Origin of the sequence: Pseudomonas sp. NPDC088890 (assembly GCF_044900155.1) — a bacterium.
Taxonomy (GTDB): Bacteria; Pseudomonadota; Gammaproteobacteria; order Pseudomonadales; family Pseudomonadaceae; genus Aquipseudomonas; species Aquipseudomonas urmiensis.
The window spans coordinates 260,839-318,509 of record NZ_JBJDNG010000002.1; the positions used below are offsets into that span (position 1 = coordinate 260,839).

Annotated in this window: 43 protein-coding genes; 25 read left to right on the top strand and 18 right to left on the bottom strand. The window is 62.5% G+C overall.

Features of this window, described 5'->3' with window-relative positions:
- Positions 1-485 precede the first annotated feature (485 nt).
- Complete coding sequence (locus tag ACI2JX_RS06075) at positions 486-1,355, bottom strand: LysR substrate-binding domain-containing protein (protein ID WP_186553579.1); 870 nt, start codon at positions 1,353-1,355, stop codon at positions 486-488.
- Between the two features lie 260 nt (positions 1,356-1,615).
- On the opposite strand from ACI2JX_RS06075, the gene ACI2JX_RS06080 reads away from it, so the two are divergent.
- From ACI2JX_RS06080 to ACI2JX_RS06100, 5 genes are all read left to right on the top strand, one after another.
- The gene (locus ACI2JX_RS06080) at positions 1,616-2,932 is read left to right on the top strand and encodes an MFS transporter (protein ID WP_404689633.1); all 1,317 of its coding nucleotides are present in this window, start codon (positions 1,616-1,618) and stop codon (positions 2,930-2,932) included.
- 14 nt (positions 2,933-2,946) lie between these two features.
- Positions 2,947-4,338, top strand: coding sequence for an FAD-dependent oxidoreductase (locus ACI2JX_RS06085; protein ID WP_404689634.1), 1,392 nt, complete (start codon positions 2,947-2,949; stop codon positions 4,336-4,338).
- Positions 4,339-4,448: 110 nt separating this feature from the next.
- Positions 4,449-5,162, top strand: a complete 714-nt coding sequence (locus tag ACI2JX_RS06090; RefSeq protein WP_186553576.1) for a YebC/PmpR family DNA-binding transcriptional regulator — start codon at positions 4,449-4,451, stop codon at positions 5,160-5,162.
- A gap of 110 nt (positions 5,163-5,272) precedes the next feature.
- Positions 5,273-6,217 carry a LysR family transcriptional regulator gene (locus tag ACI2JX_RS06095; RefSeq protein WP_404689635.1) on the top strand — a complete coding sequence of 315 codons (945 nt, stop codon included), beginning with the start codon at positions 5,273-5,275 and terminating at the stop codon, positions 6,215-6,217.
- Positions 6,218-6,406: 189 nt separating this feature from the next.
- Positions 6,407-7,819, top strand: a complete 1,413-nt coding sequence (locus tag ACI2JX_RS06100; RefSeq protein ID WP_404689636.1) for a DOPA decarboxylase — start codon at positions 6,407-6,409, stop codon at positions 7,817-7,819.
- Between the two features lie 35 nt (positions 7,820-7,854).
- Here ACI2JX_RS06100 and ACI2JX_RS06105 read toward each other — a convergent pair whose 3' ends face one another.
- Complete coding sequence (locus ACI2JX_RS06105; protein ID WP_404689637.1) at positions 7,855-9,228, bottom strand: MFS transporter; 1,374 nt, start codon at positions 9,226-9,228, stop codon at positions 7,855-7,857.
- Positions 9,229-9,733: 505 nt separating this feature from the next.
- Here ACI2JX_RS06105 and quiC point away from each other — a divergent pair.
- Both quiC and ACI2JX_RS06115 read left to right on the top strand, forming a co-directional pair.
- Positions 9,734-11,641, top strand: a complete 1,908-nt coding sequence (gene quiC / locus ACI2JX_RS06110; protein ID WP_368973536.1) for a 3-dehydroshikimate dehydratase QuiC — start codon at positions 9,734-9,736, stop codon at positions 11,639-11,641.
- A gap of 222 nt (positions 11,642-11,863) precedes the next feature.
- Positions 11,864-12,535: a TetR/AcrR family transcriptional regulator gene (locus ACI2JX_RS06115; RefSeq protein ID WP_264236013.1), complete on the top strand. Its 672-nt coding sequence runs from the start codon at positions 11,864-11,866 to the stop codon at positions 12,533-12,535.
- A gap of 6 nt (positions 12,536-12,541) precedes the next feature.
- On the opposite strand, the gene ACI2JX_RS06120 is transcribed toward ACI2JX_RS06115, so the two are convergent.
- The gene (locus ACI2JX_RS06120; protein ID WP_264236014.1) at positions 12,542-13,549 is read right to left on the bottom strand and encodes a GlxA family transcriptional regulator; all 1,008 of its coding nucleotides are present in this window, start codon (positions 13,547-13,549) and stop codon (positions 12,542-12,544) included.
- 274 nt (positions 13,550-13,823) lie between these two features.
- Between ACI2JX_RS06120 and ACI2JX_RS06125 the strand changes: the two genes are divergently transcribed.
- Positions 13,824-14,294 (top strand): FAD/FMN-containing dehydrogenase, encoded by a 471-nt coding sequence (locus ACI2JX_RS06125; protein ID WP_264236015.1) that lies wholly within the window; start codon positions 13,824-13,826, stop codon positions 14,292-14,294.
- Positions 14,295-14,306: 12 nt separating this feature from the next.
- Here the strand turns inward: ACI2JX_RS06125 and ACI2JX_RS06130 are convergent, their stop codons facing one another.
- Complete coding sequence (locus tag ACI2JX_RS06130) at positions 14,307-15,056, bottom strand: SIR2 family NAD-dependent protein deacylase (protein WP_404689638.1); 750 nt, start codon at positions 15,054-15,056, stop codon at positions 14,307-14,309.
- Between the two features lie 129 nt (positions 15,057-15,185).
- On the opposite strand from ACI2JX_RS06130, the gene ACI2JX_RS06135 reads away from it, so the two are divergent.
- From ACI2JX_RS06135 to ACI2JX_RS06150, 4 genes are all read left to right on the top strand, one after another.
- Positions 15,186-15,398 (top strand): PLDc N-terminal domain-containing protein, encoded by a 213-nt coding sequence (locus ACI2JX_RS06135; protein ID WP_186553567.1) that lies wholly within the window; start codon positions 15,186-15,188, stop codon positions 15,396-15,398.
- Between the two features lie 69 nt (positions 15,399-15,467).
- Positions 15,468-15,872 carry a RidA family protein gene (locus ACI2JX_RS06140; protein WP_404689639.1) on the top strand — a complete coding sequence of 135 codons (405 nt, stop codon included), beginning with the start codon at positions 15,468-15,470 and terminating at the stop codon, positions 15,870-15,872.
- Between the two features lie 306 nt (positions 15,873-16,178).
- Complete coding sequence (locus ACI2JX_RS06145; protein ID WP_368972759.1) at positions 16,179-16,679, top strand: GNAT family N-acetyltransferase; 501 nt, start codon at positions 16,179-16,181, stop codon at positions 16,677-16,679.
- Between the two features lie 142 nt (positions 16,680-16,821).
- Positions 16,822-18,918: an EAL domain-containing protein gene (locus tag ACI2JX_RS06150; RefSeq protein WP_404689640.1), complete on the top strand. Its 2,097-nt coding sequence runs from the start codon at positions 16,822-16,824 to the stop codon at positions 18,916-18,918.
- Between the two features lie 45 nt (positions 18,919-18,963).
- Here ACI2JX_RS06150 and ACI2JX_RS06155 read toward each other — a convergent pair whose 3' ends face one another.
- Entirely contained in the window at positions 18,964-19,788 is an 825-nt protein-coding gene (locus ACI2JX_RS06155; protein WP_404689641.1) for an aldo/keto reductase, read from the bottom strand.
- 244 nt (positions 19,789-20,032) lie between these two features.
- On the opposite strand from ACI2JX_RS06155, the gene ACI2JX_RS06160 reads away from it, so the two are divergent.
- Positions 20,033-20,917 (top strand): DMT family transporter, encoded by an 885-nt coding sequence (locus tag ACI2JX_RS06160; protein ID WP_404689642.1) that lies wholly within the window; start codon positions 20,033-20,035, stop codon positions 20,915-20,917.
- Positions 20,918-21,062: 145 nt separating this feature from the next.
- On the opposite strand, the gene ACI2JX_RS06165 is transcribed toward ACI2JX_RS06160, so the two are convergent.
- Complete coding sequence (locus tag ACI2JX_RS06165; protein ID WP_404689643.1) at positions 21,063-21,971, bottom strand: LysR family transcriptional regulator; 909 nt, start codon at positions 21,969-21,971, stop codon at positions 21,063-21,065.
- A 354-nt stretch (positions 21,972-22,325) separates the two neighbouring features.
- Here ACI2JX_RS06165 and katG (ACI2JX_RS06170) point away from each other — a divergent pair, with 354 nt between their 5' ends.
- From katG (ACI2JX_RS06170) to pssA, 3 genes are all read left to right on the top strand, one after another.
- On the top strand, positions 22,326-24,578 hold the full coding sequence (gene katG / locus ACI2JX_RS06170; protein WP_404689644.1) for a catalase/peroxidase HPI: 2,253 nt from the start codon (positions 22,326-22,328) through the stop codon (positions 24,576-24,578).
- A 369-nt stretch (positions 24,579-24,947) separates the two neighbouring features.
- Positions 24,948-27,257, top strand: a complete 2,310-nt coding sequence (gene katG / locus ACI2JX_RS06175; RefSeq protein ID WP_404689645.1) for a catalase/peroxidase HPI — start codon at positions 24,948-24,950, stop codon at positions 27,255-27,257.
- Positions 27,258-27,611: 354 nt separating this feature from the next.
- A complete protein-coding gene (gene pssA, locus ACI2JX_RS06180; RefSeq protein WP_404689646.1) occupies positions 27,612-28,949 on the top strand; it encodes a CDP-diacylglycerol--serine O-phosphatidyltransferase in 1,338 nt (445 codons plus the stop codon).
- Between the two features lie 36 nt (positions 28,950-28,985).
- Here the strand turns inward: pssA and ACI2JX_RS06185 are convergent, their stop codons facing one another.
- The 3 genes from ACI2JX_RS06185 to ACI2JX_RS06195 form a co-directional block, all read right to left on the bottom strand.
- Complete coding sequence (locus tag ACI2JX_RS06185; protein WP_404689647.1) at positions 28,986-29,492, bottom strand: DoxX family protein; 507 nt, start codon at positions 29,490-29,492, stop codon at positions 28,986-28,988.
- Positions 29,493-29,611: 119 nt separating this feature from the next.
- Complete coding sequence (locus ACI2JX_RS06190) at positions 29,612-30,898, bottom strand: sensor histidine kinase (RefSeq protein WP_404689648.1); 1,287 nt, start codon at positions 30,896-30,898, stop codon at positions 29,612-29,614.
- Positions 30,895-31,635: a response regulator gene (locus ACI2JX_RS06195; protein WP_404689649.1), complete on the bottom strand. Its 741-nt coding sequence runs from the start codon at positions 31,633-31,635 to the stop codon at positions 30,895-30,897. The genes ACI2JX_RS06190 and ACI2JX_RS06195 overlap by 4 nt, the downstream gene beginning before the upstream one ends.
- Positions 31,636-31,854: 219 nt before the next feature.
- Between ACI2JX_RS06195 and ACI2JX_RS06200 the strand changes: the two genes are divergently transcribed.
- Positions 31,855-32,130 (top strand): DUF2790 domain-containing protein, encoded by a 276-nt coding sequence (locus tag ACI2JX_RS06200; RefSeq protein WP_264236030.1) that lies wholly within the window; start codon positions 31,855-31,857, stop codon positions 32,128-32,130.
- A gap of 10 nt (positions 32,131-32,140) precedes the next feature.
- The gene (locus ACI2JX_RS06205) at positions 32,141-32,656 is read left to right on the top strand and encodes a thioredoxin family protein (protein WP_404689816.1); all 516 of its coding nucleotides are present in this window, start codon (positions 32,141-32,143) and stop codon (positions 32,654-32,656) included.
- An 80-nt stretch (positions 32,657-32,736) separates the two neighbouring features.
- On the opposite strand, the gene ACI2JX_RS06210 is transcribed toward ACI2JX_RS06205, so the two are convergent.
- Positions 32,737-33,585 (bottom strand): shikimate dehydrogenase, encoded by an 849-nt coding sequence (locus ACI2JX_RS06210; protein WP_264236032.1) that lies wholly within the window; start codon positions 33,583-33,585, stop codon positions 32,737-32,739.
- On the bottom strand, positions 33,582-34,031 hold the full coding sequence (gene aroQ / locus ACI2JX_RS06215; protein WP_404689650.1) for a type II 3-dehydroquinate dehydratase: 450 nt from the start codon (positions 34,029-34,031) through the stop codon (positions 33,582-33,584). The genes ACI2JX_RS06210 and aroQ overlap by 4 nt, the downstream gene beginning before the upstream one ends.
- 296 nt (positions 34,032-34,327) lie before the next feature.
- Between aroQ and ACI2JX_RS06220 the strand changes: the two genes are divergently transcribed.
- The gene (locus tag ACI2JX_RS06220; RefSeq protein WP_404689651.1) at positions 34,328-34,705 is read left to right on the top strand and encodes a glucose starvation-inducible protein B; all 378 of its coding nucleotides are present in this window, start codon (positions 34,328-34,330) and stop codon (positions 34,703-34,705) included.
- A 174-nt stretch (positions 34,706-34,879) separates the two neighbouring features.
- Here the strand turns inward: ACI2JX_RS06220 and ACI2JX_RS06225 are convergent, their stop codons facing one another.
- The gene (locus ACI2JX_RS06225; protein ID WP_264236036.1) at positions 34,880-35,611 is read right to left on the bottom strand and encodes a Crp/Fnr family transcriptional regulator; all 732 of its coding nucleotides are present in this window, start codon (positions 35,609-35,611) and stop codon (positions 34,880-34,882) included.
- Positions 35,612-35,674: 63 nt separating this feature from the next.
- Entirely contained in the window at positions 35,675-44,284 is an 8,610-nt protein-coding gene (locus ACI2JX_RS06230) for a GH36-type glycosyl hydrolase domain-containing protein (RefSeq protein ID WP_404689652.1), read from the bottom strand.
- Positions 44,285-44,432: 148 nt separating this feature from the next.
- On the opposite strand from ACI2JX_RS06230, the gene ACI2JX_RS06235 reads away from it, so the two are divergent.
- Complete coding sequence (locus tag ACI2JX_RS06235; protein ID WP_404689653.1) at positions 44,433-45,191, top strand: sensor histidine kinase; 759 nt, start codon at positions 44,433-44,435, stop codon at positions 45,189-45,191.
- Positions 45,192-45,442: 251 nt separating this feature from the next.
- Here ACI2JX_RS06235 and ACI2JX_RS06240 read toward each other — a convergent pair whose 3' ends face one another.
- On the bottom strand, positions 45,443-45,739 hold the full coding sequence (locus ACI2JX_RS06240; RefSeq protein ID WP_392464398.1) for a hypothetical protein: 297 nt from the start codon (positions 45,737-45,739) through the stop codon (positions 45,443-45,445).
- 66 nt (positions 45,740-45,805) lie between these two features.
- Positions 45,806-47,287 carry a toxin-antitoxin system YwqK family antitoxin gene (locus ACI2JX_RS06245; RefSeq protein WP_404689654.1) on the bottom strand — a complete coding sequence of 494 codons (1,482 nt, stop codon included), beginning with the start codon at positions 47,285-47,287 and terminating at the stop codon, positions 45,806-45,808.
- Between the two features lie 305 nt (positions 47,288-47,592).
- On the opposite strand from ACI2JX_RS06245, the gene ACI2JX_RS06250 reads away from it, so the two are divergent.
- The 3 genes from ACI2JX_RS06250 to ACI2JX_RS06260 all read left to right on the top strand — a co-directional run bounded on the left by ACI2JX_RS06250 (position 47,593) and on the right by ACI2JX_RS06260 (position 51,828).
- Positions 47,593-48,258 (top strand): ABC transporter ATP-binding protein, encoded by a 666-nt coding sequence (locus tag ACI2JX_RS06250; RefSeq protein ID WP_264236040.1) that lies wholly within the window; start codon positions 47,593-47,595, stop codon positions 48,256-48,258.
- The gene (locus ACI2JX_RS06255; protein WP_404689655.1) at positions 48,258-50,711 is read left to right on the top strand and encodes an FtsX-like permease family protein; all 2,454 of its coding nucleotides are present in this window, start codon (positions 48,258-48,260) and stop codon (positions 50,709-50,711) included. Before ACI2JX_RS06250 ends, ACI2JX_RS06255 begins: the two co-directional genes overlap by 1 nt.
- A 73-nt stretch (positions 50,712-50,784) precedes the next feature.
- A complete protein-coding gene (locus tag ACI2JX_RS06260) occupies positions 50,785-51,828 on the top strand; it encodes a lipocalin-like domain-containing protein (RefSeq protein WP_404689656.1) in 1,044 nt (347 codons plus the stop codon).
- A 48-nt stretch (positions 51,829-51,876) separates the two neighbouring features.
- On the opposite strand, the gene ACI2JX_RS06265 is transcribed toward ACI2JX_RS06260, so the two are convergent.
- Positions 51,877-53,499 (bottom strand): methyl-accepting chemotaxis protein, encoded by a 1,623-nt coding sequence (locus ACI2JX_RS06265; RefSeq protein ID WP_404689657.1) that lies wholly within the window; start codon positions 53,497-53,499, stop codon positions 51,877-51,879.
- Between the two features lie 234 nt (positions 53,500-53,733).
- Positions 53,734-54,936 (bottom strand): NAD(P)/FAD-dependent oxidoreductase, encoded by a 1,203-nt coding sequence (locus ACI2JX_RS06270; protein WP_368972746.1) that lies wholly within the window; start codon positions 54,934-54,936, stop codon positions 53,734-53,736.
- A gap of 279 nt (positions 54,937-55,215) precedes the next feature.
- Between ACI2JX_RS06270 and ACI2JX_RS06275 the strand changes: the two genes are divergently transcribed.
- Positions 55,216-55,758, top strand: a complete 543-nt coding sequence (locus ACI2JX_RS06275; protein WP_404689658.1) for an RrF2 family transcriptional regulator — start codon at positions 55,216-55,218, stop codon at positions 55,756-55,758.
- A 296-nt stretch (positions 55,759-56,054) separates the two neighbouring features.
- Here the strand turns inward: ACI2JX_RS06275 and ACI2JX_RS06280 are convergent, their stop codons facing one another.
- Complete coding sequence (locus ACI2JX_RS06280; RefSeq protein ID WP_404689659.1) at positions 56,055-56,972, bottom strand: AraC family transcriptional regulator; 918 nt, start codon at positions 56,970-56,972, stop codon at positions 56,055-56,057.
- A 102-nt stretch (positions 56,973-57,074) separates the two neighbouring features.
- Between ACI2JX_RS06280 and ACI2JX_RS06285 the strand changes: the two genes are divergently transcribed.
- Positions 57,075-57,632: a carboxymuconolactone decarboxylase family protein gene (locus ACI2JX_RS06285; protein ID WP_404689660.1), complete on the top strand. Its 558-nt coding sequence runs from the start codon at positions 57,075-57,077 to the stop codon at positions 57,630-57,632.
- The last annotated feature ends 39 nt before the right edge of the window (positions 57,633-57,671 follow it).

A 57,671-nucleotide genomic window follows, 5' to 3' on the forward strand; every position in this document is an offset into this window, starting at 1 on the left:
GTACGGCCTCTTCGCGGGCAAGCCCGCTCCCACAGGGATTGGTGTTGTAGCAGCGGGCTGTGCTGGGTCAGTCATGGCCTCTTCGCGGGCAAGCCCGCTCCCACAGGGATTGGTGTTGTAGCAGCGGGCTGTGCTGGGTCAGTCATGGCCTCTTCGCGGGCAAGCCCGCTCTCACAGGGGTTGGTGTTGTAGCAGCGGGCTGTGCTGGGTCAGTCATGGCCTCTCTGCGGGCAAGCCCGCTCCCACAGGGATTGGTGTTGTAGCAGCGGGCTGTGTTGGGGCAGTCATGGCCTGTTTGCGGGCAAGCCCGCTCCCACAGGGATTGGTTTGTGGCAACGGGCTGTGTTGGGGCATTCATGGCCTGTTTGCGGGCCAGCCCGCTGCCACAGGGGTTGGTGTTGTGGCAGCGGGCAGTGTTGGGTCAGTCATGCCTCTTCGCGGGCTTGTCGGGGCGCCGAATCGCCGCGAAGGGGCCGGAGGGGGCATCACAAATCTTCCTGAACCATCTGCAGGAAAGTCGCCACTACGCGCCGCGTGCGTTGTTCACTCAAGCACACCAGCGTTTCCGTCAGATGCCGCTGACAATCAATGATCGGCAATGCGCACACCCGTGCATCCGCGCCAAACTCCGCCGCCGAAACCACACCCACGCCAATCCCCACCACCACCGCCTCGCGCGCTGCCTCGCGGCCTTCTACCTGGATCGCCGGGCGGATACGCAAGCCAGCCCGCTGCATTTCCTCTTCCAGCGTCTGGCGAGTCACTGAGCCGGGTTCGCGTAGCACCAGTGGCGTGTCATCCAGGTCAGCCAGGTTGATTGCGCCGCGGCTGGCCCACGGATGGTTGTGCGAAACAAACGCCACCATCGGGTCGCGGCGCATCGGCACGCAGTACAGGCGCTCGTCGTCGACATCGCGCCCCAGCAGGGCGAGGTCGGCCTGGTAGCTGAACAGGCGGGCCAGGGATTCGTCGGTGTTGCCCGTCTCGATCTTGACCTGGATCCCCGGATAACGCTGGCAGAAACGAGCAATCTGCGGCAGCACGTGCACAGGCGCATCCACCGCCAGCACCAGGCTGCCGGTGTGCAAGGCGCGGGAATCCTGCAGCAACTCGACCGCCTCGGCTTCGCAGGCGAACAGCCGTTGGGTGACGCCCAGCAAACGCTCGCCCAGGTCAGTCAGTTGCACCGAACGCTTGTTGCGGTGAAACAACAGCACCCCGAAGCGCTCCTCCAGTTTGCGCACTTGATCGGAGACCGCCGGTTGGGTCAGGAACAGTTTTTCCGCAGCGCGGGTAAAGCTGCCGTGCTCGGCGACTGCATGAAAGGCCTTGAGTTGAGCCTGGGAAACCGACATACCGCCTCCAGTAACAAGCTGAGCTTATGTGTGAAATACGATAAATCGATTTTCGTTATCAGTCAGCACCTGTTTCCATACCCTTCAACCCCAAGGCGCTGCCACAAGCAGCCCTGAGCGGCCATGGCAGCACGCGGTCACGCCAGACTGCTGCGCCATCTGACCCATGACGGGCCACCGTCATGCAGTGCGCAACACAACAACAAGACAGGCGTTTTTTCACATTCTGCCGGCACACTTGAGCAAGAGGTCAGACTCACATGAATCAATCCCTAGCGGCGATCAAACGCTGGCGTGTCCAGATTTTCGCCATTACCTGGCTGGCCTACGCCGCCTTCTACTTCACCCGCAAGGCCTTTTCGGTGGCCAAGCTTGGCATTGGTGAAGACCCAAGCTTCATGCTCGACAAGGCCGCCATGGCCAACCTCGACGCAATCTACCTGGCCGCCTATGCGGTGGGGCAGTTCACCTGGGGCATGCTCGCCGACCGTTTCGGCCCGCGCGTGGTAGTGCTCGGCGGGCTGCTGATTTCCGCCGCGGCGGCGGTGGTGATGGGCAGCTACGCGACCTTCCCGATCTTCGCCACCTGCATGCTGATCCAAGGCCTGGCGCAGTCCACCGGCTGGGCGGGGCTGTGCAAGAACATCGGTAGTTTCTTCCCGTCTTCCCAGCGCGGCCGGGTGCTCGGGCTGTGGAGCTCGTGCTACGCCTTCGGCGGCCTGGTGGCCTCGCCATTCGCCGGTTGGTGGGCGTATACCTTGGTCGGCAGCTGGCATGCGGCGTTCTTCTCCAGTGCCGCAGTGGTGGCCGCAGTGGCGGTGCTGTTCTTCATCTTCCAGCGCAACAAACCTGAGGATGTCGGCTTGCCTGCGGTGGAGCCAGAGCCGCAAAGCATGTCGCCGGGCTCGAACCTGTGCAGCGTGTGGGCGCCGCTGCGCGAGATCCTGCGCAACCGCACTGTACTGACCCTGGGCATTGCGTACTTTTTGTTGAAGCCTGCGCGCTACGCCATTTTGCTCTGGGGGCCGGTGATCGTCTTCGAACAGATGCCGTCGGTGGGCAAGGTCGGTGCGGCGATCATTCCCACCGCCTTTGAGCTGGCCGGGTTGCTGGGGCCGATCATGATCGGCCTGGCCTCGGACAAACTGTTCGGCGCCCGGCGCATGCCGGCCTGCGTGATCAGCTTGTTGCTGCTGACTGTCACCCTGGCGGCATTCATGGCGGCGATGACCAGCGGCAGCGTGGTGTTGGTGGTGGCCTTGCTGTTCGTCATGGGCCTGACCCTGTATGGCCCGGACTCGATGATCAGCGGCGCCGCCGCCATTGATTTTGGCAGCGCCAAGGCCGGCGCCACCGCCGCAGGTTTCGTCAATGGGTGCGGCTCGGTCGGGGCGGTGCTTGGCGGTCTGCTGCCGGGGTATTTCGACAGTGTCACGGTGTTCATTGTCTTCGCCGGTTGCGCATTGTTCTCCGCCCTGGTCCTGCTGCCGCACTGGAACAGCCGCCCGGCCAGCGCCGAACAGGCCAGCGATGTGGCACCCAATACCAGCATGGCGATCAAGCCACTGCGTACTTAAAGGAAAGTGAGTAGATGAGACCGTTCTGGCTGCAACAGGCTCTGGAGCAGGAAAGCGAGGCGCTGTGTCCGCCGCTGACAGGCGATCAGCGTTGCGATGTGTGCATCGTCGGCGGTGGCTATACCGGGTTGTGGACTGCGCTGATGCTCAAGGAGCAGGCGCCGCAACTGGATGTGCTGCTGATCGAGGCCGACATCTGCGGCGCCGGCGCCAGTGGTCGCAATGGCGGCTGCGCGCTGTCCTGGTCGGCCAAGTACTTCACCCTGGAGCGGTTGTTCGGCACGGCCGAGGCGGTGCGCCTGGTGCAGGAGTCCGAGCGCAGTATCGCCGCCATCGGCGAGTATTGCGCGGGCAATGGCATCCAGTGCGACTTCCGCATGGATGGCACTCTCTACACCGCCAGCAACCAGGCGCAGATGGGCAGCACCGATGCGGTGATCGCTGCGCTGACGCAGCAGGGCATCAACTCGTTCCAGCGCCTGGCAGTGGAGCAGGTGCAGCGCTTGGCTGGCTCGGCGCGTCACCTGGAGGGCTGGTACTCGCCGGCAGCCGCCACCGTTCAGCCGGGGCGGTTGGTGCGCGGCTTGCGCCGGGTCGCGCTGCAGCGTGGTGTGCGGATATATGAAGGTACCGCCATGACTGGCCTGGAACACGGCGCACCGGTGCAAGTGCGCACCCAAGGCGGGACGATCAAGGCTGACCGGGTGGTGCTAGGCATTAACGCCTGGATGGCCCGGGCATTTGCTCAGTTCGAGCGCAGCGTGGCGATTGTTTCCAGCGACATGGTAATCACCGAGCCGTGTCCTGAACTGTTGCGTGACATTGGCCTGGACAGCGGGATCAGCGTGCTCGATTCGCGGATTTTCGTGCACTACTACCACAACACCAGCGATGGCCGGCTGATGCTTGGCAAGGGTGGCAATACCTTCGCCTATGGCGGGCGCATGCTGCCGGTGTTCGACCAGCCGTCGCCTTACCTGCCAGTGCTGCGCGAAAGCCTCAGCGAGTTCTTCCCGGCCCTGGCCCAGGTGCCGCTGGCGGCCAGCTGGAATGGCCCGTCGGATCGCTCGGTGACCGGCTTGCCGTTCTTTGGCCGGTTGGACGGGCAAGGCAACGTGTTTTATGGCTTTGGCTACTCCGGCAGCGGTGTTGGGCCTTGTCATATGGGCGGGCAGATCTTGTCGTCTCTGGCGTTGGAGCTGGACAACCCGTGGACCCGCTCGCCGCTGGTCAAGGGGCCGCTGGGTTTGTTCCCGCCAGAACCCATCCGTTACCTGGGCTCGCTGATGGTGCGCAACGCTATCCGCCGCAAAGAGCGCGCCGAGGACCGTGGCCTGCGCCCGCGCCATCTGGATGTGCGCCTGGCGCGATTTGCCGCAGCGGCAGGTAAGGCTGATAAAGCCTGATGGCACTGGCACAACAAGCTCTTGTCGCTCATCGCAGCGAGGGCGTATAAACTGCACCCACTTTGGCCGGTCGCTTCCTGAACCGGCCGCCTGAAACAAAGAGAGTCGACATGGGCGCACAGTGGAAAGCCAAACATAAAGAAGCCGCAGCCAACGCCAAAGGCAAGATCATGGGCAAGCTGGCCAAGGAAATTCAGATCGCGGCCAAGTCGGGCGCTGATCCGGACATGAACCCGCGCCTGCGCCTGGCAGTGGAGCAGGCCAAGAAAGCCTCGATGACCCGCGAGACCCTGGAGCGGGCCATTCGCAAGGGTGCAGGCCTGGATGGCGATGCGGTGCAGTACACCGCAGTCACCTACGAAGGCTTCGCCCCGCATCAGGTACCGCTGATCGTCGAGTGCCTGACCGACAACGTCAACCGCACCGTTGCCCAGATCCGCGTGCTGTTCCGTAAAGGCCAGCTGGGTGCCAGTGGTTCGGTGGCCTGGGACTTCAACCATGTCGGCCTGATCGAGGCGACCCCGGTCAACCCTGATTCGGATCCGGAAATGGCCGCTATCGAAGCCGGTGCCCAGGACTTCGAGGAAGGCGAAGAAGAGGGCTCGACCCTGTTCATCACCGACACCACCGACCTGGATGCCGTGCAAAAGGCCCTGCCTGAGCAAGGCTTCACCGTGACCTCGGCGAAGATCGGCTACACGCCGAAGAACCCGGTCAGCGCCGCTAGCCTGAGTGCTGAGGCGCTGGAAGAGGTTGAAGCGTTCCTGGCGGCGATCGACGAGAACGAAGACGTGCAGAACGTCTATGTCGGTCTGACTGACTGATCTGTGCTCGGGTCCGCGTTGCGGCCCAATCGCGGGACAAGCCCGCTCCTACAGTAGGAGTGGGCTTGTCCCGCGATTGATCTTTTGCGAACACCGCCCAGAGCTGCTTCATGAACCCCACCTTCGCCTCCCTCAGCCTGGCCCACCTGCGCACCCTCGATTGCCTGCTGCTGCTGAAAAACCTCAGCCACGCCGCCGAGCGCCTGGGCTGTAGCCAATCGGCCCTGAGCCGCCAACTCGCCCATCTGCGCGAAGCCTTCGATGACCCCCTGCTGGTACGCCAGGGGCGCGGTTATGTGCTCAGCGAATACGCCCAGGCACTGGTCGAACCACTGCGCCAGGTGCTTGAAGAGCTCAACGCCTTGCGCCAGCCGGTCACCTTCGATCCGGCCCGCTGCGAGCGGCGCTTTTGCCTGGCTGCTTCGGACTACGTCGCCGAGCACATGCTGCCGCTGCTGGTGGCGGCGCTGGAGCGCGAGGCGCCGGGCGTGTCGCTGGAGTACCGGACCTGGCAGGCCGGGCAATACGCCTTGCTCGCCAGTGGTGAGATCGACCTGGCGACGACCTTGTTCGATGAGTCGCCGGCCAACCTGCATGGGCGCCTGTTGGGCGAAGACCGGGCGGTGTGCCTGATGCGTCGCGACCATCCACTGGCGGCGCAGCAGGTGCTCGATCAAGACGCTTACCTGAGCTTCAAGCATGTGCGCATTTCCGGCGGCGGTGACAAGGACAGCTTCATCGACCGGCACCTGCGTGGCCAAGGCTTGCAGCGGCGGATCAGCCTGGAGGTGCCGTTCTTTTCCGCCACTGTGCAGGTGATCGCCAACAGCCAGGCACTGGCCACGGTGCCCGAACATATTGCCCGGCAGCTGTGCCGGTTGCATGAACTGGCGTGGCGGCCATTGGGTTTCGTTGACCACACCCAGCGCTACTGGGTGGTCTGGCATCAGCGCCTGCAGGCGTCGGCCGAGCACCGCTGGTTACGTAACCGGGTGTTCGAGTTGTGGCGTCAGTCGCAGTTCGGGGTACAGGGCGGGCATGCGCTTTTGCCATAGGAGGTATGCGCGAAGTGGGGTTCTTGCTGTGCGGCCAGGGGCCTAGACTGGGCTGAGTGTGGCGTTAGTGCCGGCCCTATCGCGGGCAAGCCCGCTCCTACAGGATGTGCGCAATGTCTGTAGGCGCGGGCTTGCCTGCGATAGGGCCGGCACTGACAACGCTAATTCAGCCTGCCAAGGAGACCGCGCGTGACCCCGGAACAATTTCGCCAGTATGGCCACCAACTGATCGACCTGATTGCCGACTACCGCCAAACCGTCGGCGAACGCCCGGTCATGGCCCAGGTCGAGCCCGGTTACCTCAAGGCCGCTTTGCCGAGCGCGGCGCCGCAACAGGGCGAGTCCTTCGAGTCGATTCTTGATGACGTCAACCAACTGGTCATGCCCGGCCTGTCGCATTGGCAGCACCCGGATTTCTACGGCTACTTCCCCTCCAACGGCACCCTGTCGTCAGTACTTGGCGACTTCCTCAGCACCGGTCTTGGCGTGCTGGGCCTGTCCTGGCAATCGAGCCCGGCGTTGAGCGAGCTGGAGGAGACCACCCTCGACTGGCTGCGCCAGCTGCTGGGCCTGTCGAGCCAGTGGAGCGGGGTGATCCAGGACACCGCCTCGACCAGCACCCTGGTGGCGTTGATCTGCGCCCGCGAGCGCGCCAGCGATTTTGCCCTGACCCGCGGTGGCCTGCAGGCCCAGGCCAAACCACTGATCATCTACGTCAGCGCCCATGCGCACAGCTCGGTGGATAAAGCGGCGCTGCTAGCAGGCTTTGGTCGCGAGAATATCCGCCTGATCCCCACCGACGAGCGCTTCGCCATGCTACCCGAGGCGCTCAGCGCGGCCATCGAGCAAGACCTTGCCGCCGGTAACCAGCCGTGCGCCGTCGTCGCGACCACGGGCACCACGACCACCACCGCGCTCGATCCGCTGGCCGAGATTGGTGCCATCAGCCAAGCCCACAGCTTGTGGCTGCATGTGGATTCGGCGATGGCCGGCTCGGCAATGATCCTGCCGGAGTGCCGCTGGATGTGGGACGGCATCGAGCTGGCCGATTCGGTGGTGGTCAACGCCCACAAATGGCTGGGTGTAGCGTTCGACTGCTCGATCTACTACGTGCGAGATCCGCAGCACCTGATCAGGGTGATGAGCACCAACCCAAGCTACCTGCAATCGTCGGTCGACGGTGAAGTGAAGAACCTGCGCGATTGGGGTATCCCGTTGGGGCGCAGGTTCCGTGCCTTGAAACTGTGGTTCATGCTGCGCAGTGAAGGCGTCGAGGCCTTGCAGCAGCGTCTGCGTCGTGATCTGGACAATGCCCGTTGGCTGGCCGAGCAGGTGCAGCAGGCGCCCGAGTGGGAAGTGTTGGCGCCGGTGCGATTGCAGACGCTGTGCATTCGCCATCGGCCTAGCGGTTTGGAGCAGCAGGCACTGGATGCGCATACCCGGGCCTGGGCAGAGCGGCTCAATGCTTCGGGGCAGGCTTATGTGACACCTGCAACGCTGGAAGGACAGTGGATGGTACGGGTGTCGGTGGGAGCGTTGCCGACCGAGCGGGGGGATGTGGAGCGGTTGTGGGCCAACTTGCAGGAAGTTGTTCGTGGCTAAAAGTGCTGGGGCCGCAAAGCGGCCCCAATACTCGGTTAGTGGGTCGCTACGTTCAGGCTGCTCTTGCGGCTAGCCTCGTACACCGCTTTCTCCATTGGCTTGGCCTCGGGATTGCCCAGGTCCTCCATCGCCAGTCGATGAGTCTCCGGCGCCAGGTACGCAGCAAAGGCGCAGAGGCAGGTGATGAAGAACGCCAGGCTACCGACCACCAGCCAGATGTTGTCCGAACCCGGTGGCGCGATGGCAGCGAACAGTGCCGGCAGCATGGCGGTGAGCATGGTGCCGACGTTCTGCGCGATGGCCATGGCCGATACCCGGTAGCGGGTGTGGAACAGCTCTGGGTAGAAGCTTGGGAACACCGCGTTGTAACCCTGGTAGACCATGCCCCACATCAGGATCGAGGCGGCGAACGCCAATGGTACGTTCTGGATGCTGATCGCATACAGATAGACGAACGCTAGCAGCCCCGAACCCAGGCACCCGGCAATCATGGTCGGGCGGCGGCCGATCTTGTCCGAGAGGTTGCCGATGAACGGAATCACCAAGACCGCGACGATATTGCCCACCACCGGAATCCACAGGTACACGCTCTTGTCGAAGCCGATGCCGTAGGCCGGCTGTACCGCGTAGGCTGCGCCAAAGATGGTGGCAACTACCGGGATCACGTTCATCAGGGCCATGAACATCACCAGGACCATGTGCTTCCAGCTGTGGCGGAAGGCTTCGCTGATCGGCGACTTGGCCACCTTGTCCTGCTTCTCTTCCTGGACGAACGCAGGGGTCTCGTGCACTTCCTTACGGATGATGAAACCGGCCACCAGCACCAGCGCACTCATCAGGAACGGAATCCGCCAGCCCCATTCGTTGAAGGCTTCGCTAGGCATGAAGTAGGCCAGTGGCAGGAATACCGCCGCTGCCATCACCTGGCCGGCTTGCACGCCCTGCAGGGTGTAGCTGGCGTAGTAGCCACGTCGACCGAACGGCGCATGCTCCATGATCATCGAACTGGCCCCGGAGATTTCTCCAGCCACGGCAAAGCCCTGCACCAGGCGCAGCAGCACCAGGATGATCGGCGCCAGGATGCCAATGTCGTGGTAAGTCGGCAGCAGGCCCACGGCCATGGTCGACAGGCCCATGAGGAACATGCACAACAACAAGACGTTTTTGCGTCCGCGGGTATCACCCCAGTGACCCAGCACGAAGGCGCCCACCGGGCGCGCCAGGTAGCCGACGCCGTAGGTCGCGAGCGAGGCGATGATGGCCATTTTCGGGTCGACTGAGGGGAAGAAGATCTGCGGGAAAATCAGTGCCGCAGCCTGGGCGTAGATGAAGAAGTCGTAGTACTCGAGAGCCGAGCCTATCCACCCGCTGGCAGTCGCTTTCTTGGCTTGGGAGCTAGAGTGAGCCATCGTTGTCTCCGTTGTTCTTGTAAGTCTGCAGACGGTGCCACGCGCACGGCAGAAGGCCGCGGTGAAGCACTGTGCGATCAGTATTGGGAGTGGTTTCAGCGCAAGGCGCACGATCGCAAACGAGGTCTGCGTAGACAGGACGAACGAGCAGGTGCGGATCGCAGGGCGAGGGAGGTGTGCATAGGTCGTTACCCGATTTATTGAACTTATTATGTTGTGACGCTGGGCTGGTCAAGACAGGATCCGCCGAACGTTCGGCAGGGCAGGGAGCGCCGGTGGATCGCCTGTACTGCGAGTCATGGTTGCCCAGTGCTGGGCGCTGATCAATTCGCAAAATCCGCTTTTGTTCGGTAATCGAACAAAAACTAACTGTTCCGTACAAAATGAATTGCTGAGCCGACTTTACCTGCGAATAATCGATCGTGCCAGGAACCCGCCGCGGTTTTCGGCTTTGTCGTGTTCGCGCAGTTGTCCTGGCTGCGCTCCAATAACAAGGAACTCCAGCATGCAGCGTTCGATTGCCACCGTGTCCTTGAGCGGCACCCTGCCGGAAAAGCTCGAAGCCATCGCCGCAGCCGGCTTTGACGGCGTCGAGATCTTCGAAAACGATCTGCTTTACTACGCCGGCAGCCCGCGCGAGATCCGCCAGATGTGTGCCGACCTGGGTATCGCCATCACCCTGTTTCAGCCGTTTCGCGACTTCGAAGGCTGCCGTCGAGATCGATTACAGAAAAACCTCGACCGCGCCGAACGCAAGTTCGACCTGATGCAGGAGCTGGGTACCGACCTGGTGCTGGTGTGCAGCAACGTCCAGGCCGATGCCCTGGGCGATGAACAGCTGCTGGTAGATGACCTGCGCCTGCTGGCCGAACACGCAGGCGCACGGGGTTTGCGCATTGGCTACGAAGCCCTGGCCTGGGGCCGTCACGTCAACACCTATCAGCAAGTGTGGAACCTGGTCCGCCAGGCTGATCATCCGGCGCTTGGGGTGATCCTCGACAGCTTTCACACCTTGTCGCTCAAGGGCGACCCTAGCGCGATCGGCGAAATTCCTGGCGACAAGATCTTCTTCGTGCAGATGGCCGATGCGCCGATCCTGGCCATGGACGTGCTGGAATGGAGCCGGCATTTCCGTTGCTTCCCGGGGCAAGGTGAAATGGACCTGGCGGGGTTCCTTGCGCCGATCCTGGCGACGGGTTATCGCGGGCCGTTGTCGCTAGAGATCTTCAACGATGGCTTCCGCGCCGCGCCGACCCGGCAGAACGCCGCCGATGGCCTACGTTCATTGCTCTATCTGGAAGAAAAGACCCGTCTGCAACTGGAGCGCGAGGCGCGAGCGGTAGAGCCCGGTGTGCTGTTCGCCCCGCCTGCGGCCAGTGCCTATGATGGCGTTGAGTTCCTTGAATTTGCCGTCGACGAAGCGGTCGGTGCGCGTCTGGGTGGCTGGCTCAAGCGCCTGGGCTTTGCCGAGGCCGGGGCGCACCGCAGCAAGGGCGTACGCTTGCTGCGCCAGGGCGATATCAACATCGTGCTCAATGCCGAGCCTTATTCGTTCGCGCATAACTTTTTCGAAGCCCACGGCCCTTCGCTGTGTGCCACCGCGCTGCGGGTCAAGGATGGCCAGGCGGCATTGCAGCGGGCTACTGCCTACCGGGGCCAGCCGTTCCGCGGCCTGGTCGGCCCTAACGAGCGAGAGATTCCTGCTGTGCGGGCGCCGGATGGCAGCCTGATCTACCTGGTGGAGCAGGCCGGTGCGGGGCAGACCATCTATGACAGTGATTTCCGTCTTGATCCTGGCAATGAGGCCACCGGTGGCCTGCAGCGTATCGATCACATGGCCTTGGCGTTGCCAGCCGAGTCGCTGGACAGCTGGGTGCTGTTCTACAAGAGCCTGTTCGACTTCGCCGCCGATGACGAGGTGGTGCTGCCCGACCCCTATGGCTTGGTCAAGAGCCGGGCGTTGCGCAGCCAGTGCGGCAGCCTGCGTTTGCCGCTGAACATTTCCGAGAACCGCAACACCGCCATCGCCCACGCACTGTCGAATTATCGTGGCTCGGGCGTGCACCACATCGCTTTCGATTGTGCGGACATCTTCCGCGAAGTAGCGCGCGCCAAAGAAGCAGGGGTGCCGTTGCTGGAGATTCCGCTGAACTACTACGACGACCTGGCCGCACGCTTTGATTTTGACGATGAGTTTCTCAGCGAGCTGGCGTATTACAACGTGCTGTACGACCGTGATGCCCAGGGCGGCGAGTTTTTCCACGTTTACACCGAGCCGTTCGAGGACCGCTTCTTCTTCGAGATCATCCAGCGCAAGGGTGGTTACGCCGGATACGGCGCGGCCAACGTCGCGGTACGCTTGGCGGCGATGGCCAAGGCGCGCAGCGGGGCGGCGCGTAGACCGGTGCTTTAAGGCCCGCTGCGCGTTGGCTCGTTCGCGGGCAAGCCCGCTCCCACAGGGACCGAGTCGGTCACACAGCTTGCGGTGTGCAGGGACATGTGTGCGGGCTTGTTCGCGAACAGGCCGGCACTGGCACTCTAAGATCCTGACCACTCGACCAACAGCGCGCTTCCCTGGTACGTCCCACTCACGGATAATCCCTGCCTTATTCCAATAAACAGCCTGTGAGTGGGTATGAGTGATTCTGTAGTCAGCCTCGGCGAGCCTGCCATCGAAGGGGGGCGCAAGGCGCGCAAGAACAACCCTGAGAAGACCCGCGAGGACATCCTCCAGGCCGCCATCAGCGAGTTCGTCCAGCAAGGCCTGGCCGGCGCCCGGGTCGACGCCATCGCCGAGCGCACCGCCACCTCCAAGCGCATGATCTACTACTACTTCGGCAGCAAGGAGCAGCTGTACGTCGAGTGCCTGGTCAAGCTCTATGGAGACATCCGCAAAACCGAGCAAAACCTCGACATGGAGGCATTGCCGGCCGAGCAAGCGATTCGCCGACTGGTCGAATTCACCTTCGATCACCATGATCGCAACGTCGATTTTGTGCGCATCGTCTGCACCGAGAACATTCACTACGGCGAATACGTCAAGCAAACCCCGGCCATTCGCGAAATGAGCAGTCTGGTCTTGCAGGCGCTGGCCAGGACCTTGCAACGCGGTGTCGAGGAAGGGGTGTTCCGTGCGGGCATCGAGGTCATCGACCTGCACATGCTGATGAGCTCGTTCTGCTTCTATCGGGTTTCCAACCGCCATACCTTCAGCGATATCTTCCAGATCGACCTGTCCGATGAGCAGGTCAAGCAGCGCCACAAGCAGATGATCTGCGAGGCGGTGATCAACTACATCCGCGCCTGACCGCCTTCACTCGCCCAGCCGTTGCTCGCGCGACGGCGGGTAGCCGAAGTACGCCGCATAGCACTTGCTGAAGTGCGATACCGAGACAAAGCCACAGGCCACTGCTACTTCCATCACCGAAAGGTCGGAGTACTGCAGCAAGCGCCGGCTCTTGGTGATGCGCAGCTCCATGTAGTAGCGCCGTGGCGAGGTGCCCAGCTGAGCCTGGAACAGGCGGTCGATCTGCCGCCGCGAGCGGCCGCTGTAGGCGGCGAGCTGGTCCAGGCTCAGGGTCTCTTCCAGGTTGTTTTCCATCAGCTCGACGATGGTCCGCAGGTGCAGGCTCATCGACTTCTTAGCCCCTGGCCCGACCTGGCGATAACGTGCGCCGGAGAACGACAGGATCTCCTCGACGCCTTCGGCCAAGGCGTCACCGTACAAGCGCCGTACCAGGCCAAGCATCAACTCCATGGCGCCGTTGGGGCTGGCGGCGGTGAGGCGGTCGCGGTCCAAGGTGAAGCTTGCCGGGGTGATGCGTGTTTGCGGGCTGCGCTCGGCAAGGCTGGCGCGTTGTTCGGGGTGGATGCTGCAGCCATAGTCGGCCAGCACCCCGGCGCGGCCGAGAAACCAGGCGCCATTCCACAGCCCGCCCATGGCCAAGCCGTGCGCTGCGCAGTCATTGAGCATACGGTCGAGTTCTGGATATTTGAGTGGGGTGCGCAGGCCGCCACAGATGACCAGTAGATCCAATGCTTTGAGCTCGGCAGGATCGAGGTCGCTGGCGATCAGCTCCAGGCCCAGGTCACTGAGCACCCGCTCGCCATCCAGCGACAGCGGGGTAAAGCTGAAACTGTCGGCGCGCAGCAGGTTGGCGGTGACCAGCACGTCCATCGCCACGGTGAAACTGGCCATGGAGAAGTGTTCGAGCAAGACGAAATCGACCCGATAGGGCTTGTGCGCCTCACCGGTGGCGGACTTGAGCCGCAGCATGTTGCTGGTGCTGGTCTTCTTGCTGAAATGGCGTGGTGTGGGCACTGCGGACTCCGCTTGCTGGCTGGCTCGGGTGAGTGTGCTTGGGGGGCGGGGGAAAGACAACTGTGCCGGGGGTAGGGTGGTATTGGAGGTCGTGTTCAGGCAAGTCCTGGGCTTGGCAGTGCCGGCCCCTTCGCGGGCAAGCCCGCTCCCACAGGGCACAATCTCAACCGCAACGCGATCCCTGTAGGAGCGGGCTTGCCCGCGAAGAGGCCGCAACTGCCAACATCCATGTATGTGTTTTATGCTGCCCCTCCCAAGCACCCGAGAACCCGCAATGAAATACGCCATCGCACTGCTGTTCGCCCTGCTACCCGTCCTGGCCCAGGCCCTGGAGACCGGCGACAAGCTCGCCCCCTGGACGCTGCTCGATCAACACGATCAGGCCTATAGCCTTGACCCCAGCACGCGCATTTTGCTGGTAGCGCGCGACATGGACGCTGCCAAGCTGGTCAAGGCGGCCCTGGCCGAGCAGCCCCAGGGCTACCTTGAAGCCCGGGGCGCGGTGTTCGTGGCCGACATTCAACGTATGCCGGCGATCATCAGTAAGCTGTTCGCCATCCCGGCCATGCGCGACTACAGCTACCGCGTGCTGCTCGACCGCGATGGCCAGGTAGCCAGCCGTTATCCAGGTAAAGAGGGCCAGATACTGTGGTTGCAGCTGGACAACGCCCACCTGGTGGCGCAACAGGAGTACGCAGACGCCAATGCACTGAAGGCGGCCCTGGATCAGGCCAAGTTACCTTGAGGTCGTTTGCACTTAGCCGAACGCTTCTCTAAGCAGCTGCGGCAATAGCTGGCCAGCCTTGCCAGCGAGGGCAAACTCCCTGGCATGGCCAGTCCCTGTCACCTGTGGATTGATATGCACCACCCTGGCCCCGGCCTCAAGCGCCACGCCGGGGATCATAGCCGCCGGTTGCACCACGCCTGAGGTGCCGATCGACAGCAACAGGTCGCAATCGGCTGCCGCCAGAAACGCTCGGCTTAGCGTCTGCTCTGGCAAGTTCTCGCCAAACCACACCACCCCTGGGCGCAACGGGCCGCCACAGGCGCTGCACAGCGGCGGCTCGATGCGCTTGCCGTCGCCAGCGCCCTCGGGCAGCTCCAGTACCGCGCCCGCTGGTCGCGCGCAGTCAAAGCAACGCGCTGCATCCAACCGCCCGTGCAGGTGCAGGACATCCGTGCTGCCAGCGCGCTCATGCAAGTCATCGACATTCTGCGTGACCAAGGTCAGCTTCGGCACTCGCTGAGCCAGCTCGGCGATCGCCAGGTGCGCGGGGTTGGGCTGGGCCTCGGCTATGCCGGCCCGGCGCATCTCGTACCAACCCCAGATCAGCGCTGGATCACGGCGAAAGCCTTCAGCACTGGCCAACTCGGCCGGATCGAAACGCTCCCATAGGCCGGTGAGCTTGTCGCGGAAAGTGGCGATGCCGCTTTCGGCAGATACCCCGGCGCCGGTGAACACCACGATATGCCGGGCGCTGGCGAGCAGGCGAGGGTTGAAACGCATGCGAAGTCTCCAAGGTGCAGGGCAGAGCGGCTGTCCACTCTGCCAGCGTGCGGCGTGCTGGACAACATCCGAATGAACCCTTGGCGCTGGCTGCTACCCAATCCAGTACATGTTCACAGGAGAACGCTCATGGAAATCGGAACGCTCTGGATCATCGTCGCCGCCTTTGTGATCCTGATGGAGATCTGGGCCATTTGGCACATCATCGGCAGCGAGCGGCGCGCCGAACGCAAGATGTTGTGGATCGTCTTCGTCGTTTATGCACCGATTCCCGGTTTGCTGTTCTGGGCCTGGCGCGGGCCGCGGGCGGTCAAGGGCAGGGCAGTACTGGAGGAAAAATAGAATGGGCTTGACCTCGACTTTACTTGAGGTCTGATACTCGGTCGCTCTTTTCTTCGATGGAGCGACCTTATGACCAGTGCTTTGCAACTGTCCAATCCCGAAGGGCTGTATGACCCCAGTGCCAATGCCTATTCGCATGTCGCTGAAGTTCAGGCCGGTAGCCGTTTGTTGTTCATTGCCGGGCAAGGTGGGGAGGATGCCCAGGGCAATCTCTCGCCGCTGTTCGCTGAGCAGGCACGCCAGGCGCTGGCCAATTTGCGCCTGGCGCTGGCGTCCAAGGGGGCTGGACTTGGGCAGGTGTGCAAGCTGACGTTGTTGATTGTCGAGCATGATCAGCAGCGCCTGCGCCAGTGGGTGGCCGAGGCTGATCGGGCCTGGGGTACGCAGATGAAGCCCACTTGCACGTTGATTCCGGTGCCGCGCTTGGCACTGGATGGGATGTTGGTGGAAATCGACGCGGTGGCTGCGGTTTGATCGCGGGGTGCCAATACTGAGGTCATCGCGGGGCAAGCCCGCTCCCACGGGGTCCTTCAATGTCGTCGCCGGGCAAGCCCGCTCCCACGGGGTCCTTCAATGTCGTCGCCGGGCAAGCCCGCTCCCACGTGGTCCTTCAATGTCGTCGCCGGGCGAGCCCGCTCCCACGCGGTCCTTCACTGCCATCACGGGGCGCGCCCACGGTGAAATACTGCGTGGGAGCGGGCTTGCCCCGCGATGACGTTGGCCCGAGCGACACCTGATCCAGGCGCAGATACAATTGCCTCTTTACCTCGCAGATCCGCCATGCCAGCCCCCATCGAACTGCTCCAGACCGGCCCCGAGCACGCCGACCTGATCCGCAACCTCTACCAGTTCTATGCCTACGAGTCTTCTGACTGGGAGCAGGAAGACGTGGAAGTCGACGGCCGCTTCTACATTCACCATGAACACATGGACCGCTATTGGCAGTCCCCCGGCTGGAGCGCCAGCCTGGTGCTGGTGGACGGGTACATTGCCGGCTTCGTGCTGGTCGAGCGTAGCGAGCTGCCTGATATCGACGCCTTGGAGCTGGCGGACCTGTTCGTCCTGAAAAAGTACCGCCGCCAAGGACTAGGTCGCGCAGTCGCCCAGCAAATCCTTGGCAATCACCCCCACAACTGGTTGCTGCGTTGCTATCGCCAAGATCACCTGGCTATGGCATTTTGCAGCGCGGTGCTGGCAGACCTGCCACGCCCGGTCCAGTACATAAGCTTGGATGACGATACCGACCTGATCAATTACTGGGTACCCATGCAACCCCACTGATACCTGCCACAGCGCCTGCCAAAAATGTGACGCAGTTCACAAAATGGTTGGTTGCACGGCATAATGCCAGCACGTCTTATTCAAGGCCCGGCCGCTCTGGCCGGGGATTCATTCGTGCGTGTCGCAGGTTCAGGGAAACCCCATGTCGCCAGTTGCCAGTTCCGACATCATGTACCGGCTGTTGATCCAGAGCGTAGTGGACTATGCCATCTACATGCTCACCCCCGATGGCGTGGTCGCCAATTGGAACCCGGGGGCGCAGCGGGCCAAGGGCTACAGCGCCGATGAGGTCGTGGGCAAGCACTATTCCCTGTTCTATGGAGATGAAGACCGCGCAGCCGGGTTGCCTGAACAGAACCTGGAACAAGCGCGACGCACTGGCCGTTTCGAAGAGCAGGGCTGGCGGGTGTGCAAGGATGGCAGTGCGTTTCGTGCCCATGTGGTAATCGATGCGGTGCGTGATGAACAAGGCCAACTGCTAGGCTTTGCCAAGGTCACCCGCGACATTTCCGAGCGCCACCGCTACGAGTTGGAGCTGCTTGAGGCCAAGGTCCTGGCTGAACAGTACAGCCAGGAAATGGCCAACTTGTCGCGCTTTCTTGATTCGGTGATTGCCAACATCCCCGCCAGCGTCATCGTCCAGGATTTGGACAGTCAGCGCATCCTGCTGGCCAATCAGCAGGCCGAGCGCCTGTTCGGCAGCCAGGGCGCGAGCATGATTGGCCGCCTGCCGGGCGAATGCCTGCTGCCCGGCGCTGCCGAGTATCTGCAACTGCAGCTGGCCAACGGTGCCCGCAGCACCAAGGGTTATGCTGCCGAAACACGGGTCGAGACGGCTCGCGGTCCGCGCACCTTGCGTAGCCGCGCCTTGCTCAGCCAAAAGCGTGAGGGCCAGGCCGACTACGTCATGTTCGTCGCTGAAGACGCCACCGAAGAGTTGGCCGCGCATGCGCAGATCCACCACATGGCTCATCATGACGCCCTGACCGGCCTGCCCAACCGCACCCTGTTCAACGAGCGGCTCAAGCAGGCGCTGCTACGCGGCGAAGACACCGGTAAGTTGACTGCCGCGCTGTGCCTGGACCTGGACAACTTCAAGAACATCAACGACTCCCTCGGCCATGCCTTTGGCGACAAGCTACTGCGCGCCCTGGGCAAACGCCTGCGCCGGGAGCTGCGCGAACATGACACCTTGGCCCGACTGGGCGGCGATGAATTTGCCGTGATTCTGGCTGGCCTGGACACCGCCGAATCTGCCTGCAACACCGCCCGGCGCTTGATCGAAGCCATGTGCCCGCCGTTCCAGATCGAAGGGCATCAGTTTTCGGTGGGGGTGAGCATCGGTATCGCCATCGCCCCGGACGATCACGACCAGGCCGAACAACTGCTTGGCTACGCCGACATGGCCCTGTACGAAGCCAAGCGCAATGGGCGCAATCGCTTTGAATGCTTCCACCTTGAACTGGACGTGGCTGCCCGCCAGCGCCGCCTGGTCGAAACCGACCTGCGCACGGCCTTGCACCTGGGCCAGTTGCAACTGCATTACCAGCCCGTGGTGGATCAACAGAGCCACGAGGTGACCGGCTACGAAGCGCTGCTGCGTTGGGAGCACCCCGGCCGCGGCATGATCATGCCGATGGACTTCATCCCGATCGCCGAAGAGACCGGGCTGATCCATGAAATCGGCGCCCGTGCGCTCAACCTGGCGTGCCAGGAGGCGGCCACCTGGGGCACTGAGCAAGTGGTCTCGGTCAACCTGTCACCGGTGCAGTTCAAAAATGCCAACCTGGTGCATATCGTCGCCCTGGCGTTGTCCGATTCCGGTTTGTCGCCGCTGCGCCTGGAGCTGGAGATCACCGAATCGGTGCTGCTGGGTAACAGTGAGGAAAACGTGCGCACCCTGCGGGCGCTGAAAGACTTGGGCGTGTCGATTTCCCTGGACGACTTTGGCACCGGCTACTCGTCGCTCGGCTATCTGCGCTCGTTCCCATTCGATCGGATCAAGATCGACAAGTCGTTCGTCCACGACATGTGCGACAGCCGCGAGGCGATGTCGATCATCCGCGCTATCACCGAGTTGTCCAACAGCCTGATGATCAAGACCACGGCTGAAGGTGTGGAATCAGCTGAGCAGATGGAGCGCTTGCGCGCCGAGGGTTGCTCGCATTTCCAGGGCTACCTGTATGGTCGGCCAGCGCCTGCCAGCGAGCGCTTGAAAAGCGTGGCGTTGCTGGGCTGAAGTGGGCAAGGGCCGCTGCGCAGCCCATCGCAGTGGCCCCTGGGGTCAACTGCTCCAGTCTGGAGCAAACGCTGGGTTGACCACCCGCTGATCCTTCGGCAAGCCGGCGATCAGCGCCCGGTCCTGATCATCCAACTGCACCTGCAACGCCTCCAGGTTGGACAATTGATTGTGCTCACTGCTGGCTTTGGGAATCACCGCCACGCCGTCCTGGTCGAGCAGCCATTTCAACGCAACCTGGCTGGGCAGTACGCCGTGTTTGGCGGCGATGTCGCGGATGACCTGCTGTTCGGCGACCCGGCCACGGGCGAGCGGGGTATAGGCCGTCAGCGCCATGCCGTGCTGGCGGGCGTAGTCGAGCAATGGCTGCTGGCCGAGCAGGGCGTGGTACTCCACCTGAATCGCCGACAGCGGTGCGCCCAGCTCTTCGACCACTTGGCGCAGCAGGCCCAGTGGGAAGTTGGCCACGCCGATGCAGCGTGCCTTGCCTTCGTCTCGCAGCGCCACCAGGGTGTCGATGCTGCGCGCCAGGTCCCAGTCCTTGCCGGGCCAGTGGATATGAAACAAGTCCACCTGCTCGGTGCCCAGGGCGCGCAGGCTGTCCTCCAGCGATTGGCGCATCGCCGTTGGCGTCAGGCGATCCCACCAGACCTTGGTGGTGAGGTGGATCTGCTCACGCGCGACACGGCTATCACGCAGGGCCTGGCCTACCGCAGCTTCGTTGTCGTACGCCGTCGCGGTATCGATGTGCCGATAACCAAGCTCCAGCGCCTGGTGCACGGCGCGCGTGCACTCGGCGCCGGTCATCGGCCAAGTGCCCAGGCCAATGGTGGGCATGTCCAGGCCATGCTGGGAGGTGAGCCTATGCATGAAAACTCCTTGTTCAGTGGTAGAGGCCTGGCCCATGGTGGTGCATCTGAACCGGGCAGACCATGCAGGGCCGAGCAAAAGTGGTCGATCAGCGAACGCAAATTGTCCGCAAAGGGGCTGTGACGGCATCGTGGCTATCGCAACCTGACTCATCTCTTCTAGAATCCGTCATTACCTGCGTGCTGCCGTGAGGCTGCGCAGGTCCCCAGGCGCGGCAACCGCCGACGCCACCTTCGAGAACGCCATGAGTTCGAGTACACCGCTGTCTGGAGTCAATCAGCCTCTACGAGGGATCGCGCTGGTCGTCGTCGCGACGCTTCTATTTGCCAGCCACGATGCCCTGTCCAAGTTCCTCGGCGGTCTTTATCCGATCATCATGGTGGTCTGGGCACGCTACCTGGTGCACACCTTGTTGATGGCCGGGATTTTCCTGCCCAAGGCCGGCATGGCGGTACTGCGTACCCATCGCCCGTTGCTACAGACCCTGCGCGCCCTGAGCCTGCTGAGCACCAGCCTGCTGTTCACTGCCGGCCTGCAATACCTACCGTTGGCTGAGGCAACGGCAGTCAACTTCCTCGCGCCGGTGCTGGTGACTGCCTTGTCGGTGCCGCTGCTCAAGGAACGGGTCACGCTCGGCCAGTGGTTGGCGGTGGTGATGGGTTTCGTGGGTGTGCTGGTGGTGGTGCATCCGGGCGGGGCGATGTTCACCCCGGCGATCCTGTTCCCGTTCGGTTCGGCGTTGGGCTTCTGCTTCTATCAGGTACTGACGCGTAAACTGGCGGTGTACGACAGCCCGACCACCAGCAACTTCTACGCAGGCCTGTGCAATACCCTGGTGATGACGGCGCTGGTGCCGTTCTTCTGGCAGACGCCGCAATGGCATCACGCTCTGTTGATGCTGGCCCTGGGCGGCTTTGGCATGACTGCGCACCTGCTGCTGACCCAGGCGTTTCGCTTTGCCGCGCCGGCATTGCTGGCGCCGTTCAGTTACTGCCAGATCGTCTTCGCCGGCCTGTTGGGCCTGCTGATTTTCGGCCAGGCGCCAGACACCACCAGCCTGGTGGGCATCGCCATCATCTGCCTGAGCGGGCTGGGCGCGGCCTGGATGCAGCGCGGTAAAAAGGCCTGATCTCAAGGTAATGCTGTTCTCTTAAGATTTTGGGACCGCTCTGCGCCCCTTCGCGCCGGACCGCCGCGAAGGGGCGCAGAGCGGCCCCAACGCAAGCGACAAGGGCCTTAAGTTAACAGCATTATGATTTCCAGGGGCTTGCAGTTCAGTTGCCCGAGGCCATGAACTGCAGGATCTGCTCGCGCAACCAGCGTTCGGCAGGGTCGTTGTCATGGGCGCTGCTCCAGGCCATCGACAGCTCGGCCTCGCTGATTGCAAAAGGTGCCGGGTCGGCGCGCAGGCTGCCGTCGTCCGCCAGGGCGCGGGCAGCATAGTCCGGCACTGTGGCAATTAATTCGGTATTGCGCAGCAGGGCGCGCAGGCTACCGAACTGCGGCACGGCCAGCACCACTTTGCGGCAGCGGCCAATGCGTGCCAGGTCCATGTCGATATTGCCGCTCATGTCACCTGAGAACGACACCATCACGTGTGGTCTGGCGCAGTATTCGTCGAGGCTCAACGGCCCTGGGCGGGCATCGGCGCGCAGTACTCGCACACCGATGTCGCGTAGCTTGCGGCGCTTGGCGTTGGCCGGCAGGTCGGTGGTGTAGCTGACGCCGACCGAGATTTCCCCGGAGGCGAGCAGCCCAGGCATCAACAGGAAGTTGGCCCGGCGCACCACCACGCTAATCTGTGGCGCTTGTTCGCGCAGGGCCTGGAGCAGATCGGGGAACAGGCCAAACTCGGCATCGTCCGACAAGCCGAGGCGAAACACATTGCAGCTGGTGGCAGGCTCGAACGCCTTGGCTCGGCTGATGGCAGCTGAAATCACATCCATTGCCGGCGTCAGTTCGGCAAAGATCTGTAGCGCCCGTGCCGTGGGCTCCATCGCACGACCATTGCGGATTAGCAATGGGTCATCGAACAGATCGCGCAGGCGGGCCAGAGCGGCGCTCACGGTAGGCTGGGAGATGAACAGCTTTTCTGCGACGCGGGTCAGGTTGCGTTCGAGCATCAAGGCTTCGAACACGACCAGCAAGTTCATGTCGACGCGGCGCAGGTCATTGCGGTTCATGAGGCAAGGGCTCTCGGGCAGTGGGCGTGGCGTCATATTCAAGCATGTCCGCGGCCTTGCTGCTTGTATCGATGTGCGCTGACAGAGTCAGGCTATTGGCAGCCAATACGGACTCTATTAGAAGTCTGGCGAGGCTCGACTAGTCTTGTCCCTGGCCCTGTGAAAAGCCTGCGCGGGCGGCGGGGCAGCACCTGGGTGCAAGACCCTGCGCTGCACGTGATGACACGCTCGCACGCCCGTATCGGCAAAGACCGACCCACCTGATGAGGGGTAGGCATGAGCCTTCGTGCTCGGCTGATCAAACCTGGCATAGACCGGAAATCTGGATAGAACCCGACCCAAAGGTAACCGCAGATGTCGAACGAATCGAAATGCCCGTTCCATCAAACCGCAGGTGGCGGCACCAGTAACCGTGACTGGTGGCCTGACCAGCTCAACTTGAACATTCTTCACCAGCATTCGAGCAAGTCCGATCCGATGGACCCGGATTTCGACTATGCCAAGGCGTTCAAGAGCCTGGATTTCCAAGCCCTGAAACAAGACCTGACTGCCTTGATGACCGATTCTCAGGACTGGTGGCCGGCCGACTTCGGCCACTACGGACCGCTGTTCATCCGCATGGCCTGGCACAGTGCCGGCACCTACCGCATCGGTGATGGCCGCGGTGGCGCAGGTTCCGGCCAACAACGCTATGCCCCACTCAATAGTTGGCCAGACAACGTCAGCCTGGATAAGGCGCGGCGTTTACTGTGGCCAATCAAACAGAAATATGGCGAAAAGATATCCTGGGCAGATCTGATCGTGCTCACCGGCAACGTCGCGCTTGAGTCGATGGGCTTCAAGACCTTTGGCTTTTCCGGTGGCCGCGCCGATGTATGGGAACCGGATCAAGATGTCTATTGGGGCTCGGAGAAAGTCTGGCTGGGCGGCGACACCCGCTACGGCAAGGCCCAGGCGCCCGGCCAGGGGGATCTGGTGGCCGAGCCTGCCAAGCATGGGGAAGAACAGAGCCGCACCTTGCAGGGCGAGCGCAACCTGGAAAACCCGCTGGCCGCCGTGCAGATGGGCCTGATCTATGTGAACCCGGAAGGTCCGGAAGGCAATCCCGACCCTATCGCCTCGGGCAAGGATATCCGTGAAACCTTCGGCCGCATGGCGATGAACGACGAAGAAACCGTCGCCCTGATCGCTGGCGGCCACGCCTTTGGCAAGACTCACGGCGCTGGCCCTGCCGATAATGTCGGTCCGGAACCTGAAGCTGCCCCCCTGGAGCAGCAAGGGTTTGGCTGGCATAACACGTTCGGCACCGGCAAGGGTGGCGACACCATCACCAGCGGCCTGGAGGTAACCTGGACCTCGACCCCGACCAAGTGGAGCAACGAATACCTGGAGAACTTGTTCCGCTTCGACTGGGAGCTGACCAAGAGCCCGGCGGGTGCCAACCAGTGGCGGCCGAAAAACGGTGATGGGGCAGGGCAGATTCCCGATGCCCATGATCCGAGCAAGCGCCATGCACCGTCGATGCTCACCTCGGACTTGGCGCTGCGCTTCGATCCAATCTACGAGCCCATCGCTCGGCGATTCAAGGACAACCCTGATCAGCTGGCAGACGCCTTTGCCCGTGCCTGGTACAAGCTGATCCACCGCGACATGGGCCCACTGGCGCGCTACCTGGGGCCGGAAATGCCCCAGGAAGAGCTGCTGTGGCAAGATCCACTGCCGCCAGCGCCGGCCGCGGTGATTGGCGAGCAAGACATCGCTGATTTGAAAACCAAGGTGCTCGCTAGCGGCCTGAGCGTCGGCGAGCTGGTAGCTACTGCGTGGGCGTCGGCTTCGACCTTCCGTGGCTCGGATAAACGCGGCGGTGCCAATGGCGCCCGGTTGCGTCTGGCACCGCAGAAATTCTGGGCGGCCAACCAGCCCGAACAGCTGGACAAGGTACTGGCGACCTTGGAGAAAATTCGCAGTGAGTTCAGTGCGGGCGGCAAGCAGGTGTCGCTGGCCGACCTGATCGTTCTGGCCGGTACTGCGGCGGTGGAGAAGGCCGCCAAGGATGCCGGGCACACGGTCAGCGTGCCGTTCCATCCAGGTCGCGTCGATGCTTCGCAGGAGCAGACCGATGTCGAGTCGTTTGGAGTACTGGAGCCGCTCGCCGATGGTTTCCGCAATTTCTCCAAGGGCGCCTACAGCGTCAAGGCTGAGCGGCTGCTGCTGGACAAAGCGCAATTGCTCACCCTGACCGCACCAGAACTCACTGTGCTGATCGGCGGCCTGCGCGTGTTGGGCGCCAACCACGCTGGCAGCAAGCACGGCGTGTTCACCGACAAGCCCGGGCAGCTGACCAACGACTTCTTCCGCAACCTGCTGGACATGAGCGTGGAGTGGAAGCCGACCACGGACGATAACCAAACCTTCGAAGGCAAGGATCGCAAGACCGGGCAGAGCAAGTGGACCGGCAGCCGGGTGGACCTGGTGTTTGGCTCGCATGCCCAGTTGCGTGCGCTGAGTGAGGTGTATGCCAGCACCGGCGCCGAGGCTAAGTTCGTCAAAGACTTCGTCGCGGCGTGGGTCAAGGTGATGGAGTTGGATCGGTTCGACCTGAAATAAGCCTAGGGTTGATGGCGGGGCACGCCCGTTCCTTTTTTGAAAGGGGGGGTGCCCCGTTTTTTTTGATCCAGCTGCATCGCAACTATCTGTGATGAGCGGCTGCAATGGCCGTTGGACCTGGTAATTCTGCTAGTTGAGGCATGCAAAACGGGCCAGTACCGTGCAGGTGCCTGCTATCGGAGTTTCACTATGTCTGCATGGATTGCCCCTTCGCTGAACGTACTGCACGTTCAGCCCCCCACGCTGCCTTCCTTTGACTCCGGTGCACACCCATTCGATCAGCGTTCGAAGGGTAGGCGTTTGCTGATCGACGCAAACAATCTGACGTAGATCGGAACCTGAATAGCAATAATGTGAAGGTAACCGCAGATGGCGAATGACTCGCAATGCCCATTCCACTATGCCGCAAGTGATTCCGTTACTGTGCAAAGCGTGCAGCAGGACCGCGCAGCACGTTCCGATCAATCGCCGTGTCCGTACCAGAACGTTGCAGGGTTTGGTAGATCCAACCGTGACTGGTGGCCCAACCAACTTGACGTAAGTATCCTCCACAAAAACTCTTGCTTGTCCGACCCAATGGACGCGGACTTCGATTACGCCGCCGCATTCAGGGCGCTCGATTTTGCCGCGTTGAAAACTGATCTGACCTCCTTGATGACCACTTCCCAGCCCTGGTGGCCAGCAGACTTTGGCCACTATGGGCCGTTTTTCATTCGCATGGCCTGGCACAGCGCTGGTACCTATCGCATCGGTGATGGGCGTGGGGGAGCAAATACTGGCCAGCAACGGTTCGCGCCGCTCAACAGTTGGCCCGACAACGGCAACTTGGATAAGGCGCGGCGTTTGTTATGGCCTATCAAACAGAAGTATGGCAGAGGCATCTCCTGGGCCGACTTGATCATCCTCGCGGGCAACGTCGCACTTGAGTCCATGGGCGTTCCAACCTTAGGTTTTGCCGGCGGGCGGGTTGATGTGTGGGAAGCGGATGAGGTGACCAACTGGGGTTCGGAGAATGAGCAGTTAAGTGACCGCGATCGAGTCCCTGATAGCTACGACGCCACTGACCTATCCCACCCATTGGGCGCCTTGATGAGTGGGCTGATCTATGTGAACCCGCAAGGCCCAAGAGGCGTTCCCAGTACCCACCAGGCGGCGTTGGACATCCGTGAAACGTTCCGTCGTATGGGCATGAACGATGAGGAAACCTTGGCTCTCATCGCTGGCGGACATACCTTCGGCAAAACTCACGGGGCAGCCGCGCCGGGTCCATATGTAGGCGCCGAACCAAACGCGGCAGGGCTCGAGCAGCAAGGCTTAGGTTGGCGCAACAGTTTCGGGCAAGGCCATGGGAACGATACGATCACCAGTGGCTTGGAGGTGACCTGGACCACAACGCCGACAAAATGGAGTCGCTTTTTTTTAACCAATTTGCTCGAGCTCAAATGGGAGTTGCATCGTAGCCCTGCTGGCGCCCATCAATGGCGCCCAACCACATCCAACTTGCGCGTTCCCTCTGCTCAGCCGGGAGGCAGTACGCCCCCGCCAGGGATGCTGACTACCGACCTCGCCCTGCGCGACGACCCCATCTACGGGCCGATTGCCAGACGTTGGCATGCTGCAGCTGCGCAAGGTGACGATCAACTGCTCAACGCTTTTGAGAATGCCTGGTACAAGCTGATTCACCGCGATCTGGGGCCACGCAGCCGTTACATCATTCCTGCAACAGAGCTACGGCATCCTGCTGCGGTCATCTGGCAAGACCCGCTGCCGGTCGCCGCCCCGCCTCAGTTGACCCCAGCGAACATTGATTGGCTCAAGCGCGAATTAGCGGAGGACTGGCTGCCACGAGAGCTCGTCTTCACTGCCTGGGCTGCTGCTTCAACGTATCGCGACTCGGACAAACGTGGCGGGGCCAACGGCGCTCGTCTGAGCCTCAATCCGCAGCGTTCTTGGGCAGTCAATGAGCCTACGTTGCTGCGCTTGACCCTTCAAAGGTTGCAGCGCCTGCGCACCCGTTTTGCTGGCGCACAAAACAATACGATTACCTTGGCGGATTTGATTGTGCTCGGTGGCAATGTGGGGGTAGAACAGGCCGCCTCGGCAGCGGGAGTCCAGGTGTCGGTGCCCTTCAATCAAGGACGCCGAGATGCCACTCAGGCGCAGACCGAGCCTGAGTCATTCGCTGTCCTGGAGCCTGTGGCCGATGGTTTTCGCAACTATTCCAGCAGTGAGGCGTGCAGCGCCATCGCCGAGCGACTGTTGCTCGACAAGGCGCAGTTGCTAACCCTTACTGCTCCAGAGATGACCGTGCTTATAGGTGGTCTGCGTGTGTTAGGGGTTAATACCGACGAAAGTTCGCACGGCGTATTTACTACCCCAGAGCGGCTGGGAAGTCTCACCAACGACTTCTTCACCAACCTGCTGGACATGGGCACAGAGTGGCGGCCGATCACCGACACCAGCGTACTGTTCGAAGGCCGCCCACGGGGCCAACCGAATGCGCCAGTGCGCTGGACCGCCACGCGTGTCGACCTGGTGTTTGGCTCCCATCCAGAGCTGCGTGCGGTCAGCGAGGTGTATGCCAGCAATGATGGGCAGGAGAAGTTCGTCCGTGACTTCGTCGCAGCGTGGGTCAAGGTAATGGAGCTGGACCGGTTTGACCTACCGCCCAGACCATAACCTGGTCCAGGGCCAATCCGCTGCCAAGGTGTGGTGCCTGAACCGGCCTCTTCGCGGGCAAGCCCGTTCCCACAGTGTTTGAGTCCTCACAAAATGTGTGCGCGGCACGGCACCTGTAGGAGCGGGCTTGCCCGCGAAGAGGCCGGCTCAGGCACCACACGCTTCAATGCAGAGACGCTTGCCGCCGTTCAATAGCTGTACGATCTTCCTGTAAAAGCCAAGGCATTGTCGGTTCTCAAGGCAGGGAGAAAGTCGAGCCTGCTGGCATTGTTGCTATGATGGGGCGTGGCCGGGCCTGTTAGTACACCCTGCACCCGTGCACGGGTGAGCCGTGCCCATCACTCCAGACTTGAGGTGAACCGCTTGATCCGCAGATCCGTGGCAGTACCGCACAAAGGCTTTGCCCTGGCACCGCAAGCCATCGAGGTGGTGCCTGATGCCGCCACCTACCGCTCCTGCTTGCTCGAACGTATTGCCAATGCGACCCGGCGTATCGTCATCGTCGCCCTGTACTTGCAGGAAGATGAGGCCGGCCAGGAGATTCTGGATGCGCTGTACCAGGCCAAGGCGGCGCGGCCGTCGCTGCACATCGTCATCGTCGTCGACTGGTTCCGGGCACGTCGCGGCCTGCTAGGGGCGGGCCGCCAGCCGGGTAATGCTGCCTGGTATCAAGCGCAGCGCGAGCACCATGGCTTGGATGTGATCATTCATGGCGTGCCAGTGCAAACCCGCGAGCTGTTCGGTGTGCTGCACCTTAAGGGCAGCATCATCGATGATTGCGTGATCTACACCGGCGCCAGCCTGAATAACGTCTACCTGCACCGTTTCGAGCGTTATCGCCTTGACCGCTATCACCTGTTCGACTGTCCGGCGTTGGCCGATGCCATGGTCGAACTGGTGGGCGATGTGCTGGCCAGTACCGCCACGCCCCGCCTGGACCTGCCAGCGGCGCCATCGACCCGTAGTTTGCGCGGGGACATCCGCCGCTTGCGCACACGCTTGCGGCGCATGGCCTACCCATTGCCAGACAGCCCTGCTATCGATGGCCTGCGGGTCATTCCACTGTTGGGCATCGGCCGCGGCAACCCGCTCAACCAGGCCATCTGCTCGCTGCTGGCGGCGGCGCGCGCACAGATCATCATCAGTACCCCGTACTTCAATCCACCCCGCGTGGTGATGAGCGAAATCGACTGGGCCTTGGCCCGCGGCATTGGCGTCGAGATCATTGTCGGTCATCGCACCGCCAATGATTTCTACGTCGAGCCGGGTAAGCCGTTCAGTGCTAGCGGGGTGTTGCCCTACCTCTACGAGGACAACCTGCGGGCCTTCGCCCGGCGTCGTCAGGCGGCCATCGACAGCGGCCAGTTGGTGTTGCGCATCTGGAATGATCCGGGGCATACCTTTCACGCCAAAGGCTTGTGGATCGACCAGCGTTATAGCCTGCTCACGGGTAACAACCTCAACCCACGCGGATTTAACCTGGACCTTGAAAACGGTTTGTTGATCGACGACCCACACGGGCAGTGGCTGATACCTCGCGAGGCTGAACTGCAAGGGATCAGGCAGCATGCGCCTGTCCTGCGTTCGGCCAGCGAGTTGGGCGAGCCTGGCGAGCATCCGCAACAGGTGCGCAAGTTCCTCAAGAGGCTGCGCTTGAGCCGTCTGGAGCCGTTGATCAAACGCGTGCTGTAGACACGTCGACGGCCCCTGTAGCAGGGGCCGCGATGTTTACCGAGCGTTGCGCGGGCAGTAACCGAGCTTATGCCACAGCCAATGGTCCAGGCTCAGCCAGCCCGCGCCCTTGAGTGCCAGCGGCAGCAAGGCGACCAGATAGATAAGCGGAAGCTTGAAGTTGCCATAGCCCTGGTCAGTGATCGCATAGCCGCGGGCCAGTTCCGCCAGCCCCGACCATTCTGCCGGCCAATGCACTGCGGCCGTGGCTACCATTGTCACGCCGATCAATACCAGCGAAGCGAAACGGGTACCTAGCCCGAGCAGCAGCAACAGTGGGCAGATCAGCTCCGCCCACATCGACAACTGCCAGTTCAGACTGGCGGGTAGCAGGTTGAAAGGCAGGGGAAAGTTGGATTGGATATCGCCAAACCAATTACTGCCATTGAATTTCTCCAGGCCTGATTCAAAAAACTCCCAGGCCAGGAATAGTCGCAGAGGCAGATCTGCGCTCCAGTCGCCGAAGCGGTTGAGCGCGGGCAGGGCACGGGTCAGGCTGGTCATTGGTGGTGGCTCCGGTCAGCAAGAGGACTGACTCGGAGTTTGCACGGGCGGGGTATCTGCAGTGTGTCAAGGCGCTGCAGTTCTGTATCGCAGTGTAGGTATGCGCTTGTAAGCCACGATCAACGCAATTCGATCTGGGCGCAGAGCCCGCCATTTTCGCGGTTACTCAACGTCAATGTACCACCCATGGCCTGTACCAGTTGCTGTGCAATGGCCAAGCCCAAACCCGTGCCGCCGGTGCCACGATTGCGCGAGCCTTCTACCCGGTAGAAGGGTTTGAGCACTTCATTGAGCTCCTCGGCAGGAATGCCTGGGCCCTCATCGAGTACCCGAATCACCGTGGCATTGGCGTGTTGAGTGACCTCCAACTGAGCGGCGCCGGCAAATTTCAGGGCGTTGTCCAGCAGATTGACCAGGACTCGGCGCAGGGCGTGCGGGCGGGTTTGCAAGGTCGTCTCGGTGCTGCCCAGGCGCTCAACCTTGGCCCCGCTGTCCTGATAGTCGAACACCACGCTGTCGAGAAAGGCATCGAGGTCGATCCGGCACGGCGCTTCGGTGCCCACGTCCATGCTGCGGGCGTAGGCGACGCCTTCGCGTACCAGGTGCTCCATGGCGCTCAGGTCGCTCCACAGCTTGTCTTTCTCGATCCCGTCGTCCATCACTTCAACCCGCAGCTTCATCCGCGTGATGGGCGTCTGCAAATCATGTGAAATCGCCGCCAGCAGCTGCATGCGCTCCTTGAGGTAGGCGGCGATGCGCGCTTGCAGGGCATTGAAGGCTGCGGCGGCGTACCTGACTTCGCGCGGCCCGCTTTCATCCAACTGCGGCCCGGGCGTGTTCGGATCGAGATTGTCCACCGCCTGCGACAGCCGCGTCAGCGGGCCAATTGCCAGACGCACGGCCAGCCAGGTGCACAGCAGCAATACTGCCAGCTGGATCAGCAGCACTACTGGCAACCAGCTGGCCACCGGTTCTGTGGCAGGGGTAACGTCGATGGTCAGCGGCGCGCCGTCAGCCAGGCGCAGATGCACCTGGAAGTGCGTGAGCGGGCCGGGGATTTCCAGAAACGTCAGGCGGTAGTCCTTGCCGATGGCCTTGACGATCGACTCGGCCGCCATCGGCGGGTCTTCGCTGGGCATTGCCGATCCGGTTTGGCCAGAGTCGAGCCTATAGCGGTAGGTGCGCCGCTCCAGTCGCGGTAGCCAGGCCGGGCGCTCGGCAGCCGGGAGGCGGTCGAGGATGGCGACCGAGGTGGCGACGTCCAGCTCAAGGTTGCTGAGCATCATCGAACGGCTGCTGATGTAGCGCTCGTACGCCTGCAAACCGAATGACAGTCCGTAGGCCAATACCAGCCCGGTGAAAAAGATCAGTGCCAGGCGCGAGGCGAGGGTACGCGGCCACTTCATAAGGGCGACTCAAGCAATTGCACCGCTAGCGAGAACACGTAGCCTTCGCTGCGCACGGTCTTGATGCAGGTCGGCTCCCGCGCATCGTCGCCCAGCCGCTGGCGCAGGCGGCTGACCAACAGGTCGATGGAGCGATCGAAGATGTCCGCCTCGCGGCCTTGGGTCAGGTTGAGCAACTGTTCGCGGCTGAGCACCCGCTGCGGATGGTCGAGAAATACTCGCAACAGGCGGTATTCGGCGCCACTGAGGGCCACCAGGGTGCCTTGGTCATCGAGCAGGTGACGCGCCGTGGTGTCCAGGCGCCACGGGCCAAAACGCAACATGCGGCTGCTTTCGCTGATGGTCAGGTTCGGTGGCAGCATGCGCGTGCGGCGCAGCACGGCATTGATTCGCGCCAGTAGCTCTCGGGCGGAGAACGGTTTGGTCAGGTAGTCGTCGGCGCCCATTTCCAGGCCGATGATGCGGTCGGTCTCGTCGTCGCGGGCGGTGAGCATCAGTACTGGCACGTTGCGATGCTTGCCCGCGCGCAACTCGCGGCACAGTACCAGGCCGTCATCGCCGGGCATCATGATGTCGAGCACGATCAGGTCGACCGCATCGGCTTCGAGAAAGGCGCGCATCTGCCGGCCGTCCGCAGCGATGCTGGTGCGCAGACCATTTTTCTTCAGGTAATTGCCGACCAACTCACGGATTTCGCGGTCGTCGTCGACGATCAGGATGTGATCGACGTGTTCCATCGTGCGGGCCCTGCCTTAGTTTGAAGTAGCCAAGTGTACTGGGCGCTGGCGCGCTTGCCTGCCGAGGATTGTATTGCAGTGTATCTGGCTTGCTGCTTGATACAGGTGCATGCACGTCTCGCCCTTGGCCGACACATCCGCGATACCTCGCAGGCGTGAAATGGCTCTCGACTGAAGGGGAAACATCCCCATCAGCAAACTTTGTGTAGGAGAGATGCCATGAACTTCAAGACGCTGATTAATGCCAGCTTGGTCGCCCTGCTCGGTTTCGCGGCTATCAACGCTCAAGCAAACACCCAGCAGATGGACGATAGCAGCGTGATGCAGTATCGCTATGGTGACCGGCTCGATGTGAAGAAAGTCCTGTCGGTCATGGATGACCAGAGCAATGCTTGCGGGGTAGTCAACACACGCATGGTCTACCTCGACTCTCACGGCCAGCAGCAAACCCTGCAGTACCGCACCTATGCCAGCGGCGGTTGCCATGAAAGTTAACCAAGGCGTGCTGCTCAAAGCCGGTGCCGTGCTGCTGGCATTGACCGGCCTGGGGCTGGCCGGTCATCTGCTGGCCAAGGACAGTTACCGGGCGATGCCATCGCTTAGTGGCGCCAGTCAATGGCTCAATTCGCCACCGCTGGATGCACCAGCGCTCAAGGGCAAGGTGGTGCTGGTCGACTTCTGGACCTGGGACTGTATCAACTGCCAACGCAGCCTGCCCTATGTCAACGACTGGGCCAGGCGCTACGCCGACCAGGGCTTGGTGGTGATTGGTGTGCACACACCTGAGTACGACTACGAGCATGATGTCGGTACGTTGCGCCAGAAGCTCGCCAAATTAGGCATCGGCTACCCGGTCGCGGTGGACAACAGCTATCAGGTGTGGAATGCCTGGGGCAACCAGTTCTGGCCGGCGCATTACTTTGTCGACCGGCAAGGTCAGGTGCGCCATGCGCATTTCGGCGAAGGCGACTATGCGGGGCAGGAGAAGGTGATACAGGCGTTGCTCGATGAGAAAAACTGACGCTTCAGTTACCGGCCATTCGCGGGACGGTCGCACGCTCGGCAAGCCGTGGGCGTGGACCTATCCCGCGACATGGCGCGTCAGGCAAAGCTGGCGAAATGCGCCTGCATCCGGTCGGCATTGGCCACTTGGCCGCTGAACAGCTCAAAGGCTTTCACTGCCTGGAAGACCGCCATGTGGCCGCCGTCCAGGGTACGGCAACCCAGCGCTCGCGCGTGGCGCAGCAGGGCGGTTTCCAGTGGGAAGTAGATGATCTCCGCTACCCACAGCCGCGCATGCAGCAGTTCCACCGGCAGCGGCGTACCCGGTAGCTTGGCCATACCCACCGGTGTGGTATTGACCAGCCCATCGGCCATCGCCAGCGCAGTAGGCAGATCTGTACCAAGCCGGGCCCGGCCTGCGCCGAAATGCTGATTGAGGTTATCTACCAGCGCCTGGCCCCGCGCTGCATCGACCTCGAACAGCACCAGATGCTCGACGCCTTCACCTAACAAGGCATGCGCCACAGCAGCCCCAGCGCCGCCAGCCCCCATCTGCACTACGTGGGCACGTGGCACGTCAGCCAAACCGCGCCGGAAGCCTTCAGCGAAGCCCAGGCAATCGGTGTTATGACCGACTCGCTTGCCATCTTTGAGCACCACGGTGTTGACAGCGCCGATACCGCGCGCTTCGTCGGACAACTCATCGAGCAGTGGCAAAATCGCCTGCTTGAATGGGTAAGTGATGTTCAGCCCGGTGAAGCCGGTACGCTGCGCCGCATCGAGCAGACCGGGCAGGGCGCTATCGTCCAGGCCGAGCTGGTCTGCATCGATCAAGCGGTACAGGTAACGTAATGATTGCGCATCACCTTCGCGCTCGTGCAGCGCTGGCGTGCGTGAGGCCTGGATACCACGGCCGATCAAACCGGCAAGAACACTCTGTTGGCTCATGCCGCGCGCTCCCCGAGCAGCTCTGCGAAATGTGCCAGGGCCAGGCGATAGCCCTGGCTGCCAAGGCCGCAGATCACCCCCACCGCAATCGAGGAGACGAACGAGATATGGCGGAAGGGTTCGCGCTTGTGCACGTTGGACAAATGCACTTCGATCACGGGCAGTTCACAGGCCACCAAGGCATCACGAATGGCCACCGAGGTATGGGTCCAGGCACCTGGGTTGATCAGAATGCCATTGCAGCGACCGCGGGCGGCATGGATCCAGTCGATCAATTCACCTTCATAATTGGTCTGGCGAAATTCGATTTCCAGGCCCAGCTGGCGAGCAGTGTCGGCGCAGCCGTTGGCAAGGTCGGCAAGGGTCTCACGGCCATACTGGTCGGGTTCTCGGGTGCCGAGCAGATTGAGGTTAGGGCCGTTGAGCACGAGGATTCGGGGCGTCATGGCGGGTATCGCTTTGTTGTTGTTGGATGCTTCGATATTTGTACTATCTAGTTAATTCGTCAATCTTGAAAACGGATTTGCCGCTTAAAATGGGCGATTATCGAACCCCGACGGGTTTGATTCATCGGCACATCCTGATGACCTGCGCTCTCGATACTCGCGCGCAAAAGTCCCGGCACCGCGGCATTTGCGGCCTTTCGTCTGCGTACCCCAAGATAAATAGGACTACCCGGATCGACGCCGAGTCTCAGCTGTACACACAGGTTTATCTGTGTCCCTGAACGAGGTACACCATCATGGCTGGTAATCAAGGCAATAAAGGTGGCGACATGGGCAAAGGCGCCCAGGGCAATCAAGGTGACTGGGCCAAGGATCAGGACAAGGCCTCTCAAGCAGGCCGTCAAGGTGGCCAGATGTCCGAAGGGGGAGTGGGTAACGATCCTCAACGTCAGTCGGACATGGGCAAGCAGGGCGGTAAGCAGAGTGGTGGCGACTGGTCCAAGGACGCTGACCGTCCAGCTGACGCAGGGCGTCAGGGGGGCCAAGGGGCGGGGGGCGGTATGGCCGATGATCCAAACCAAGGTACCCAACGTGAGCGCGATGCTGGCCGTGAGCGCGATGCTGGCCAGCAAGGTAATGCTGACCGCAACATGGACAAAGATCAGGAACGTTGATCTTGAGTTCTGCGACCGGGGCAGTTGTTCGCCGCGGTCGCAGAGCGACGCAGACGCATTAGCCACAGGCTCTTTGTCGGGCTAGCTCGTTCCTGCGGGGTAAATTTCGGATGCAGTCCATGTATCCGGTAAGGGCCACGCAGGTGCGGGCTATCCCGCCAAGGGGCTTGCTCGTCAAGGTGGGGCTGCTCTAGCGCGTTGCGGCAGATAGGGCAGTAGGCGTTCGGTTTCTTTCCTGACCACTTCGTAGCATTCGCAGCTCAGCGCTTCGAGCCGGGCACGGTCCACTACTTTGATATGGCCGCGGCTGTACTCGATGATGCCCAGACGCTGCAGTTTTCCCGCCGCATCGGTTACCCCTTCACGGCGCACTCCCAGCATGTTGGCGATCAATTCCTGGGTCATGCGTACCTGATCACTCTGCAAGCGATCCAGCGACAGCAGCAACCAGCGGCACAGTTGCTGGTCGATGGTGTGATGACGATTGCACACAGCAGTCTGCGCCATCTGGGTAATCAGTGCCTGGGTGTAGCGCAACATCAACAGTAGCAGCTCGCCGTGACGGTTGAACTCGTCCTTCAGGCGCTGCCCGGGCAAGCGATAGGCGTGCCCTGCGCTTTGAACGATCGCGCGGCTGGGTGTGCTCTCTCCACCCATGAACACCGCAATACCCACCAGGCCTTCGTTGCCCACCACTGAAATTTCCGCTGAGGCGCCATTTTCCATCACATACAACAATGAAACGATCGAATCAGTGGGAAAGTAGACATGGCGCAGGGCATCGCCCGACTCGTACAGCGACTGGCCCAACGGCAACGTCACGAGCTCAAGGTCAACCTCCAGGCGTTCGAAAGTCTGCGTGGACAGAGCAGCCAGCAGGTGGTTGTGCTGCGGCATGGGGAGCATGATCGGCCACCGTTCAAGGTGCGAAGGTTGGTTGAGCAAGATTAGCCCACCGGTCAGCAGGTATTACAGATCAACAGGCTGGGTCGATGGCTGGCACTGGACAATCACTTGATGCAGGCCTGCATCATCCACCAAGTGCAGCGTGTTGACGGCCAACGGCTGGCCATCGAGGCTCAAGCTCAGTTCACCGCCGCTAACGTTGTTGCGCACCTCGATGCGATAGTCGGTCGCGCCGAAGCGGTAATGCACCGTGTAGCCCGGCCAGTCAGCGGGCAGCAGGGGACGGATGTGCAAGGTATCGCCCGTGCGCTGCAGGCCAAGCAGGCTTTCCACAATCAGGCGGTACATCCATCCAGCAGAGCCGGTGTACCAACTCCAGCCGCCCCGGCCGGCATGTGGCGCCACCGCGTAGACATCGGCCGCCATGACATACGGCTCGACCTTGTAGGTATCGATCAGTGCAGTGCTACCTTGCCCAACTGGGTTGATCAGGCGCAGCAGCTCCCAGGCCTTGGCTCTGTCCCCTAGCTGGGCGAATGCCATGCTGGCCCAGATAGCGGCATGGGTATATTGCCCGCCGTTCTCGCGTACCCCAGGCACATAGCCCTTGATATAGCCGGGGTCCAGGGTGCCTTGGTCGAACGGCGGGTCGAGCAACTGCACTAAACCGAGGTCGCGGCGCACCAGCAGTCGATCAACGGCGCTCATGGCAGTGCGCGCACGGTCCGCCGAGGCCACGCCGCTGAGTACTGCCCAGCTTTGTGACAGCGAATCGATGCGGCACTCCTGATTGGTCGCCGAGCCCAGCAGTTGGCCATCATCGAACCAGGCGCGGCGATACCAACCGCCATCCCAGGCGTGTGCTTCAAGGTTGCTGCTCAGGGCGGCGGCCTGCTTGGCACAGTGCTCGGCAAAATGCCAGTCACCCTGGCGCTGGGCAACCCGGCCGAAGGCTTGCAGCACATGATGGCCGAAGAAGCCCAACCAGACGCTTTCTCCCAGGCCTTGCTCGCCAACCCGGTTCATGCCGTCGTTCCAGTCGCCGCTGCCCATTAGTGGCAAGCCGTGGGCGCCACACTGCAGGGCTTGGCCGAGGGCACGCTGGCAGTGTTGGTAAAGGCTTTCGACCAAGGCAGATCGGGCCGGCAAGTCGTAATAGGACTCTTCACCGGGGTTGAGCGGGCGGCCCTCGATGTAGCCCACCGCTTCGTTCAGCACGCTGCGGTCGCCCGTCACCTCGACGTAGCGGCTGGTGGCTAGGGGCAGCCACAGCAGGTCATCGGAACAGCGCGTACGCACCCCACGTTGCAGCGGTGGGTGCCACCAGTGCTGGACATCGCCTTCGACGTACTGATGGGCCGCGCAGGTCAGCAGGTGCTGGCGCGCAGCGGCGGGGGCGGCCTGCAGCATGGCCATGCTGTCCTGCAATTGGTCGCGAAAGCCGATAGCGCCGCCCGACTGATAGAAGCCGCTGCGCGCCCAGAAGCGGCAGGCGATCACCTGGTACATCAGCCAGCCGTTGACCAGTACATCGAGGGCAGGCTCGGGTGTCTTCACCTGTAACGTGCCCAAGGTCTGGCGCCAGTAGGCTTGCACCTTGTCCAGCTCAGCCAGGGCGGTGCGCAGGCCGCGGTACTGCAATACCCGCTGGGTGGCAGCGGTTGCGTCCGCCTCGGCACCGAGGCGAAACACCAGTTCACGGCTTTCGCCGGCTTGCAGCTCCACGCTGACCTGCAGCGCCGCACAAGGGTCCAGCGCGCCGCCGATGCGCCCTGACAAGCGCGCTTGACGCAGCCCGGCAGGTGCTCGCAGATGGCCGTTGCGGCCGAGAAATTCGCTGCGATCGCAGGTGATGCTGAGGTAGGGCAGGTCGCAATCCAGATACGCCACATGCTGGCAAAACTCGATCGAAAACGCGTTGCGGGCAAACAGCGCGCCACTGACCGGATCGGTTTCGCTGACCACGTGCATGGCTGACTTGCTGGGCAGATCACCCAGCACCCATTCGACAAAACAGGTGACGGTAAGCCGCCGCGGCCGGTCGGAGGTGTTATGCAGTTTGAGGTGGGAGAACTTGACCGCGGCATCCAGGGCAACATACACCCACAATTCGCTGCGCAGTTCTTGCTCGATATACTCGAACACACTGTAGCCAAAGCCATGTCGGGTGCGGTAACTGCCGGGGCCGGGGCTGGGCTGGGGGGCGGCTGACCAGACCTTGCCGCTGTCTTCGTCACGCACATACAACGGCTCGCCGCTTGGGTCGCTGACCGGATCGTTGTGCCAAGGCGTAAGGCGGTACTCATGGGCGTTCTCGCGCCAGGTGTAGGCGCTGCCGGATTCCGAGATCACGCTACCGAATTGTGGGTTCGCCAGGATGTTGACCCACGGCGCCGGGGTAGGCCGATCGGGCAAGATGGGGATGATGTATTCGCGACCCTCGCTGCTGAAACCACCGTAGCTATTCTCTAGCAGCAACGGCGCAGGGTTGGCGCGGTTTGGGCGGCTATCGGGCTGTGGCCAGGACGCTGAAGTGGCCACCAGGCCAGCGGGGGCAGCAGGTGCCCGCCGGCGGTGCATCTGTTCTGCCAAGCTGCCATGACTGTCACTGAGTACCAGTCGCGCCACCGACAGCAGCAAGGTGCGGTCTTCATCGCTGAGCTGCTGCGCCGGACGCACGAAGATCCCCCCCGAGCGTTCGAGCAGGGCCGCCTCGCTGCCGGAGGCGACCGCGCCCATGATCAAGTCTTGCAGTTGTTGGCGGTAGCCTGCCTGGTCTTCATTCCAGATCACTAAGTCCAACGCCAGGCCCTTTTGCCGCCAATAGGCATGGGCGTGCACCATCTGCTTGACCAGCTGGATGTTGGCAGGATCGGCAATCTGTACCAACACGATCGGCAGGTCACCGGAGATGCCCTGGCCCCACAGCCCAGACTGGTTGCGCCGGTTGCTGGCGACTAACGCGCTGTTGGCGCGCAGCGTAGCGTGGGCGTAGATCACCGAGGCGGCCATTTGTTCGAACAGGCGGGCATCGGCCAGCGACCCGTTGAGCTGGCGCAGCAGCACTTGGCTGTGCGGCCAGGCCAGGTCGAAGACCCGGTCGGCCAAGTGCCGGTCGCGGTACTTGGTGATCAATTGCAGGCAGGTTTCGCGGCTATTGGCGACCCCTGTAGCGAGGTCGAGGGTAGCGCTTTGGCCGGGCTCCAGGGAAATCCGGCAGCGAATCGCGACGATCGGGTCAAGCACCGCGCCGGCGCTGCCAGACAGCTGCTCGACATCCGCTTGCAAGGCAGCCGGGGCGATCAGCGAGCGGCCACGGCCAATGAAACGGGCGCGGTCGGTTTCATATGAGATGGCTTCTATATCGGCGCCGTGCACCGCCAGCACATGGCACATCCAGGGGACGGCCTCCTGTTGCGAGCGTGGTCGACGGCTACAGACGATGGCCTGCAGTGGGCGGATCAGCTCGGTCTGCACGAACAATTTGCTGAAGGCTGGGTGCAGTGCATCACTGATCGCCGGCGCCAGCACCACTTCTGCGTAGCTGGTCAGCTCCAGGGTGCGCCGCACTGGGGCATGATTGGTCAGGTGCAGGCGACGCAATTCGAGGTCGTCTTCAGGCGACACGGCCATTTCGGTATGGCAGTCGAAATCCATTTCGCGCAGGCGAAACTCGGCCCGACCATCGCTGAAGATCGCTTCCTGACTTTGTGGCTTGTGCAGGGTTGGCTGAAACGTCGTGGACCAGAAGCTCTGGGTGGCGACATCACGCAGGTAGCAGAAGCTGCCCAGGCTATCGTGGCTGATATCTTCGCGCCAACGGGTGACGGCCAGCTCGTTGCAGCGGCTGTAGCCACCGCCGGCGGTGTTGACCATGACATGGTAGCGACCGTTGGACAGCAGTTGCACGGCGGGGTAGCGCCGGTTCGGGTCGCTGAATACGCGCAGGCGCGACTCGCTGGCACTACCGGTGTCATCCAGGGCTGGGGCTTGTGAAGTGTGCAGGTACTGCGCAGCGGTTTTCGGCACGCGCTCCTGTAACAGCAGCATGTTGGCCAAAAACTGCGGATCGCTGGCAAAGCGCCGCTGCATGGGCTGGTCCAACAGCAGCGAGGTCAGAGCAAGCAAACTCATGCCCTGGTGGTGGGCCATGAACGAGCGAATCACCACCGCCTCCCGCCCCGGTGGCAGTCGCGCAGGGGTAAAGTCCACCGCCTCGAACAGTCCGAAGCGGCCGGCCAGGCCGGTTTGCGACAGGTGCATCAAGTTGCGGCAAGCGGCCGCCGGCGCCACCATCAGGGCCAGGGCACTGGCGTATGGGGCGACTACCCGCTCTTCGCCCAGCCCACGCTTGAGGCCCAAGCCAGGAACGCCGAAAGCGCGATATTGATAATTCAGATGACTATCCAGTGCATTGTAGGCCGACTCCGATACTCCCCAGGGAAGGCCCAACTGCTTGCCGTGATCGATCTGCCGGGTGACCGCCGCCTGGCAGCTCTGGTCGAGCAGGGTGCCTGGGTAGTTGGGCATCACCAGCATGGGCATCAGGTACTCGAACATCGAGCCCGACCAGGACAACAGCACCGGCACCCCGGCATTGCTGGTCAACAGGCGGCCTAAGGCCAACCAGCTATCTTGGGGGACTTGGCCCTGGGCGATGGCGACGAAATTGGTTAGGCGCATTTCTGAGGCCAGCAGGTCATAGAACCCCGCGTCCGGGCGGTGCTCAGTGGCGTTGTAGCCAATCGTGAACAGGTCACGTTGGTGGTCGTAGAGAAAGCGCAAATCCATGTTTGCCAAGGCATCGATGCGCCTGGCTAGCTGCCCAGCCTGGGTCATGCGTGCGCGGGCCAGGGCTTGCACGCTGGCCACGCCAGGCTGTTGGGCAACTGGCCAATGGGCGACGGGCAAGTCTGCCAGCTGGCGCCAGCTGCCTGGCAGCGACAACTGCGGGTCATGGCTTTGCGGCAAGGCAACGCATTGCAGCTCGCTCATCACATCCAGGCATTGCGCCTGCAGCGTCGCCAACCAGAAGCTGCAGTCGCTGGCGTCGCCGGTTTCAAGCCTGGCGGCGGCGAATTGGCTGACGCGTTGCAGCAGCTGAGCCTGTTGCGCCGGCGTCGATTGCACGTGCAACTGCAAGCTTTGCTCGCGCAGCACGTTGACTTCATCAGTCGCGCGGCCAGCGCTGGCCAAGGTGCTGCTGAGCACGTCGAGGGTATCCACCAGGCCTTGGCTCAGACGCCGCTCCAGCAACGGCGCGTCAGCCAAGGCCAACAGTCCTGCACGCAAGGTCAGCAGGAGCCCTGCGAGGTTGCCGCTGTCCACCGTGGAGATATACAGCGGCGCCAACGGGCGCAAGGTCTGGGTGTCGTACCAGTTGTAGAAGTGACCCTTGTAGCGCTCCAGGCGCTCCATGCTGTCAAGCATCAGTGACAGCCGCTCAAGCAGGCGACCCGTGCTGAGGTAGCCAAAATCATGTGCTGCCATGTGCGCAAGCAATGCCATGCCCAGATTGGTCGGTGAAGTGCGGTGAGCGATGCTGGCGTAGGGCGCTTGCTGGATGTTGTCAGGCACCAGCCAGTTGTCTTCGCTGCCGACATGCTGGTCGAAGAACGCCCACGTGCTGCGGGCCAGGCGATGCAGAAATCGTAGCTCATCGGCCGAGGGGCTGAACGTACTACGAGTAGCGCTGCGGCTGAGCCACCAGGCCAGCGCCGGGCCGAGCAGCCACAAGCCGAGGATCGGTGTTGCGACGATCAGCGCCTGTGGGTGGGCCAGCAAGGCGACAGCCAGCAACACCGCTATGGCCGGAGAGATCCACTGGTCCTGGTAGAGTGCGCACAGGCCGTTGACGCTGGCCCGTGCATCCTCCCGGGAGGGGTTCCATTGCAGCAAGCGGCGCTTGCTGACCAGCAGGCGCCACAGGGTGCGCACGATCGCATCCAGGCTGTAATAGGCTTCGAAGGGCAGCCATGCCAGGCCCAGCACGCAACGTATGAAATGCGCTCGCGAGGCACGCAATGCGGCTTGCAGGTGCTGCCCCAGCGGCACATCGGTAGTTTTGCGCAGCAGTTCCAGCAGGGTGTCGAGCAGCGGCCGGGTGAGCAGCAACGCCAGCACCGCCAGAGTCCACAGGGCCGGCGCCGAAGAGGCCAGCCAACCCCACAGCAACACACTGACAAAAGCCGCAGGCTCCAAGCTGCGGCGCAGGTTGTCAGCGATTTTCCAGCGCGACAGTGCACTCAGCGCAGCGCGCCTGGGCCACGGCAGCAGCCACGGCAACAACTGCCAGTCGCCGCGGATCCAGCGATGGCGGCGTTTGACGTCAGTGCTGTAATGCGGCGGATACTCTTCGTACAGTTGCACATCGCTGAGCAGGCCCGAATGGGCATAGCAGCCTTCGATCAGGTCATGGCTGAGCACCCGGTTGTCGGCAAAGCAGCCCTGGAGCGCTTGTTCGAAGGCGTCCACGGCATAGATTCCCTTGCCGATGAACGAGCCACTGAGAAACAGGTCCTGATAAACATCGGAAACCGCCTGGGTGTAAGGGTCGACACCAGCGTCGCTGCCGAACAATCGGGCATAGGCCGAACGCGACGCGCTGGGCAGGCTGATACCGACCCGGGGCTGCAAGATGGCGTAACCTGAGCGGATACGCCGGCTGTGGCGCTCGAAACGGGGATGGTTGAGGGGGTGTTGCAGGGTGGCGATGAACTGCCTGGCGGCATTGCGCGGCAGTTGGGTGTCGGTGTCCAGGGTAATGACATAGCGCACGTCGCACAGTTTGGCGATATCACCGACGATCAGAACAAAGTGCTCGCGCCCCTGGCCGCGCAACAAGGCATTGAGCGCCATCAGCTTGCCACGCTTGCGCTCGTAACCCATCCACAGTCGCTCGCTGGCGTTCCACACCCGGGGGCGATGCAGGAGCAGGAAGCGCTCGCTGCCAGTACTGGGATACTGGAGGTTCAAGGCGTCGATGGCAGTACTGGCTGACGCCAGCAGCCCGGCGTCCTCGGGCAAGGTCTGCTGCTGGGCATCGACAAAGTCCGTCAGCAGCGCAAAGTGCAGGTGCTCGTCGCGATTGGCCAGAAATCGAACTTCCAGGCCCTCGACCAGCTCTTGCACATCGTCTTCATTGGCCAGCAGGGTAGGGATCACCACCAGCGTTCGGGCCTGCGCGGGTATTCCGTTCTTGTAATCCAGTCGCGGCAGGAAGGACGGCTTGACGGTCAGCGTGACCAACCAGTTGACTAGCCCGATGGCCAGGCGACTGGTCATCAGCAGGATGGGCACGGCCAGCAAGGCCAGTACCCAAGGGGGCCAGCCGTCCTGCTCAATGGCCTGCAGGAACACCCAGGCCAGCAGCCCTGAGAGCAGCGCCGAGGGCATCAAGTAAAACGCCAGCGGCGCCCGGTGCAGCAGCCGTTGCCAGCGCTCGGCAAGCACTACCCGGGCAGCGAGGCGCTGTTCCAACAGCGCACGCCCCGGACCGAGCAGATAGAAACCGACATGATCGGTTGGGTCGTCGGCGCTGGCGTCTGGCACATGCGACAGGTCGATGGCCGTCTGCGCCACAGCTGCTTCGCTGGAGGAACTATGGCGGGCGAGCTGCTCGATGACATGTCGGTAATGGTCCCGGCTGGCAAAGTCCATGGCGCTGTACACAGCGGCGCGATCCTGGCTGAGAATGCGTTCAACCAGGCTCAGTTGCTCGACGAACGCCCGCCAGTCAGTGGTCGACAGCAAGCGCAGGCTGCCGATGCTGTTGCTGATCGAGACCTGATCCATGGCTTGCTGTTGGGCATCGAGTTGCACCTGGCGCTCGATGCTCAAGGCCGACTCGCTGAGCATCTGTTCAATCCAGGCCAGCGGCTGGGTCAGGGTGGCGCTCTGCCCGTGCAGACGCCTGGCTAACTCGGCGACAAACGCAGCGCTCAATACCGGGCCGGATCGAACCATGTCGGCTACCACCAGCACCACACGCTTGGTGTCGTGCTCAGCCATCTCGCTGAGGCGATCAGCCCAGCTGTTGGCCAGGTCACGGTCGGCCCAATTGGCCATGACCCTGCCTGCGACCCTACGCAGATTTTCGATCAGTGCCAGACGCAGCATGATCGGGATCGCCCATAGCTCACCCAGGGTCAAGGGCGTGATGGTCTGATAAGCCTCGACAAAGCCGCTCAGGCTTTCCGTGTCGAACCGGCCATCACCGTGGGAGATGGTTTGCAGGGCAATGTCATAGACCCGCGGTAGACCGCTGGATGCACCGTTATCCAGACGCGGCAGCTGCCGACTGTAGCCGGGGGGGAGGTGGCTTTTGGCTATGCGGATGTGCGCTTCGACCAGGTAGAAATTGTCCAGCAGCCACTGCGCGGCCGGCATGTCCCGCTGTGACGCAGGCAATGTGCTGGCCATCGCCGCGCAGCTGCTGGACAGGGTCTTCTCGTTGTCACTCAGGCGCACAAGCAAGGCATCATCGGCGGGCAATTGGCTCACACGGTGCTGCTTGGCCAGGACGCAGCCGTGGTCGGCCATTTGCTCGGCGCTGAATAGCTCCGAGCGCAGCAGACTTTCCTGGCTGAACACGCGCGGTATCGCCCGCCAACGCTGCAAGGCGAGCGGTATGCGTTGGAGCAGACGGGTTGCGCGAAGCCAGGGATTAGCCATGGAGTCCTTGCTGACACAGGTTCAATCGCTCGCTGTCATTGTGCTGCCAAGCCGTAGCGGGGTCTGTTCGGTAGCGAACAGACCCGCTTGCTTATCGCGCTCAACCTAGCAATGTACCCACTGGCCACTGTTAGCCGCGGAGCTGCTCATGGTCAATTCACGCCAAGTGCCCTGCCTCATCGATGCTGGATTCCGGCCCCGCGAGCGCACCGGACAGGACGCCGATGCTGCGCAGCGCACCCTGCTGGCCGAACAGACGTTGGGCATCGTCGCGCATGATCTGCGCAATCCCTTGTTGGCGATCAAGATGGCTAGCGAGATTCTGGCGCGTCGGCCGCAGGACGCGCGCACTTGCCAATTACTCGAGCACATCACTCGCTCGGCCGAGCGCGCTGAGCGGCTGGTGGCCGATTTGCTGGATTATCGGCAGGTTCGAGCTGGCCGGGGCATCGTGATCCAGCCCGTAGTAGCGGACTTGCAACTGGCTGTGGCGCACTGCGTGGATGAATTGAGGTTGGCATATCCCCACGCCAATCTGCTGCACATGTGCATGGGCCAGGGGCGGGTGGCATTTGATCCTGATCGATTCTGTCAGTTGATCGGCAATCTGGTTTCCAATGCCTTGGCTTATGGCAACTCGCAAGCACCGGTGACGGTCACTTCGCAGGTCGGTGTCGATAGGGCCAGTATCGTCGTGCACAACCAGGGCACGCCCATTGAGCAGGAATGCCTCGATGATCTGTTCGAACCCATGATCCGTGGGCACAGTTGCAACCTGGCCCAGCGCAGTGTCGGGCTTGGCCTGTTCATCGTTCGGCAGATAGCCAGGGCTCATCAGGGCGAGGTGACGGTGCAGTCTTCTAGGCGTGGCGGGACTGCCTTTACTTTCAGTTTTCCACGTTGCTGACGCCGCTCAATGGATGAATCGGACTTTCCTGATTGCCCCTGCTTGGGCAACGCAACATTCTCTCTCAGCCTTCCGGCCGCTACCTCGTGTCTATAAGCACTCTGCTTGCCGCGTAGCGCTCTACAGTTATCTCAACCCTGGTTCGTTCAATGGTAGCTGCGTGCGGGTGGCCCTCCGGCCAACCGGGCAACTGACCTCCTAGCCCGGTCTAGCAGGCTCGTACGTAGCTGCCGCCCCTCTTCAAACCTTGATCATTTGCACTTGGCCATGACCACCTGGCAAGTCCGTGGCTCGCCGCCTGAGCGACCGGCATAGCGGATGCAGCTGTCCATGGATTTTTTCCGTGCCATGCTCAACGTGTCGCCGAAGGCAAGGCCACCTTCACCGCTGGTGGGCACTGCCTTGGCGAAGCAACTAGAGCCGACGTTGGCAGTGGCATACCGGGTGGCTGTGTGCTTGCTCGAGCAGCCAGCACTGAGCGCCAGGCTGCCCAGTAGCAGGGGCGCGAGCCACCATGACAAGCGAGGCAATGTTGCAGAGCGGGTCATGGTGGGTTCCTGTCTGAGCGCCAAGAGGCGCAGCGGGTTATGGTTTCTTCAGTCTAGCCCCATTGCCTACAGGCAGTCCTGCTCGAACTCCTCGAGCATGTCGGCGCGAATCAAGGCATCCGGGTCTTCAGCGTGTACAGCATCTACCTTGCGTTGTACGCAGCTGTCCTGATCATTGCTGGCGGCAGCGACAGGCGCGGTAGCGGCTTGTGCGCTGGCGGGTACGTTGCTGGCCTGCATCGGCTGGCCAGGGGCGGGGATATCCACCAACTGCTCGTAGCGGGTGGCGAAACCTGCGTTGTAGCGACTCGGTTTACTGAAATCAGCGTCGGCTTGTACCGGGCTCCCCCAAAACTCGTTGCCGTCGAACAGACCCATCTTGCCAGGGTATTGATTGCGCTGATCGGGCGGCAGGCTCACCAGGATCTGATTGACTGAACCTGCGTTCCAGAAGATCACTGCCTGCAGTTCGCCGTTATCACTGAACAGGCGCTCCTGGCCATGTTTGAGTACGTCCTGTTGCGTTGGCTCGTAACTGTCGCGGCCAATGCCCTGGAACTGGCTTTCCTGGCGGCCAGCCACCCACACCGTGGCAGTTGCGCTAAGCAGCTGGCCATTGCGCCATTGCAGTTGGCGAATCAGGTTACCTTGGTCATCCCAGTATTGCTCCTCGCCATCATTGCTCAGATCGCTGGCGATGAAGCGGTTGACGTCTTCCTTGAGCGCCACCCGGCTGACGTGATGGACATGCTGGCCGCTGTAGTTGTATTCATCGACTGTGCGAGTACGCAGCTTGTCATGCTCGAATACACTCAACTCCGTCACGTTGCCGCGTGCGTCGATGCGCTTCTGCACGCCGTGCATTACACCATTGTCGTAGTTTTCTTCACGGGCCACGTAGAAGCGACTGCCGTCGATGCTGTATTCCTTCTGCGGCCCGTGCTGCTTGCCGTTAAGGTAGGTACGGTGCTGGGTGCCACGGTTGTCGAAACCGCTTTGCAGGCCGTTGTCCCATTCCAGCTCGGCGATCAGTTGGTCTCCCTGGTTGTCCCAGGCGCGCTCGCGGCCCTGTTTCTTGCCTGCGCTGTAGTGCACCTCGAGCACGCGCTCGCCGTTCTGCGGGTTGAACTGCTCTTGTACGCCGTCCTGCACGCCGTTTTTCCAGTGGCCGACGGCAGTTTTCTTGCCGGTCTTGGCATCGAACTTCTCTTCTTTGCCGTCGCGCTTACCCGCTTTGAACTCGCCGCTGGCGATCAAGGTGCCGGCGTTGTCCGAGCAGCGCATTTCGCCGTCAGGCAAACCCTTCTTGAAATCGGCTGCACAGGTGCCGACATTGAACAACCCCAGTACCGAGATTGGGTAGTTGAGTACCCGTCCAGTAAACGGATCTTCGGCGTGGATCTTGTACAGCAGACCCTGTATTTCATGGGTCTGACGGGCATCGATCTCTTCGCTGAAGCATCCGGCGAGGTTGAGGCAGGCCAAGGTGATCGCACTCAGTGCGAGGCAGCGGCGGGCGTTGGAAGACACCAGAATCTCCTTATTCACGGGCCGGCACCTGCCGGTCTAGAAAGCGTGAAGAACGCGCAGTGTAGGCAAATGAGCGCAGTGATTCCAATTTGATATTGCCAGCTGCCGAGGCCGCCGCTGCAGCGCGGGGCTGCGGTCCACCTTGGGCGTGCAAAGGTTGGCAGGGCTGCTATGCCTATTGGTTGAAGCATTCGTGGTGAGCGTGCTCAGCCGGACTGAACCACGTGCGCAGCAGGCATCCACGTGCGGCCTCCGCCAACCCGCAGATGGGGTGCTGGCCCGGTGCCGATCCTCCTCCTGCCTTGCCAAAGGAATTGCCATAGATGCTGGTCGTCGCGCAGCTCCGCAAGTCGTTCATCACTGCCCAAGGCGAGTTGGCGGTGCTCCAGGGCGTCGATTTGCGCCTGGCACATGGCAGCAGTCTGGCCCTGATGGGTGAGTCGGGCAGTGGCAAAAGTACCTTGCTGCATCTGGTCGCCGGCCTTGATCGAGCTGACAGCGGCCAGATCCTGATTGACGGTGAACCGCTCGCGGGGCGCTCCGAGGCGGCCATGGCCCGTTGGCGGCGTGAGGGGATCGGGTTGGTGTTTCAACAATACAACCTGATCAGCAGCCTGGATGTGGCCGCCAATCTTGCCTTCCAGGCGCGCCTGGCCGGGCGCCATGATGGCGCTTGGGCGGGGTATCTGGCCCAGCGCCTGGGGCTGCTTGAAGTGCTGCAACGCTATCCGGAACAGCTGTCAGGTGGCCAGCAGCAGCGGGTCGCGATCGGCCGGGCACTGGCGGCACGCCCGGCGCTGGTGTTAGCCGACGAACCCACCGGCAGCCTGGATGAGGCCAGCAGTGACCAAGTGCTGCAGTTGATGTTGCAACTGGTCAGCGAGGCAGGCAGCAGTTTGCTGATGGTGACCCATAGCCAGCGCCTGGCCGAACAGCTGCAACAGCGCTGTGTGCTTCACGCCGGCCGGGTACAGGTCGGCCAAGGATAATGGGCAGCTTGGCGATTGCCCTGCAGGCACTGCTCAGCCATTGGCGGCGGCATTGGTTGCAGTGTTTCAGCATCTTCACCGGGCTATGGCTGGCCACAGCGCTGTGGACCGGCGTGCAGGCGCTCAATAGCCAGGCACGCGCCGATTATGCCCGTGCCAGCGCGGTCTTGGCCGGGCCTGCGCAGGCACAGCTGGTGCCGCGTAGGGGCGAGCGTCTTGAACAGTCCCTCTACCTGCAACTGAGGCAGTTAGGTTGGCAGGCTACGCCAGTGCTGGAAGGGCGCTTGCGCCTGGCGGCTGACATGCCCCTGAGCGTTCGCCTGATCGGGATCGAACCGTTGAGCTTGCCTGCTGCGACGGTGGTTGCCGGCGTCCAGGCCGAGGCGTTCGACCTCGCGGCGTTCATCGATCAACCAGGGCAAGCCTGGGTGAGCCCCGATACCCTACGCCAACTGGGTATGCGAGCTGGGCAGCAAGCGCAGACCCGCGATGGCCGGCAGTTACCGCCATTCGTCCTTAAGCCGGAGCTGGCCCCGGGCGTGGTGATCGTCGACATTGGCCACGCTCAAACGCTGTTGCAAGCGCCAGGACAGCTCTCACGCTTGCTGTTAAGCACTGCCCCGGCGCCTTTACCCCCAGCAATCGCTGATCAGGTGACGCTGCAAGCGGCCAGCGACGATGGCGACCTGCAGCGTCTTACCGACAGCTTCCACCTCAACCTCACCGCCCTTGGCCTGCTGGCATTCGTTGTCGGACTGTTCATCGCCCATGCCGCTATCGGCTTGGCCCTGGAGCAGCGCCGGAGTCTGATCCGTACCCTGCGGGCGTGTGGCATCAGCCTGCGCACCGTGCTGACCGGGTTGACATTGGAGTTGGGCGGGTTCGCAGTGCTTGGCGGGCTGGCTGGGGTAGTCAGTGGCTACCTGCTGGCCGGGCTGCTGCTGCCTGACTTTGCTGCCAGCGTGCGCGGCTTGTATGGCGCGCAAGTGGCCGGACAGCTGAACCTGTCGCCGCAGTGGTGGTTGGCAGGTGTTGCAGTAAGCGTGCTGGGGGCGCTACTGGCGGGGGTTGGCAGTGTGCTGCGCGCCGCTCGCTTGCCGCTGTTGGCCTTGGCGCAACCCCAGGCCTGGCGCCTGGCGCAACGAGCAGGGTTGCGGCGACAGGCTATCGCTGCGGGGCTTTTGGGTGTGCTTGGGTTGGGCTGCTGGCAATGGGGCAACAGCCTGCCCAGCGCCTTCGCGCTACTGGCCGCATTACTGCTGGCCGCCGCGCTGTTGTTACCGGCCCTGCTGGAAGCGGCGCTCGGCGCCTTGGCGCGGGTCTGCCGACGCCCATTGCCGCAGTGGTTCATCGCTGACAGCCGCCAGCAACTGCCGGCATTGAGCTTGGCATTGATGGCGTTGTTGCTGGCCCTGGCTGCCAGCGTAGGTGTGGGCAGCATGACCGAAGGCTTTCGCCGAACCTTCACCGGCTGGCTGGATCAGCGGCTGTCGGCGGACCTCTACCTGACCCCCCGCGACACCGCGCAAGCGCTGCAGATCAGCGCCTGGCTGGCGCAGCAGCCGGCGGTCAGCGCGGTGTTGCCCAGTTGGCGCCTGGAGTGGCGGCTGGGGCAATGGCCGGCCCAGGTTCAAGGGATCATCGATCATGGCTACTACCGCACGCACTGGCCGTTGTTGGCGCAAAGCCCACAGGCCTGGGAGCAGCTGGCGCAGGGCGCGGCGGTGATGCTGAGCGAGCAACTGGCGCGGCGCCTGGGGCTGGGGCTGGGCGATCGCTTGCCATTGCCCGGTCAGACCCTGACGGTAGTAGGCATCTACGCTGACTATGGCAATCCCAAGGGACATGTGCTGATCAACGCCGATGCGTTACGCAAGCACTGGCCGCAGACGACGCTTGGCAGCCTTGGCGTGAATGTAACGCCAGAGCAGCTCACGCCGCTCAAGTACGCGTTGCAACAACGTTTCGCCCTGGACGATAGTCGGGTGGTCGAGCAGGCCAGCTTGAAAGCGTGGTCGACTGAGATCTTCACCCGCACCTTTGCCGCCACCGCCGCGCTCAATAGCCTGACGCTGGGTGTCGCAGGCGTGGCGTTGTTCATCAGCCTGTTGACGCTGGGCCAGACCCGCCTCAGCCAGTTGGCACCGCTGTGGGCATTGGGCGTGTCGCGCGGGCGGCTGGTCTGGCTGTCGCTGGGGCAGACCTTGCTGCTCAGCAGCGTGACCGTGCTGCTGGCAATGCCCCTGGGGCTGCTGCTTGCCTGGTGCCTGGTGGCGGTGGTCAATGTGCAGGCATTTGGCTGGCGGCTACCGTTGCATGTGTTCCCAGGGCAGTTGCTGCAGCTTGCCATGTTAGGTGTACTGACCAGTTTCCTGGCCAGTGCCTGGCCGCTATGGCAGCTCGCCCGTCGCCAGCCGAGTGACCTGTTGAGGCAGTTTGCCAATGAAGGCTAGGGCGTGGACTACAGATCGCCGACTGGCGATCAGGCAGGGGGAAAACAGCCGAGCAAGCGCAGGCGCCTGGTTGTTGCTCGGCAGCTTGCTGCTCGGCGGCTGCGAGCCGTCTGCGCCGGAGCCCAAGAGTTTTGCTGGCCTGGGCCAACAGGTGGGCGCCTATCGACCAGTGACGCCAAACCCAGAGCTGGTCTTCCCGCGCGACCATGGCGCCCACGACGGCTTTCGCATCGAATGGTGGTACATCACGGCCAACCTGCAAGATGCACAGGGCCGCGATTGGGGGGCGCAGTGGACGCTGTTTCGCTCGGCACTGCGCCCTGGCCCGGAAACCGCCACCTGGAACAGCCCCAACCTGTGGATGGGCCACGCCGCGTTGACCGGCCCCGGCAGCCATCAGGTCAGCGAGACCTTGGCGCGTGGCGGCGTTGGGCAGGCTGGCGTGCAGGCGCAGCCGTTTCGCGCCTGGATCGATGATTGGTCGTTGCAGGGCACCGACGGCATCGGCCAGCTCGATATGCGCGCCAGCGGCAAGGGCTTTCGCTACCAACTGAAACTGGTCAGCGGCGGGCCGTTGGTGCTGCATGGAGTGAAAGGCTACAGCGAGAAATCGGGCAAGGGCCAGGCCTCCTATTACTACAGCCAGCCCTTTTACCGGGTCACGGGTGAGGTTGAGCGCGAGGGGCAACGGGTCGTCGTCACCGGCCAGGCGTGGCTGGATCGGGAGTGGAGCAGCCAGCCGCTGGCGCCCGGGCAGTCGGGCTGGGACTGGTTCTCGCTGCACCTGGCCAGCGGCGCCAAGCTGATGCTGTTCCAGGTCCGCGAAGCGCAGGGCCAACCCTATCGAGCCGGGACCTGGATCAGCGCCCAAGGCGAGGCGCAGCCCTTGTTGGGCGAGCAGATTGAGCTCCAACCGTTGGCATTCACCCTGCAGGACAATGGCAAGCGCTTGCCGACCCGATGGCGCATACGCTTACCGGTTCAGGGGGTGGATGTGCAGGTGGAGGCGTTGCACAGCAAGGCTTGGATGACCACCCGCTTCCCGTACTGGGAAGGGCCAGTACGGGTAAGTGGGGGTATGCAGGGCAAGGGATATCTGGAAATGACCGGATATTGATCAGGTGCGGGTCGAAGACCTGCGCACCATGATTCGCCGCCAGCCCTTTCAGACCTTGAACTGTGCCACCATGCCGTTCAGGTCCACTGCCAGGCGCGACAAATCCTGTGCTGCGGCGCTGGTCTGGTTGGCCCCGGCAGAGGTCTGCATGGCCAGGTCACGGATGTTCACCAGATTGCGATCGACCTCCCGAGCCACCTGCGCCTGCTCTTCCGAGGCACTGGCAATCACCAGATTGCGCTGGTTGATCGAGGCGATCGCCTCGGCAATCACTTCCAACGCCTGGCCAGCCGACTGCGCCACCTCCAGCGTGCCGTTGGCCCGGCCGCGGCTGTTGTGCATGGCGTGGACCGCCCGCTCGGTGCCGTTCTGGATGCCGGCGATCATCTGCTCGATCTCGGCGGTGGACTGTTGAGTGCGATGGGCCAGCGCGCGCACCTCGTCGGCGACCACGGCAAAACCACGACCGGCCTCACCGGCACGCGCCGCTTCGATCGCCGCGTTGAGCGCCAGCAGGTTGGTCTGCCCGGCAATCGAGCCGATTACATCCAGCACCCGGCTGATCTCGTTGGCGTTGTTGGCCAGCAGTTCGATTTCCTCGGAGGTGCCACTGACATCGTCGACCAGCAGCTGAATCGAACTGAGCGCCTGATTGACCTGGTCGCGGCCGTCACGGGTGGTCTGGTCAGCGCCTTTGGAGGCGTCGGCGGTGCTCACCGCGTTGTTGGCCACTTCCTCGACCGCCGCCGTCATCTGGTTGACGGCGGTGGCCGCCTGGTCGATCTCGGCGCTCTGCTGATGCAGGCCGCGGCTGGTGTCTTCGGTGACGGTGTGCAGCTCTTCGGAGGCCGAGGCCAGTTGGTCGGAAGAGGCGGAAATCTTGCTCAGAGTGTCGCGCAGACTGTCTTGCATCCGGCTCAGGGCGCCGAGCAACAGCGCCGGCTCGTCGCGTCCGCGCAGTTGAATATCCTGGGTCAGGTCACCGGTGGCCACCCGTTCGGCGACTGCCACGGCCGCGGCCAACGGCACGACGATGCTGCGGGTGAGCAGGGTGGCAATGGCTGCCAGGGCGATGACGATGATCAGCAGCGAGACGATGATGACCGTGAAGGCTTCATCGGCCACATCACTGCTGCGCTGCGATGCAGTCTCGGCGCCTTTGCCGTTGTAAGCGATCAGCGCATTCATGGCCTTCATCATCGCATCGGCGTGTTGCGTCAGCGGGCCACTGATCTGCGCCTTGGCTTGGCTGAGGTCACCGGCAGACAGCGCTTGCAGTACCTGCATTTGCTGGTCGATGTAGTGCTGATGGGCGGTATTGAAGGTGTCGAACAGGGCGCGGTCATCGGCAGCGATAATGGTGTCTTCGTACTCCTTCAGGCTGCCTTGCAACTGCTCGTTGATCCCGTCGAGCAGGGCCAGGCTGCGCTGGCGTTCGTTGGCGTCATCATCCAGTGCGGCGCGCAGGGTGACCGCGCGGGCGCGGCCAAGGTTAGTGCTGATATCGCTCAAGGCGATGACGGCAGGCATCCAGGTGACGCGGATCTCGTCGGTAGCCTCGTCCATCTGGCGGGTTTCGTACAGCGAGAGAAGGCCCATGCTCAGGACCAGGGCCGCCAACAGCGTAAATACGCTGGCTGCTCGATTGCCGATCTTCATATTCCGTAACATGGAATGCTCCTTGACGTTGGCGTGCAGGCGTCAAGAGCATGGGGCAGAGCCGGCTCACCGGTAGGGTGCCTGGCTCTCGATGCGCTGCGAGATGTGTGGTTGATCCTCACCTTTCATGAATCGTTTTTTCTTTAAATGATGCCATAGTGCCATCATTATTGACCAGTCATTCCATGTAACGACACGTATAAACAAGCCCGTCATGATCTGACGGGCTTGTTGTCTTGAGTGCGCTTAGACAATGGCAATCGCGGGGTCTGCCGCCGCCAGGGCAGTGGCGCGATCAGCCGCTGGCGGGTAGATCCATACCGAGTTGATCTGGCGCTTGAGGTCTTTGCCTTCCTGCCCTTGCAGCTTCAGTTCACGTTCCCAGCCTTCGCTGAAGGCCGCGCCCCAGCCGCCCAGGTCCAGGCAGGTCACGTACTTGGGCTGGCGATAGATCACAGGCGCTACTGCCAACAGATCGGCCGCGGCGTTGTTGCCTGAGTGGCGGCCCATCGGGATGGCATGCTGGCAGGTCATCAGGGCATGGTTGCCCAGCTCATCCACCGCAGCCCAGGCCACGTCACCGGTCGCGTAGATGTGCTGCTGGCCGATCACCTTGAGGTGGTCGTCGACGCGCAGGCGGCCAAAGCTGTCGCGCTCGCCGCTCACTTGGGCAGTCAACGGGCTGGCCTTGACGCCTACAGTCCAGATCACCGTCTTGCTGGCGATGTACTCGCCGTTGTCCAGGGTCACGCCGCCGGCGTCGACCGCTACCACCGAGCTGCCAGGCAACCATTGGACACCGGCTTGCTCGCATGCGGCGACGATCGCTGGGGTGATACCTGCGCCCAACGCCGCACCGACCTTGGCACCACGATCGACCACGATCACCCGCAGCTTGGCATCGCTGCCGAGGATGGCACGCAGCCGCGCGGGTATTTCGGTTGCGGTCTCGATACCGGTGAAGCCACCCCCGCAGACCACCACGGTATTGCGTGCGGGCGAGGCGGGCAGGGCAGCCAGGCCGGTCAGGTGCTGCTCAAGGCGCACCGCCGACTCCATCTGGTCGACATCGAAGGTGTGTTCGGCCAGGCCCGCCACCGCAGGGCGCGCCACTTGGCTGCCGGCCGCCAGGATCAGGCGGTCGTAGCGGATTTCGCGCTGTTCGCCGTGACCGTCACGATAGCCGACCAGACGTTGGCTGGCGTCGATGCGCTCGGCGTTGCCCTGGATGAAGTTGACCCCCACTACGTCGAACAGGGCCGCCAGCGGCGCTTTCATCGCCTGGACGTCGGGCTCGTAGAAACGCGGGCGGATGCGCAGTTCGGCCTGAGGCGCGAGCACGCTGATGCTCAAGTCGCCACGCTTGGCCTGGTCGAACAGACGGGCGGCACTCAGGGCGCTCCAGACTCCGGCAAAGCCGGCACCAATGATCAGGATGTTGGATTTCATACAGATGCTCCGCGAGGTTCAGGTGTAGGTGAAGGGGGCTTCGACCGCGATTTGTGTGCTTGCCGAATAACTGCGACTTTATTGGTCGTAGTTAAATTCGACAAGTGTTTTTTTACAGCAGGGCCTGATGCGGCTGCTGGGAAATCCTTTCGAGGGTCCATGAGTGTTGGTTTTCAGCTGAATATTTATTGGGCAGGCAGGCGACCGGTGGCGCAGGCAAGCTTTGCTTGCAGCTCAGTATCGGCGTACTATTTGCGACAAATCTGGTCGGAGATTGCTATGTCGCTTTACAGTGCAGGCGTTGAATACGGCATCCATTGCCTGCTGTTCCTGGTGGACGAGCGCGGTGACAGCCGTGAATCCAGCGTTCGCGATCTGGCTGAGTTGCAGGGTGTGCCCCAGGAGTACCTGGCCAAGGTCTTTACCAAGCTCGCACGCGCCGGCCTGGTGATGGCGACCGAAGGTGTGCGCGGTGGCTTTCGTCTGGCGCGACCGTCAGATGAGATCACCGTGCTGGATATCGTCAACGCCATCGACGGGCCAAAGAAGATCTTCGACTGTCGGGAGATTCGCGAGCGCTGCGCGGTGTTCGAGGGTTCGGCGCCAGGCTGGGCGACCGAGGGCACCTGTGCGATCCATGCAGTGATGCTTGGTGCGCAAAAGCGCATGGAGGAGGCGCTGGCCCAGCAGACCATTCTTGACCTGGCGCGGCGCTTTGGGCGTAAGGCGCCGGCGGAGTTTGGGCAAAAGGTCAATGACTGGATGGGCGAGCGACGCGAAGTCAAGGGTAGTGCGTCGGATATCCCGCTGACCCCGGTCTGAGTAGGTTGTCAGTGCCGGCCTCATCGCGGGGCAAGCCCGCTCCCACGCTGCGCTACCCAGGCGTGCGTGGGAGCAGGCTTGCCCCGCGATGAGGCCGGCACTGACAACACACAATCTCAGCCCGAGCCCCTCGCACGCATTCTTGTGTAGCGCAACGTGGGAGCGGGCTTGCCCCGCGATGAGGCCGGCGCTGACAACATACAATCTCAGCCCGAGCCCCTCGCACGCATTCTTGTGTAGCGCAACGTGGGAGCGGGCTTGCCCCGCGATGAGGCCGGCACCGACCCTATAAAATCTCAGCCCGGGCGCCCTTCGTGCTGCTTGCGATACGCCCCCGGCTGCACCCCCACCGCCTTGGCAAACGCTCGGGTAAATGCCGCCACCGACTGATACCCCACCTGCGCCCCGACCTGTTCCACGGTATTGCCCGCACGCAGCAACTGCCCGGCGTGGCGCATACGCAAAGCCAGCAAAACCTGCCCCGGCGACTGCCCAGCCAGCTCGTTGAAGCGCTTGAAAAACGCCGAGCGCGAAAGCCCGGTACAGGCTGCCATGCTTTCCAGCGTCCAGGCCTGCCCAGGTTGTTCGATCAACTGCTCCAGCAACCCTGCGAACGCTGGCTGGCGCGCCAGGGCGACCAGCCCGCCAAGCGAATCACCCACCTGCACCTGCTGGCGCAGCACGTACAGAAACAGTAAGTGGGTCAAGCGCTCCAGCACCGTCTGTGAGGGCGCGGGCAGGCGCCGACATTCCTCCAGGATCAACTCGAACAGCGCCCGCGCGGCATGCCCGGCAGGCTCCTGCGCGCGGAGCAAGATCCACTGCGCCAAGCCCTCGACGATCAGTGACGACAAACCCGACTGGAAATGAAAGAAGCCACAGACCAGGCCGACGCCGTCGTCAGCCCCCTCGTCCAGCGGCTGCATCAGTTGGCGCGGCAGGGCACAGGCAGTGTCCGGGTCTTGATCGCTGGATAGTCGGTACCCCAGGTCGCGCAATAAAAACACCGCATCGCCGCTCTCCAGGCGCACGGCCTGGGGCTGGCCGTCGATGTGCAGCCAGCATTGGCCTTGCACCACCAGGTGGAAACTGGCGCGCCCCATTCCTTGGGTGCTGGCGTGCCAACCCCCGCAATAGCGGCCAATGTGAAACAGGCTGGCATCGAGCTCCAGGCCTTCTAATAACCAATCGATAAGGTGGCTGGACGAAATCATCTAATGCAAAGACTCAGGAGCAAGGAAAGGCGACTGATGAATATGGAGGCCAATTCTTATAACCAACAGACTGTAGCGACACCCACCCAAGGAGACTACTCCATGTCCTCGCGCATTACCCTACATACCCTGCAGAGCGCCCCGCCCGCGGCGCGTCCGTTCTTGGAAAATGCCCAGAAAAATTCCGGCTTCATTCCTAATCTGCTGGGCATTCTGGCCAATGCCCCGGCGGCGCTGGAAACCTATGTCACCGTTTCGGCGCTCAACGGCAAGGCTGAACTGTCATTGGCCGAACGCGAAGTGGTGCAATTGATCGCTGCGACCCAGCACGGCTGCGATTTCTGCGTAGCTGGGCACACGGCCGTTGCGCTGAACAAGGCCAAGCTGCCAGCGGCAGTAGTCGACGCGCTGCGTGCCCGTGGCGAGCTGCCCGATGCCAGGTACGAGACGCTGGCCGAATTCGCCCGCCAGGTCATTGCCACCCGCGGCGATGTCAGCGAAGCGAGCTATGACGCCTTTCGTGAAGCCGGTTTTACCGAGGGCAACGCCTTGGAGGTGATTCTCGGCGTCAGCCTGGCGACCCTGTGCAACTTTGCTAATGTGTTCGCCCAGACGCCGCTCAATGACGAGCTGAGCAAGTACCGCTGGCAGCCTGTGTGATCGTGCATGGGGTGCCGGCGCTGCCGGCTTTATCGAAGG

Bases quoted from the DNA above. Each gene is read 5' to 3' on its own strand.
- ACI2JX_RS06075 (WP_186553579.1), bottom strand. From the start codon at position 1,355: ATGTCGGTTTCCCAGGCTCAACTCAAGGCCTTTCATGCAGTCGCCGAG.
- ACI2JX_RS06080 (WP_404689633.1), top strand. From the start codon at position 1,616: ATGAATCAATCCCTAGCGGCGATCAAACGCTGGCGTGTCCAGATTTTC.
- ACI2JX_RS06085 (WP_404689634.1), top strand. From the start codon at position 2,947: ATGAGACCGTTCTGGCTGCAACAGGCTCTGGAGCAGGAAAGCGAGGCG.
- ACI2JX_RS06090 (WP_186553576.1), top strand. From the start codon at position 4,449: ATGGGCGCACAGTGGAAAGCCAAACATAAAGAAGCCGCAGCCAACGCC.
- ACI2JX_RS06095 (WP_404689635.1), top strand. From the start codon at position 5,273: ATGAACCCCACCTTCGCCTCCCTCAGCCTGGCCCACCTGCGCACCCTC.
- ACI2JX_RS06105 (WP_404689637.1), bottom strand. From the start codon at position 9,228: ATGGCTCACTCTAGCTCCCAAGCCAAGAAAGCGACTGCCAGCGGGTGG.
- quiC (WP_368973536.1), top strand. From the start codon at position 9,734: ATGCAGCGTTCGATTGCCACCGTGTCCTTGAGCGGCACCCTGCCGGAA.
- ACI2JX_RS06115 (WP_264236013.1), top strand. From the start codon at position 11,864: ATGAGTGATTCTGTAGTCAGCCTCGGCGAGCCTGCCATCGAAGGGGGG.
- ACI2JX_RS06125 (WP_264236015.1), top strand. From the start codon at position 13,824: ATGAAATACGCCATCGCACTGCTGTTCGCCCTGCTACCCGTCCTGGCC.
- ACI2JX_RS06130 (WP_404689638.1), bottom strand. From the start codon at position 15,056: ATGCGTTTCAACCCTCGCCTGCTCGCCAGCGCCCGGCATATCGTGGTG.
- ACI2JX_RS06135 (WP_186553567.1), top strand. From the start codon at position 15,186: ATGGAAATCGGAACGCTCTGGATCATCGTCGCCGCCTTTGTGATCCTG.
- ACI2JX_RS06140 (WP_404689639.1), top strand. From the start codon at position 15,468: ATGACCAGTGCTTTGCAACTGTCCAATCCCGAAGGGCTGTATGACCCC.
- ACI2JX_RS06145 (WP_368972759.1), top strand. From the start codon at position 16,179: ATGCCAGCCCCCATCGAACTGCTCCAGACCGGCCCCGAGCACGCCGAC.
- ACI2JX_RS06150 (WP_404689640.1), top strand. From the start codon at position 16,822: ATGTCGCCAGTTGCCAGTTCCGACATCATGTACCGGCTGTTGATCCAG.
- ACI2JX_RS06155 (WP_404689641.1), bottom strand. From the start codon at position 19,788: ATGCATAGGCTCACCTCCCAGCATGGCCTGGACATGCCCACCATTGGC.
- ACI2JX_RS06160 (WP_404689642.1), top strand. From the start codon at position 20,033: ATGAGTTCGAGTACACCGCTGTCTGGAGTCAATCAGCCTCTACGAGGG.
- ACI2JX_RS06165 (WP_404689643.1), bottom strand. From the start codon at position 21,971: ATGAACCGCAATGACCTGCGCCGCGTCGACATGAACTTGCTGGTCGTG.
- katG (WP_404689644.1), top strand. From the start codon at position 22,326: ATGTCGAACGAATCGAAATGCCCGTTCCATCAAACCGCAGGTGGCGGC.
- katG (WP_404689645.1), top strand. From the start codon at position 24,948: ATGGCGAATGACTCGCAATGCCCATTCCACTATGCCGCAAGTGATTCC.
- ACI2JX_RS06185 (WP_404689647.1), bottom strand. From the start codon at position 29,492: ATGACCAGCCTGACCCGTGCCCTGCCCGCGCTCAACCGCTTCGGCGAC.
- ACI2JX_RS06190 (WP_404689648.1), bottom strand. From the start codon at position 30,898: ATGAAGTGGCCGCGTACCCTCGCCTCGCGCCTGGCACTGATCTTTTTC.
- ACI2JX_RS06195 (WP_404689649.1), bottom strand. From the start codon at position 31,635: ATGGAACACGTCGATCACATCCTGATCGTCGACGACGACCGCGAAATC.
- ACI2JX_RS06200 (WP_264236030.1), top strand. From the start codon at position 31,855: ATGAACTTCAAGACGCTGATTAATGCCAGCTTGGTCGCCCTGCTCGGT.
- ACI2JX_RS06210 (WP_264236032.1), bottom strand. From the start codon at position 33,585: ATGAGCCAACAGAGTGTTCTTGCCGGTTTGATCGGCCGTGGTATCCAG.
- aroQ (WP_404689650.1), bottom strand. From the start codon at position 34,031: ATGACGCCCCGAATCCTCGTGCTCAACGGCCCTAACCTCAATCTGCTC.
- ACI2JX_RS06220 (WP_404689651.1), top strand. From the start codon at position 34,328: ATGGCTGGTAATCAAGGCAATAAAGGTGGCGACATGGGCAAAGGCGCC.
- ACI2JX_RS06225 (WP_264236036.1), bottom strand. From the start codon at position 35,611: ATGCTCCCCATGCCGCAGCACAACCACCTGCTGGCTGCTCTGTCCACG.
- ACI2JX_RS06230 (WP_404689652.1), bottom strand. From the start codon at position 44,284: ATGGCTAATCCCTGGCTTCGCGCAACCCGTCTGCTCCAACGCATACCG.
- ACI2JX_RS06235 (WP_404689653.1), top strand. From the start codon at position 44,433: ATGGTCAATTCACGCCAAGTGCCCTGCCTCATCGATGCTGGATTCCGG.
- ACI2JX_RS06240 (WP_392464398.1), bottom strand. From the start codon at position 45,739: ATGACCCGCTCTGCAACATTGCCTCGCTTGTCATGGTGGCTCGCGCCC.
- ACI2JX_RS06250 (WP_264236040.1), top strand. From the start codon at position 47,593: ATGCTGGTCGTCGCGCAGCTCCGCAAGTCGTTCATCACTGCCCAAGGC.
- ACI2JX_RS06255 (WP_404689655.1), top strand. From the start codon at position 48,258: ATGGGCAGCTTGGCGATTGCCCTGCAGGCACTGCTCAGCCATTGGCGG.
- ACI2JX_RS06265 (WP_404689657.1), bottom strand. From the start codon at position 53,499: ATGTTACGGAATATGAAGATCGGCAATCGAGCAGCCAGCGTATTTACG.
- ACI2JX_RS06270 (WP_368972746.1), bottom strand. From the start codon at position 54,936: ATGAAATCCAACATCCTGATCATTGGTGCCGGCTTTGCCGGAGTCTGG.
- ACI2JX_RS06275 (WP_404689658.1), top strand. From the start codon at position 55,216: ATGTCGCTTTACAGTGCAGGCGTTGAATACGGCATCCATTGCCTGCTG.
- ACI2JX_RS06280 (WP_404689659.1), bottom strand. From the start codon at position 56,972: ATGATTTCGTCCAGCCACCTTATCGATTGGTTATTAGAAGGCCTGGAG.
- ACI2JX_RS06285 (WP_404689660.1), top strand. From the start codon at position 57,075: ATGTCCTCGCGCATTACCCTACATACCCTGCAGAGCGCCCCGCCCGCG.